The sequence below is a fragment of the Lentzea sp. genome (assembly GCF_035525475.1).
Lineage (GTDB): Bacteria > Actinomycetota > Actinomycetes > Mycobacteriales > Pseudonocardiaceae > Lentzea.
The window spans coordinates 1-56,215 of record NZ_DATLEC010000006.1 but is presented as its reverse complement, the minus strand read 5'-3'; the positions used below and the strand labels follow the sequence as shown (position 1 = coordinate 56,215).

At 70.1% G+C, this 56,215-nt stretch carries 53 protein-coding genes and 3 pseudogenes; 33 read left to right on the top strand and 23 right to left on the bottom strand.

Annotation, left to right across the window (positions count from 1 at the left end):
• The first annotated feature begins 306 nt into the window (after positions 1-306).
• The 3 genes from VM306_RS00995 to VM306_RS00985 all read left to right on the top strand — a co-directional run bounded on the left by VM306_RS00995 (position 307) and on the right by VM306_RS00985 (position 2,581).
• Positions 307-681, top strand: coding sequence for a hypothetical protein (locus VM306_RS00995; protein WP_325510270.1), 375 nt, complete (start codon positions 307-309; stop codon positions 679-681).
• Positions 682-809: 128 nt separating this feature from the next.
• On the top strand, positions 810-1,781 hold the full coding sequence (locus VM306_RS00990; RefSeq protein ID WP_325510269.1) for a YafY family protein: 972 nt from the start codon (positions 810-812) through the stop codon (positions 1,779-1,781).
• Positions 1,769-2,581 (top strand): aldo/keto reductase, encoded by an 813-nt coding sequence (locus VM306_RS00985; RefSeq protein WP_325510268.1) that lies wholly within the window; start codon positions 1,769-1,771, stop codon positions 2,579-2,581. The genes VM306_RS00990 and VM306_RS00985 overlap by 13 nt, the downstream gene beginning before the upstream one ends.
• On the opposite strand, the gene VM306_RS00980 is transcribed toward VM306_RS00985, so the two are convergent.
• The 5 genes from VM306_RS00980 to VM306_RS00960 all read right to left on the bottom strand — a co-directional run bounded on the left by VM306_RS00980 (position 2,568) and on the right by VM306_RS00960 (position 7,269).
• Positions 2,568-3,719: a glycosyltransferase gene (locus tag VM306_RS00980; RefSeq protein WP_325510267.1), complete on the bottom strand. Its 1,152-nt coding sequence runs from the start codon at positions 3,717-3,719 to the stop codon at positions 2,568-2,570. The two genes, VM306_RS00985 and VM306_RS00980, sit on opposite strands and share 14 nt — an antisense overlap.
• 148 nt (positions 3,720-3,867) lie before the next feature.
• Entirely contained in the window at positions 3,868-5,574 is a 1,707-nt protein-coding gene (locus tag VM306_RS00975; RefSeq protein ID WP_325510266.1) for a substrate-binding domain-containing protein, read from the bottom strand.
• Positions 5,575-5,638: 64 nt separating this feature from the next.
• Positions 5,639-6,454 carry a 3-methyladenine DNA glycosylase gene (locus VM306_RS00970; RefSeq protein ID WP_325510288.1) on the bottom strand — a complete coding sequence of 272 codons (816 nt, stop codon included), beginning with the start codon at positions 6,452-6,454 and terminating at the stop codon, positions 5,639-5,641.
• Between the two features lie 130 nt (positions 6,455-6,584).
• On the bottom strand, positions 6,585-6,830 hold the full coding sequence (locus VM306_RS00965; RefSeq protein ID WP_325510265.1) for a hypothetical protein: 246 nt from the start codon (positions 6,828-6,830) through the stop codon (positions 6,585-6,587).
• Positions 6,831-6,840: 10 nt separating this feature from the next.
• Positions 6,841-7,269, bottom strand: a complete 429-nt coding sequence (locus VM306_RS00960) for a helix-turn-helix domain-containing protein (protein ID WP_325510264.1) — start codon at positions 7,267-7,269, stop codon at positions 6,841-6,843.
• A 79-nt stretch (positions 7,270-7,348) separates the two neighbouring features.
• On the opposite strand from VM306_RS00960, the gene VM306_RS00955 reads away from it, so the two are divergent.
• Positions 7,349-8,005 (top strand): SDR family oxidoreductase, encoded by a 657-nt coding sequence (locus VM306_RS00955; RefSeq protein ID WP_325510263.1) that lies wholly within the window; start codon positions 7,349-7,351, stop codon positions 8,003-8,005.
• Here VM306_RS00955 and VM306_RS00950 read toward each other — a convergent pair.
• The 4 genes from VM306_RS00950 to VM306_RS00935 form a co-directional block, all read right to left on the bottom strand.
• A complete protein-coding gene (locus VM306_RS00950) occupies positions 7,991-8,518 on the bottom strand; it encodes a GNAT family N-acetyltransferase (RefSeq protein ID WP_325510262.1) in 528 nt (175 codons plus the stop codon). The two genes, VM306_RS00955 and VM306_RS00950, sit on opposite strands and share 15 nt — an antisense overlap.
• 49 nt (positions 8,519-8,567) lie before the next feature.
• Complete coding sequence (locus tag VM306_RS00945) at positions 8,568-9,593, bottom strand: hemolysin family protein (protein WP_325510261.1); 1,026 nt, start codon at positions 9,591-9,593, stop codon at positions 8,568-8,570.
• Positions 9,590-10,897: a hemolysin family protein gene (locus VM306_RS00940; RefSeq protein WP_325510260.1), complete on the bottom strand. Its 1,308-nt coding sequence runs from the start codon at positions 10,895-10,897 to the stop codon at positions 9,590-9,592. The genes VM306_RS00945 and VM306_RS00940 overlap by 4 nt, the downstream gene beginning before the upstream one ends.
• Before the next feature lie 108 nt (positions 10,898-11,005).
• Complete coding sequence (locus VM306_RS00935; protein ID WP_325510259.1) at positions 11,006-12,022, bottom strand: LacI family DNA-binding transcriptional regulator; 1,017 nt, start codon at positions 12,020-12,022, stop codon at positions 11,006-11,008.
• A 122-nt stretch (positions 12,023-12,144) separates the two neighbouring features.
• On the opposite strand from VM306_RS00935, the gene VM306_RS00930 reads away from it, so the two are divergent.
• Genes VM306_RS00930 through VM306_RS00920 form a run of 3 tightly spaced genes read left to right on the top strand, consistent with a single transcriptional unit; the run spans position 12,145 to position 15,093 of the window.
• On the top strand, positions 12,145-13,293 hold the full coding sequence (locus VM306_RS00930; protein ID WP_325510258.1) for a Gfo/Idh/MocA family oxidoreductase: 1,149 nt from the start codon (positions 12,145-12,147) through the stop codon (positions 13,291-13,293).
• Complete coding sequence (locus VM306_RS00925; protein ID WP_325510257.1) at positions 13,280-14,305, top strand: dihydrodipicolinate synthase family protein; 1,026 nt, start codon at positions 13,280-13,282, stop codon at positions 14,303-14,305. Before VM306_RS00930 ends, VM306_RS00925 begins: the two co-directional genes overlap by 14 nt.
• Positions 14,287-15,093 (top strand): sugar phosphate isomerase/epimerase family protein, encoded by an 807-nt coding sequence (locus VM306_RS00920; protein WP_325510287.1) that lies wholly within the window; start codon positions 14,287-14,289, stop codon positions 15,091-15,093. The genes VM306_RS00925 and VM306_RS00920 overlap by 19 nt, the downstream gene beginning before the upstream one ends.
• A gap of 114 nt (positions 15,094-15,207) precedes the next feature.
• Here the strand turns inward: VM306_RS00920 and VM306_RS00915 are convergent, their stop codons facing one another.
• Positions 15,208-16,242, bottom strand: a complete 1,035-nt coding sequence (locus tag VM306_RS00915; protein WP_325510256.1) for a serine hydrolase — start codon at positions 16,240-16,242, stop codon at positions 15,208-15,210.
• Here VM306_RS00915 and VM306_RS00910 point away from each other — a divergent pair.
• Complete coding sequence (locus VM306_RS00910; protein ID WP_414672305.1) at positions 16,241-16,975, top strand: SDR family oxidoreductase; 735 nt, start codon at positions 16,241-16,243, stop codon at positions 16,973-16,975. The genes VM306_RS00915 and VM306_RS00910 overlap by 2 nt on opposite strands.
• A 36-nt stretch (positions 16,976-17,011) precedes the next feature.
• Here the strand turns inward: VM306_RS00910 and VM306_RS00905 are convergent, their stop codons facing one another.
• The 3 genes from VM306_RS00905 to VM306_RS00895 are packed head-to-tail and all read right to left on the bottom strand — an operon-like array spanning position 17,012 to position 19,738.
• Positions 17,012-17,815 carry an alpha/beta fold hydrolase gene (locus VM306_RS00905; protein ID WP_325510255.1) on the bottom strand — a complete coding sequence of 268 codons (804 nt, stop codon included), beginning with the start codon at positions 17,813-17,815 and terminating at the stop codon, positions 17,012-17,014.
• Positions 17,816-17,825: 10 nt separating this feature from the next.
• Positions 17,826-18,257: a cupin domain-containing protein gene (locus VM306_RS00900; protein ID WP_325510254.1), complete on the bottom strand. Its 432-nt coding sequence runs from the start codon at positions 18,255-18,257 to the stop codon at positions 17,826-17,828.
• The gene (locus VM306_RS00895) at positions 18,254-19,738 is read right to left on the bottom strand and encodes a GGDEF domain-containing protein (RefSeq protein WP_325510253.1); all 1,485 of its coding nucleotides are present in this window, start codon (positions 19,736-19,738) and stop codon (positions 18,254-18,256) included. The genes VM306_RS00900 and VM306_RS00895 overlap by 4 nt, the downstream gene beginning before the upstream one ends.
• Positions 19,739-19,874: 136 nt before the next feature.
• Here VM306_RS00895 and ruvC point away from each other — a divergent pair, with 136 nt between their 5' ends.
• From ruvC to VM306_RS00860, 7 genes are all read left to right on the top strand, one after another.
• Positions 19,875-20,444 carry a crossover junction endodeoxyribonuclease RuvC gene (gene ruvC, locus VM306_RS00890; RefSeq protein WP_325510252.1) on the top strand — a complete coding sequence of 190 codons (570 nt, stop codon included), beginning with the start codon at positions 19,875-19,877 and terminating at the stop codon, positions 20,442-20,444.
• Between the two features lie 106 nt (positions 20,445-20,550).
• Complete coding sequence (ruvA, locus tag VM306_RS00885) at positions 20,551-21,132, top strand: Holliday junction branch migration protein RuvA (RefSeq protein ID WP_325510251.1); 582 nt, start codon at positions 20,551-20,553, stop codon at positions 21,130-21,132.
• A complete protein-coding gene (gene ruvB / locus VM306_RS00880) occupies positions 21,129-22,142 on the top strand; it encodes a Holliday junction branch migration DNA helicase RuvB (protein WP_325510250.1) in 1,014 nt (337 codons plus the stop codon). The genes ruvA and ruvB overlap by 4 nt, the downstream gene beginning before the upstream one ends.
• A 93-nt stretch (positions 22,143-22,235) precedes the next feature.
• Positions 22,236-22,577: a preprotein translocase subunit YajC gene (yajC, locus tag VM306_RS00875; protein WP_325510249.1), complete on the top strand. Its 342-nt coding sequence runs from the start codon at positions 22,236-22,238 to the stop codon at positions 22,575-22,577.
• Positions 22,578-22,706: 129 nt separating this feature from the next.
• Positions 22,707-24,512 carry a protein translocase subunit SecD gene (gene secD / locus VM306_RS00870; RefSeq protein ID WP_325510248.1) on the top strand — a complete coding sequence of 602 codons (1,806 nt, stop codon included), beginning with the start codon at positions 22,707-22,709 and terminating at the stop codon, positions 24,510-24,512.
• 1 nt (position 24,513) lies between these two features.
• Complete coding sequence (gene secF / locus VM306_RS00865) at positions 24,514-25,668, top strand: protein translocase subunit SecF (protein WP_325510247.1); 1,155 nt, start codon at positions 24,514-24,516, stop codon at positions 25,666-25,668.
• 23 nt (positions 25,669-25,691) lie between these two features.
• Positions 25,692-26,183 carry an adenine phosphoribosyltransferase gene (locus VM306_RS00860; protein WP_325510246.1) on the top strand — a complete coding sequence of 164 codons (492 nt, stop codon included), beginning with the start codon at positions 25,692-25,694 and terminating at the stop codon, positions 26,181-26,183.
• A 102-nt stretch (positions 26,184-26,285) separates the two neighbouring features.
• On the opposite strand, the gene VM306_RS00855 is transcribed toward VM306_RS00860, so the two are convergent.
• Complete coding sequence (locus tag VM306_RS00855; RefSeq protein WP_325510245.1) at positions 26,286-26,561, bottom strand: hypothetical protein; 276 nt, start codon at positions 26,559-26,561, stop codon at positions 26,286-26,288.
• A 181-nt stretch (positions 26,562-26,742) separates the two neighbouring features.
• Here VM306_RS00855 and VM306_RS00850 point away from each other — a divergent pair, with 181 nt between their 5' ends.
• The 4 genes and pseudogenes from VM306_RS00850 to VM306_RS00835 all read left to right on the top strand — a co-directional run bounded on the left by VM306_RS00850 (position 26,743) and on the right by VM306_RS00835 (position 30,704).
• On the top strand, positions 26,743-27,963 hold the full coding sequence (locus tag VM306_RS00850; RefSeq protein WP_325510244.1) for an HNH endonuclease signature motif containing protein: 1,221 nt from the start codon (positions 26,743-26,745) through the stop codon (positions 27,961-27,963).
• Positions 27,866-28,177, top strand: a pseudogene (locus VM306_RS00845) (helix-turn-helix domain-containing protein); the annotation flags it as partial. The gene VM306_RS00850 and the pseudogene VM306_RS00845, both read left to right, overlap by 98 nt.
• A gap of 11 nt (positions 28,178-28,188) precedes the next feature.
• Entirely contained in the window at positions 28,189-28,296 is a 108-nt protein-coding gene (locus VM306_RS00840) for a DUF397 domain-containing protein (RefSeq protein ID WP_325510243.1), read from the top strand.
• Between the two features lie 122 nt (positions 28,297-28,418).
• Positions 28,419-30,704: a bifunctional (p)ppGpp synthetase/guanosine-3',5'-bis(diphosphate) 3'-pyrophosphohydrolase gene (locus tag VM306_RS00835; RefSeq protein WP_325510242.1), complete on the top strand. Its 2,286-nt coding sequence runs from the start codon at positions 28,419-28,421 to the stop codon at positions 30,702-30,704.
• Positions 30,705-30,802: 98 nt separating this feature from the next.
• Here the strand turns inward: VM306_RS00835 and VM306_RS00830 are convergent, their stop codons facing one another.
• A complete protein-coding gene (locus VM306_RS00830; RefSeq protein ID WP_325510241.1) occupies positions 30,803-34,012 on the bottom strand; it encodes a glycoside hydrolase family 3 C-terminal domain-containing protein in 3,210 nt (1,069 codons plus the stop codon).
• A 178-nt stretch (positions 34,013-34,190) separates the two neighbouring features.
• Here VM306_RS00830 and VM306_RS00825 point away from each other — a divergent pair, with 178 nt between their 5' ends.
• Complete coding sequence (locus VM306_RS00825; RefSeq protein WP_325510240.1) at positions 34,191-35,468, top strand: RICIN domain-containing protein; 1,278 nt, start codon at positions 34,191-34,193, stop codon at positions 35,466-35,468.
• Positions 35,469-35,498: 30 nt separating this feature from the next.
• Positions 35,499-36,410 carry a DUF6891 domain-containing protein gene (locus VM306_RS00820; RefSeq protein ID WP_325510239.1) on the top strand — a complete coding sequence of 304 codons (912 nt, stop codon included), beginning with the start codon at positions 35,499-35,501 and terminating at the stop codon, positions 36,408-36,410.
• Positions 36,411-36,466: 56 nt separating this feature from the next.
• Here the strand turns inward: VM306_RS00820 and VM306_RS00815 are convergent, their stop codons facing one another.
• Positions 36,467-37,267, bottom strand: coding sequence for a peptidylprolyl isomerase (locus VM306_RS00815; RefSeq protein ID WP_325510238.1), 801 nt, complete (start codon positions 37,265-37,267; stop codon positions 36,467-36,469).
• Positions 37,268-37,435: 168 nt separating this feature from the next.
• On the opposite strand from VM306_RS00815, the gene VM306_RS00810 reads away from it, so the two are divergent.
• The 3 genes and pseudogenes from VM306_RS00810 to VM306_RS00800 all read left to right on the top strand — a co-directional run bounded on the left by VM306_RS00810 (position 37,436) and on the right by VM306_RS00800 (position 40,115).
• Positions 37,436-38,149 (top strand): MBL fold metallo-hydrolase, encoded by a 714-nt coding sequence (locus tag VM306_RS00810; RefSeq protein WP_325510237.1) that lies wholly within the window; start codon positions 37,436-37,438, stop codon positions 38,147-38,149.
• 5 nt (positions 38,150-38,154) lie between these two features.
• Positions 38,155-39,405 (top strand): annotated as a pseudogene (gene hisS / locus VM306_RS00805) (histidine--tRNA ligase); the annotation flags it as partial.
• A gap of 65 nt (positions 39,406-39,470) precedes the next feature.
• A complete protein-coding gene (locus tag VM306_RS00800) occupies positions 39,471-40,115 on the top strand; it encodes a hypothetical protein (RefSeq protein WP_325510236.1) in 645 nt (214 codons plus the stop codon).
• Between the two features lie 19 nt (positions 40,116-40,134).
• Here VM306_RS00800 and VM306_RS00795 read toward each other — a convergent pair whose 3' ends face one another.
• The gene (locus VM306_RS00795; RefSeq protein ID WP_325510235.1) at positions 40,135-40,971 is read right to left on the bottom strand and encodes a fused MFS/spermidine synthase; all 837 of its coding nucleotides are present in this window, start codon (positions 40,969-40,971) and stop codon (positions 40,135-40,137) included.
• Positions 40,972-41,018: 47 nt separating this feature from the next.
• On the opposite strand from VM306_RS00795, the gene VM306_RS00790 reads away from it, so the two are divergent.
• On the top strand, positions 41,019-41,372 hold the full coding sequence (locus VM306_RS00790; RefSeq protein WP_325510234.1) for a DUF1304 domain-containing protein: 354 nt from the start codon (positions 41,019-41,021) through the stop codon (positions 41,370-41,372).
• Here VM306_RS00790 and VM306_RS00785 read toward each other — a convergent pair.
• From VM306_RS00785 to pnuC, 3 genes are read right to left on the bottom strand one after another with little or no spacing between them, the layout of a single operon-like run.
• Positions 41,293-42,678 carry a YibE/F family protein gene (locus VM306_RS00785; protein WP_325510233.1) on the bottom strand — a complete coding sequence of 462 codons (1,386 nt, stop codon included), beginning with the start codon at positions 42,676-42,678 and terminating at the stop codon, positions 41,293-41,295. The two genes, VM306_RS00790 and VM306_RS00785, sit on opposite strands and share 80 nt — an antisense overlap.
• A complete protein-coding gene (locus VM306_RS00780) occupies positions 42,656-43,717 on the bottom strand; it encodes an AAA family ATPase (protein WP_325510232.1) in 1,062 nt (353 codons plus the stop codon). The genes VM306_RS00785 and VM306_RS00780 overlap by 23 nt, the downstream gene beginning before the upstream one ends.
• Entirely contained in the window at positions 43,714-44,286 is a 573-nt protein-coding gene (gene pnuC / locus VM306_RS00775) for a nicotinamide riboside transporter PnuC (protein ID WP_325510231.1), read from the bottom strand. Before pnuC ends, VM306_RS00780 begins: the two co-directional genes overlap by 4 nt.
• A gap of 45 nt (positions 44,287-44,331) precedes the next feature.
• Between pnuC and VM306_RS00770 the strand changes: the two genes are divergently transcribed.
• Positions 44,332-46,299: an intein-containing Rv2578c family radical SAM protein gene (locus tag VM306_RS00770; protein WP_325510230.1), complete on the top strand. Its 1,968-nt coding sequence runs from the start codon at positions 44,332-44,334 to the stop codon at positions 46,297-46,299.
• Here the strand turns inward: VM306_RS00770 and VM306_RS00765 are convergent.
• The 3 genes from VM306_RS00765 to VM306_RS00755 are packed head-to-tail and all read right to left on the bottom strand — an operon-like array spanning position 46,286 to position 47,922.
• Positions 46,286-46,813, bottom strand: a complete 528-nt coding sequence (locus VM306_RS00765; protein ID WP_325510229.1) for a DUF4865 family protein — start codon at positions 46,811-46,813, stop codon at positions 46,286-46,288. The genes VM306_RS00770 and VM306_RS00765 overlap by 14 nt on opposite strands.
• Before the next feature lie 13 nt (positions 46,814-46,826).
• The gene (locus VM306_RS00760; RefSeq protein ID WP_325510228.1) at positions 46,827-47,171 is read right to left on the bottom strand and encodes a nuclear transport factor 2 family protein; all 345 of its coding nucleotides are present in this window, start codon (positions 47,169-47,171) and stop codon (positions 46,827-46,829) included.
• 19 nt (positions 47,172-47,190) lie between these two features.
• A complete protein-coding gene (locus VM306_RS00755) occupies positions 47,191-47,922 on the bottom strand; it encodes a putative protein N(5)-glutamine methyltransferase (protein WP_325510227.1) in 732 nt (243 codons plus the stop codon).
• Positions 47,923-48,047: 125 nt separating this feature from the next.
• Between VM306_RS00755 and VM306_RS00750 the strand changes: the two genes are divergently transcribed.
• The 7 genes and pseudogenes from VM306_RS00750 to VM306_RS00720 all read left to right on the top strand — a co-directional run.
• Positions 48,048-48,575, top strand: a complete 528-nt coding sequence (locus VM306_RS00750; RefSeq protein WP_414672306.1) for a TetR/AcrR family transcriptional regulator — start codon at positions 48,048-48,050, stop codon at positions 48,573-48,575.
• Entirely contained in the window at positions 48,572-49,303 is a 732-nt protein-coding gene (locus VM306_RS00745; RefSeq protein ID WP_325510224.1) for a TIGR03084 family metal-binding protein, read from the top strand. The genes VM306_RS00750 and VM306_RS00745 overlap by 4 nt, the downstream gene beginning before the upstream one ends.
• Positions 49,300-50,822, top strand: a pseudogene (locus tag VM306_RS00740) (acyclic terpene utilization AtuA family protein). The gene VM306_RS00745 and the pseudogene VM306_RS00740 overlap by 4 nt, the downstream one beginning before the upstream one ends.
• Positions 50,819-51,931 (top strand): acyl-CoA dehydrogenase family protein, encoded by a 1,113-nt coding sequence (locus VM306_RS00735; protein ID WP_325510222.1) that lies wholly within the window; start codon positions 50,819-50,821, stop codon positions 51,929-51,931. The pseudogene VM306_RS00740 and the gene VM306_RS00735 overlap by 4 nt, the downstream one beginning before the upstream one ends.
• The gene (locus tag VM306_RS00730) at positions 51,931-53,481 is read left to right on the top strand and encodes an acyl-CoA carboxylase subunit beta (protein ID WP_325510220.1); all 1,551 of its coding nucleotides are present in this window, start codon (positions 51,931-51,933) and stop codon (positions 53,479-53,481) included. The genes VM306_RS00735 and VM306_RS00730 overlap by 1 nt, the downstream gene beginning before the upstream one ends.
• A 5-nt stretch (positions 53,482-53,486) precedes the next feature.
• The gene (locus tag VM306_RS00725) at positions 53,487-55,319 is read left to right on the top strand and encodes a biotin carboxylase N-terminal domain-containing protein (protein ID WP_325510218.1); all 1,833 of its coding nucleotides are present in this window, start codon (positions 53,487-53,489) and stop codon (positions 55,317-55,319) included.
• The coding region (locus tag VM306_RS00720; protein WP_325510216.1) for an acyl-CoA dehydrogenase family protein at positions 55,316-56,215 on the top strand (900 nt) is incomplete at its 3' end. The genes VM306_RS00725 and VM306_RS00720, both read left to right, overlap by 4 nt.

The following is a 56,215-nucleotide window of genomic DNA, read 5'->3' as shown; positions in this document are numbered from 1 at the left end:
TTACCGATAGGACCTGTACCAGTCTCAGAGGCAGGGCCGTCACACTGCCTGTGGTCATAACGAGGCAGGCAGTCAAGGCGATCCACCGTAGAAGATGAGACGTGGGTCACTTGATTGGAGCCTCGCGTCACGGCCGAAACATCCGGATCCTGATCTGGAGAAGCTGCTCCGCAGTCTTGAGAGACAGGGCTGGCGGGTAGCGAAGGGGAAGTACTTCAAGGCTTGGTGCGGCCCGCCTCATGAGGCTTGTTTCAAGACGGTGAAGTTGACCCCATCCAACCCCAACTACACGCGTAACCTGCGAGGATGGCTCAAGAGGTCTGGATGCTGGAAGGAGGACGCTTGATGGCGCGCTCGTACTACGTTGAGCTGACCTGCGTATCTTCGGCTGTTGCCAGCGACCTGGAGAACCACCTGGATGCCGTCATGGACGCGCTGCAGAGCGAGCCGGGCATCGAGGACGCGGACATCGGCGCCAACCTGGAGGAAGGCACGGTCCAGTTCTGCCTGCATCTTGATGCGGAGGACTCCTCTGACGCTCTGCGGAAAGCGCACGTGCGGGTTCGCTCCGCGCTGCACTCCGCCGGGGGAGCCACGCCGGGCTGGGAGCGGATGATCCAGGCGATCCAGGACGACGACGCGGCCACGACCGTGCGTCCCTCGGAGCTCGCCTCCTGCTGAAGTCATGAAGGAGCCCGGCCCGAAGGCTTGCAGGTCGACGGGCGGGGTTCCAGCGCATGCCCTGCGAGACGGCAGTGGCGATGACCATCTGGTTCTGGCGCTGCGGCAGTTCATGTCAGGCTGAGGCCATGAAGTCCAGCCGGCTCATGCAGGTGCTCCTGCTGCTCCAGTCGAGGGGCCGGATGACCGCGGACGAGCTGGCAGCGGAGCTGGAGGTCTCGCCGCGCACCATCTACCGCGACATCGACTCGCTCAGCGCCGCCGGCATCCCCGTCTACGCCGACCGCGGCCCGGCCGGCGGCTACCAGCTGGTCGACGGCTACCGCACCCGGCTGACCGGTCTCACCTCCGGCGAGGCCCAGTCGCTGTTCCTCGCCGGGCTGCCAGGACCCGCGGCCGACCTGGGGCTGAAGGAGTTCGCCGCCGCCGCCCAGCTCAAGCTCCTCGCCGCGCTGCCGACCGAGCTGCGCGACAAGGCCGAGCAGATCCGCCAGCGCTTCCACCTCGACACGCCGTCGTGGTTCCGCGGCGACGAGCCCACCGAGCACCTCGCGACGATCGCCGACGCCGTGTGGGAGCAGCGCCGGGTGCGGATGACCTACCGGCGCTGGGGCGACGACACCGTCGAGCGCGAGGTCGACCCGTACGGTCTCGTCCTCAAGGCGGGCACCTGGTACTTCGTCGGCAGCGGCCGCACCTACCGGGTGTCGCGAGTGCTGGCACTCGAAGCGATGGACGACGTGTTCGACCGGCCCGCGGACTTCGACCTCGCGCGGTACTGGGCCGAGTGGTCCGAGCAGTTCGAGGCCCGCATGTACGGCGAACGCATCACCGTCCGCATGACCCGGCAGGGCCTCGACAAGACCCAGTACCTGCTGAGCGGCCACCAGGCGCGGGTGATCCGGGAGGCAGCGCCGCAGCCGGGCGAGGAGTTCGGTTTCCCCACCGAGTCGACCCGGCACGCCGTCGCCGACCTGCTCAAGTTCGGCGCGGACGTCGAGGTGCTCGCACCTGCGGAGCTGCGCCGCGAGCTGATGGGCGTCGTCGAGGCGATGCGGGACGTCTACAACGGTGCGAAGCTACCCGCATGGTTCCGCTGATCTCGTTGAACAACGGAGTACGGATCCCCCAACTCGGCTTCGGCGTCTTCCAGGTGCCGGAGGACCAGGTGGCCGGTGCGGTCACGACCGCCATCGAAGCGGGCTACCGCAGCATCGACACGGCCGCCGCCTACCGCAACGAGTCCGGCGTCGGCGACGCGATCGCCGGCATCCCGGACCTGTTCATCACGACCAAGCTCTGGAACTCCGACCAGGGCTACGACTCGACGTTGCGCGCGTTCGACGAGAGCATGCGCCGTCTGCGCCGCGACGTGCTGGACCTCTACCTCATCCACTGGCCGACCCCCGAACGCGACCTCTACGCCGAGTCGTGGCGCGCGTTGGAACAGCTCTACGCCGACGGCCGTGTGCGCGCCATCGGCGTCTCCAACTTCCACACACCGCACCTGCAGCGCCTGTTCGACGAGTTCCCGACCACCCCGGCGGTGAACCAGATCGAGCTGCACCCGTTGCTGCAGCAGGAGGAGATGCGCAAGGTCCACGTCACCCACCGCATCGTCACCGAGGCGTGGTCGCCGCTGGCCCAGGGCGCGCTGCTGCGCAACCCCGACATCACCGGCCTCGCCGAGAAGTACGGCAAGACCCCGGCCCAGATCGTGCTGCGCTGGCACGTCCAGCTCGGCAACGTCGTGATCCCGAAGTCCGTCACGCCCTACCGGATCAAGGAGAACATCGACGTCTTCGACTTCGAGCTGGCCCAGGACGACATGACGGTCGTCAACGAGCTCGACAACGGCACCCGGACCGGCCCGGACCCCGACGAGTTCAACGCCGCCTGAGCAGCTCCTCCACCAGATCCGCCGCCCTGGCCGCGCCACCGGCCGCCGTGATCTCCCGCCCCAGCTCGCGGGCGCGGTCCCGGTGGCGCGGCTCCGAGAGCACCCGGTCCACCGCGGCCCGCAGACCCGCCGGCTTCCTCCTGACGATGCCGACGCCGGCGCGTGCGACCCGCTTCGCCACCTGCGGCTTGTCCAGCGAGCCGGGCACCACGACCAGCGGGACCCCCGCTTCGACGGCCGCCAGCACCCCTCCCCACCCGCCGTTGGTGATCATCAGGTCGGTGCGCGGCAGCAGCAGGTCGTGGGGGAGGAACTCCGCGGCGCGCACGTTGCCCGGCAACGCCCCCAGGGTGTCCACCGGTGCGCCGCCGGTCGTGCACACCACCAGCGCGTCGTGCCCGGCCAACGCCTCGATCGCGGGCTTGAGCAGGTCGTCCGCGTCCGTCTCCAGCGTCCCCTGCGTCACGTGCACGACCGTCGCGCCGTCGAGCTCCGGCCACCACTCGGGCAGCGCGGTCGCGACCGGGGCACCCGTCAGCCGCCCGACGAACCGCACCTGGTCCGGCACCCGGACGGTCTCCAGCGCGGACACCCCCTGTGCCAGCACGAGGTCCGGCGAGTAGAACGACTCCAGCGCGCTGGCCCTGGGCCCGAGCCCGACCTCGGCGCGCATGCGGTTGAACATCGGGTCGACGGCCACCACCGACACGGCACGGGCCAGCGGCCGGCTCACGACCAGCGGCGTGACCGCGACCGTCACCCACGGCACCGACCGGATCTCGGCGGCCATCGCCGCCCCGAACGCCAGGTGGTCCGTGACCACCAGGTCGAACCGGGTCTCCAGCACGTCGCGCGCCTGCGCCGCGCCCGTGCCGACGAGCACGTCCCGGACGTTCGCGAAGTTCGACCGCAGCCCCTTGCCGTCTCCCACGGAGGGGAACGCGTCGGCGAGCCGGGCGTCGTCGAAGTCCTCGGACCACGGCAGGTGCGTCGTGCCCTCGAACCGGTGGCGGTACTTGGCGCCGGTGTGGACCACGACGTCGTGACCGCGCTCGACCAGCTCGCGCGACACCGCCGCCATCGCGCCGATGTGGCCGGCGAACGGCATCGAGGCCAGCAGAACTCGCGATTCCCCCATGCCGGGCGCAACGAGCGGCAGAACCGCACGGTTCCCCCTACGGCCACGCACCACACACACGGACCCGGCCGGGTACCCCCAAAATCAATTCTAGTGAGCGGGTCCGACAGCGCTCAGACCTCAGCGCTCAGACCTCAGCGCTCAGACCTCAGGCCTTCGTCGACAGCACCTGGCCGAGCGCCGCCTCGACCCCGTCCACGTTCTCCACCACCGACACCGACCCGCCGGTGACCTGCGCGATGTCCGTCAACGCCGCGCGGTCCACCTCGCCGCCGATCGCGATGAAGCTGACCGCCAGGTCCGTCCCGTGCAGCTGCGACTTCAGCGCGGTGAGGTCGATCCCGCCGTCCGAGGTGCCGTCGGTGATCACCAGGACCCGGTTGACCCGCCCCGCCACGAACCCGTCGTGCGCCGCCTCGTAGCACGCCGCCAGCGCGCTGTAGAGCTGCGAGCCCTCGCTGGTCTTCAACCCGTCGAGGGCACGCCGCAGCGCCTCGCGCTTCTCCGTCACCGGGCCGGTGCCGACGAGCTGCTTGTAGGGCTTGGAACCGTCGAGCGAGCGGGCGAACTCCCACAGCCCGAACGAGCCCGACACCGACCTGTCGATCTGGCCGCGCAGGGCCGACTTCACCTTGTCCAGCCGGGGTTTCATCGACGTCGACACGTCCGTCAGCACCGTCACGACCTGGCCGCCGCGGTCCGCGGAGGCCCACGCCGACGAGATCTGCTGCGTGGTCGTCGCGTCGGCCGCCACGAGGTTCTCCGTGACGGGGGACCACGACACGCCCGGTGCCTGCGACGGCCGGTCCTGAGTGGACTCGACGCGCAGCCCGCCGCGCGCCAGGATCGCCTGCGACGACGGCTCGGTCATGAAGTCGCGGAACGCCTGCGCCGCACGCACTTCCGCCTCGCCGACCTCCGAACCGCCCAGCGCCACGTACGGGAAGTCCGCCACCGGAGCCGGGCCCGCGGGCAGCACGCCCACGAGCGGCTTCGACGGGGCCTCCTTGCCCGTGTTGTGCTTGAACAGGTCCACTTCGGACACCGGAGTGACGGAGAAACCCGCCGCGTTGACCGTCGCGCTGTCCCCCAGGCGCGCCAAGGCGTCGCGGGTCGTCGGCGGCACCTCCGGCGGCACCGCGGCCGCGAGCTTCGACAGCTTCGCCTTCGAGGCGTCCGAGCCGAGCGACTCCGCCGTCACCGGGCCCTTGCCGTCGGCCAGCGCCGACTGGATCGCCAGCGCGGACGCCGTGTTCGTCGCCGGGTCGGGCATCGCGACGCTGAACCGGCCCCAGTTCGTGCCGAACTCGGACCACTCCGTGACCTCGGGCATGTCGGTCCAGCGGAAGTCCTTCAGCACCGGCGCGGCGGCCTCGGGAGCCGCGAGCAGCACCGGTGACGTGCCGATGGACTTCGGCGCCGAGCTCACCAGCTTCGCGTTCAGCGCCGAGAGCCGGTTCGCCCACAGGGTCGAGTCGGGCACCCACGCGTGCGGGCGCTTGCCGAGCTTCTCCGCGTCCCACGTCGTCGTGAGGCCCTCCAGCACCGCGGACGAGTCCGCCGAGATCACCTCGATCGCGATGCAGTGGTCGTACACGACGGGCCGCGTCGCGCTGTAGGCGCGCGCGACGTCCGCGACGGCCTCCGCGATGCTCGGCGTCGCGGAGACGCGCAGCACCGAGTCGCCCTCGCTGCAGTTCTGGGCCAGGGCCTGCGAACGCTTGTCGAGCACTCCGCCGGCCCACGACAGGATCAGCCAGCCGAGGCCGATCAGCACGACCAGCACGACGATCAGCACGGGCCACTTGGCGATCCCGCGCCGCACCTTCGCCCGCAGCGCGCGGTGTCGAGACATCGATCCCTCACAACTACTCAGCGGACCCCGACGACCAGCGAATCACGCTAACAGGTGAACCTCGCTAGCGAAGTGAAGTCACACCAAGTACTGACTGGCACACGGAGACGAGCCGTTCCCTCAACGGCCGCGCCCGTTCGGCGAACGCGGCCTGCCTCCGAACGTACTCCGCGCGCCCCTCGGAAGTCTCGATCGGCACGGGTCCGTAGCCGAGTTCCACCAGGTCGTAGGGGGAAGCGCGCATGTCGAGCTCGCGCACGTCCACGGCCAGCTCGAAGCAGTCGGCCACCAGGTCCGACGGCGTCGCGGGCTCGAGCTTGTAGGCCCACTTGAACAGGTCCATGTTCGCGTGCAGGCACCCCGGCTGCTCGTTCAGCACCTGGTCGTCACGCGTCGGTCGCAGGGTGTTGCGAGGCCGCGCGGGCTGCGTGAAGAACCGGAACGCGTCGAAGTGCCCGCACTGGATCCGGCTCGACTCGACCACGGCGTCGGTCCCGTCGCTGCCCAGGCGCAACGGCCACGCGTTGTGCCGCACCTCCTCTGGCTGCTGCCGGTAGACCATCGCCCACTCGTGCAGCCCGAAGCAGCCGAGCCGCGCCGGCCTGCTCAACGTGGCCGTGAGCAGCGCCTGGACGAACTCGAGCGTCTTCTCGCGCTGCCGGACGAAGCTGCCCACGTCGAGCGCGACGCCCTCGCCGGACCGCTTGTAGTGCGGGAACTCCAGGTACTCGTCGGCGTCCTCCAGCACGACGCCCGGCCCGGGATGCCACCGTTCGAGCCGCACGGGCCGATGGCTGTAGTAGGTGAAGAGAAAGTCCATGACCGGGTGCTTCTCTTTGCGGAGCTTCCGCTCCAGATGCGGCCCGGTGAACCGGCGCATGCGCGCGACGTGCGAGTCGCGAAGTTCGTGCCATTCGGCTCGGGTCAGGACCTCCACGAGCGGTTACCGTACGCGGATGGCGGAGGGCGACTCCTCCGCGGTCAACCCGGCCGGCACGCCCGGCGCCGCGCTACAGCGGCGGCACGAGCCCGTTGAACGTCCGCGCGCCGTTGCAGTGCGGGCACTCCCGCCCGTTGTCGACGGTCCGCGGCGCCCCGCCGATGATCGCGAGCGTCGGCGCCGCGATGTAGCTGGCACCCCCGCACAGGTGGCAGACCGTGCGCGGTTCGGGCGTGACGGCGAAGAGGTCGTCGGCGTCGTCCTCGTCCTCGAACTCGTCGTCCTCGGCGAACTCGTCCTCGTCGTCCTCGCTCATGCCGCCCAACTTAGTGGGTGAGCTCTCCGGCGCGGGTCAGCGACTCGGAGGTGGCCTCCTCGCCGCACGCCGCGCACACGACGCGTGGCTCCAGCACGGCGCCGCACGAGTGTTGCCACACGAGGGGGAGGGGCCCCTCCGTCACGTAGGCGTCGCCCCACTCCTTGAGCATCAGCAACACGTTGTGCAGCGCACGGCCCGACTCCGTGAGCAGGTACTCGTGCCGTGGCGGGTGCTCGGAGTACTGGCGCTTCTCCAGCACGCCGGCGGCCACCAGCTTCTTCAGCCGCACGGTCAGCACGTCGCGGGAGGCGCCGGTGTTCGCGGCGATCTGGTCGAAGCGGGTGCTGCCGAGGAAGACCTCGCGCAGCGCCAGCAGTGACCAGCGCTCGCCCACCACCTCCAGCGCGTTCGCCATGGAGCAGCTTCGAGGGGTCATGTGACCATCGTAGCAGTCAGTTGGCAAATCCAACTCACGCGTCTACAGTGAGTTTGAGAATCCAACTCAGGAGGTAGTGATGAGCTTCAACGACGCAGTGGTGCTGGTGACCGGAGCCAACCGCGGGCTCGGCAAGGCGTTCGCCCAGGAGTTCGCGAAGCGCGGCGCGAAGGTCTACGCCGGTGCGCGGAACCCGGCGACCGTGGTGGACGAGAACGTGGTCCCGGTCCAGCTCGACGTGACCGACGCCGCCCAGGTCGAGGCGGCGGCGAAGGAGCTGGGCGACGTCACGATCGTGGTCAACAACGCCGGCGTGCTCGTCGCGGGGGAGGACGTCGACAGCATCAAGGCGGAGTTCGAGGTCAACGTCTTCGGGCTCGTCCGCACGACGGACGCGTTCGCGCCGGTCCTGAAGGCCAACGGCGGCGGCGTGGTCGTCAACGTGCTGAGCATCCTGTCCTTCATCGGCCGCCCGAACTGGCGCGGCTACGCGGCGAGCAAGGCCGCGGCGTGGTCGCTGACCAAGTCGGCCCGCGAGGCGTTGCGGGAGCAGGGGACCCACGTCGTCGCGGTGCACTCCGGCTTCATCGACACCGACATGGCGGCGGGCCAGGACGGGCCGAAGATCACCACCCAGGACCTCGTCGACCAGGTGCTGCGGGCGATCGAGAACGGCGACGACGAGGTGCTCGCCGACGAGCGCACCCGTGCGGTGAAGGCCTCACTGGCCTCGTGAGCGCGTGTCCTGGCGTCGGAGCTCCCACACGACGTCGACTCCGACGCGGTTGCCCATCGGAGGTACGCGGGACGGTGTGCGGCGGTCGACCTCGGTGAACCCGAGGCGCCGCGGCACACCGCTGCTCGCGACGTTGGCCTCGTCGTGCCAGATCTGGACCCTGTCCACCCCGTCCAGCGCGAAGGCGAGCTCGACCAGCTCCGCCGAGGCGGCGGTGGCGTGGCCGTGCCCGGTGTGGCCGGGGTGCAGCCAGTACCCGATCTCCACGACGTCGCCGGGGTCGCGGCGCATGGCCGTCACCACGCCGACGATCGCGTCGTCGACGGTGATGGCGTGGGGGAACGAGATCCCGCGCTCCCACTCCTCCGCGGCCTCGCAGAGGAACGCGGAGGCGGTCTCCAGGTCGTAGCCGTTGGCCGCCCACGGCGCCCACGGCCGCAGGTGCGGGAGCGACTCCGTGACGGCGCGGACCAGCTCCTCGGCGTCGGCCTCAGTCAGCTTCCGGAGCTTCATACTCCACTTTGTAGCGCAGGCGCGTCCGCACCGACCAGGACACGGTGGTCTAGACCCAGCGGACGTGGGTGCCGTCGCGCACGGTGCCCACGTACTCCTCCAGCAGGTCCTCCAACGCCACCACGCCCAGAACGGCGCCGTCACCGGACACCACGCGGGCGAGGTGCGACTGCGCCCGGCGCAACGCGGTCAGGGCCTCGTCCAGGTGCGCGTCCACCGGCACCTCCGGCAGCCCGCGCACCCGCGAACGCGGCACCAGCGTCGACCCGCCCTCCAGGTCCAGCACGTCCTTGACGTGCAGGTACCCGATCAGCCCCGACTCGCCCAGCACCGGGAAGCGCGAGAAGCCGGTGGTGGCGACGACGGACTCGATCTCGCCCACGGTCGGCGACGCGGACACCGTTGTCAGGCGGTCCAGCGGCACCAGGACGTCGGCCACCGTGCGCTCGGCAGAGGACAGCGTCTGCGCCAGGCGGCGGTGTTCGGAGTCCTCGAGCAGGCCCTCGGACCGCGACTGGCCGATCAGCAAAGCCAGCTCGTCCGGCGTGTAGGCCGACTCCAGCTCGTCCACCGGCTCCACGTCGAAGCGGCGCAGCACCCAGCGGCCCGCGGCGGTGAACATCGCCAGGACCGGCGCGATCATCCGCGAGAAGCCGTAGTGCACCGGGACCAGCCAGACCGCGGCCCGTTCCGGACCGGCGATGGCCAGGTTCTTCGGCACCATCTCGCCGAGGATCGTGTGCAGTGCGACAACGATGACCAACGCCACCGAGAACGCCACACCGTGCACCACGGCCAACGGCAACCCGACGGCCTTGAGGGGCCCCTCCAGCACAGAAGCCAGAGCGGGCTCGGCGATCGCACCCAGACCCAGCGAGCACAGCGTGATGCCCAGCTGGGCGCCGGCGATCAGCAGGGGCAGCTCCTGGGAGGCCTTGATGGCGGTGCGGGCACGGGAGGAGCCCTTGTCCGCCAGCGCTTCCAGGCGGTCGCGGCGCGCGGTGATCACCGCGAACTCCGCGCCGACGAAGAAGGCGTTGCCCGCCAGCAGCACCACGACGATGAGGAAGTTCACGACGACACCACCCGCAGCTCGGCCACGCGGTGGCGGTCCATCCGCATCACGGTCACCCTCCAGCCGTCGACGCGGATCTCGTCGCCGACGTCGGGAATCCGGCCCAGGCGGGAGAGCACCAGGCCGGCCAGCGTCTCGTAGTCGCCGTCGGGCATGCGGAACCCGGTGGCCTCCGCCACCTCGTCGTCGCGCAGCAGACCCGACACGAGCCAGCTGTCCTTGCCCAGCGAGCGCACCGGAGAGGCCTCACGGCGGTCGTGCTCGTCGCGCACATCGCCGACGATCTCCTCGACCACGTCCTCCAGCGTCACCATGCCCGCGGTGCCGCCGTACTCGTCCACGACCAGCGCCGTCTGCAGACCCGACGCGCGCAGGCGGTCCAGCAGAGCGTCGCCCTCCAGCGTCTCGGGAACGGAGTAGACCGGCCGCGTCAGAGCGGACAGAGGGGTCGACCCGCGCAACGTGGAGGGCACCGCGAAGGCCTGCTTCACGTGCACCATCCCGCGCACCTCGTCCAGCGAACCGTCGTGCACCGGGAACCGCGAGAAGCCCGTCTCCCGCGCCTTCAGCACCAGGTCCGCGACGGTCGCATCGGCCCGCAGGGCCTCCACGCGCACCCGCGGCGTCATCAGCTCACCGGCCGTGCGGTCGCCGAAGCGCAGCGAGCGGTCCAGCAGCACCGCGGTGCCCTGGTCCAGCGTGCCGTGCTCGGCCGACGTGCGCACCAGCGCGCCCAGCTCCTCGGGCGAGCGGGCGGACGCGAGCTCCTCGACCGGCTCGACGCCGAAGCGCCGGACCAGCCAGTTCGCCGAGTTGTTCATCGCGAGGATCAGCCACCGGAAGACCCTCGAGAACCCCGCCTGCACGCCGACGACCCCGCGCGCCGTCTCCAGCGGCTTCGCGATCGCCAGGTTCTTGGGCACCAGCTCGCCGAACACCATCGACAACGCCGTGGCGATCGCCAGCGCCAGTGCCAGCGACAACCAGTCGGCCACCGACGCGGGCACGCCCACCGCGGTCAGGCCCGGCTCGATCAGCGAGGCGATCGCGGGCTCCGCGATGTACCCGGTGATCAGCGTGGTCACCGTGATGGCGAGCTGCGCGCCGGAGAGCTGGAAGGACAACGTCCGATGGGCGCGGTCGATGGTCCGCGCCGTGGCGTCGCCCACCTCGGCGACGTGGCGCTCGACGGTGCTGCGTTCGAGTGCGGTGAGCGAGAACTCCGCCGCCACCGCGACGAAGGTGCCCGCGGTCAGCGCCACGACGGCGACCAGACCGAGCACGCTCAGAAGGATTCCGGTCACCTGAGCGCTCCAGCGCGACGAAGGACCGGGTTGGTATGCCAGCCTGGGCCAGACCCCATGGGGACGGCTCAACTCCTCAAGACTAAGTACGTGTACAGCCCGACGAGTCTAAGTGTGGGCAGTGGAGGCCCGCAGCACCACCTCACCCGCCACGCGGACGGTGCGGGCCTCGTCACCTCCGGCGTCCAGCACGAGACCTGCGGCGATCTCGCCCATCCGCTCCAGCGGCAGCCGCACGGTCGACAGCGCCGGAACCGTGTCGCGCAGCGTCGGGATGTCGTCGAACCCGGCGATCGACATGTCCTCCGGCACCCGCACGCCCCGTTCGCGCAGCGCCGCCATCGCGCCCATCGCCATCACGTCGGTCACCGCGAACACGCAGGTCACGCGCTTCTTCGACGCCAGCAGCTCCAGCGCGGCCTCGTACCCGCCGTCACGGGTGAAGGCGCCGTTGACCACCACGGGCGGCGTGATCCCGGCGTCGGCGAGCCCCGCCTTGAACCCGGCGAGCCGGTCGCGGGCCACCACGAGCTCGGAAGGCCCACCCAGCACGGCGAACTTCTTGTGGCCCAGCTCGGCGAGCGAACGGGCCAGCGCGCGCCCACCGGCGCGGTTGCCGGGCACGACCGTGTCGGTGCCGAGCTTCGCCTGCGACACGCACGCGACACGCCCGCCCTGCTCGGTGAACGCGTCGATCTCCGCCGCGAGCCTCGCCTGCGACGCACGGTCCGTGGTCCGCGAACCGGCGAGCACCACCGCACGCGCCCGATGCGCACGCAGGGTGGACAGCAGCTCGACCTCACGTTCGGGACGGCGTCCGGTCGTGCCGAGGACGACGACGAGCCCGGCCGCCTCGGCCACCCGCGTCACCCCCGCCGCGATGCACGAGAAGTACGGGTCGGTGATGTCGTGCACGACCAGTCCGACGAGCGAGCTCGAGTTGCGGGCCAGCGCCTGCGCCGAGGCGTTCGGCACGTAGCCGAGCTCCTCCGCGGTGCGCAGGACGCGGTCGCTGAGGTCCTCGCTCACCTGCCGCGTGCTGCCGTTGAGCACGCGGGAGGCGGTCGCCAGCGACACACCCGCCTGCTTCGCCACCTCGGCGAGCGTCACCTGTCGGGCGGACACGACCACCTCCGTCAACGTGCATGTGAGCGCTGAGACTAGCTCGGGAGGAGGTTGACGGCCGTCAAGCACCGCGGTTAGCGTGGCGGGAAAGCGCTTTCCAGCGCCGTTGCCAGGGAGGTGTGATGGCAGTTCGGACCATCGGAGTGGCGGTCAACGGCGTCACCGGGCGGATGGGGTACCGCCAGCACCTGGTCCGGTCCCTGCTGCCGTTGCGCGACGAGGGCGTGCGGTTGCGGGACGGGACCGTGCTGAAGGTGGAGCCGGTCCTCGTGGGCCGCAACGCCGACAAGCTCAAGGAGATCGCCGAACGCCACGACCTCGCCCGCTGGACCACGGACCTCGACAGCGCCCTCGCGGACCCGTCGGTGGAGATCTACTTCGACTCGCAGGTCACGTCGAAGCACGTCGAGTCGATCACCAGGGCCATCGAGGCCGGCAAGCACGTCTACACCGAGAAGCCGGTCTCGGAGACGGTCGAGGAGGCGCTCGGGCTCGCGCGGCTGGCCGACGAGAAGGGCGTCAAGCACGGGGTCGTGGCCGACAAGCTGTACCTGCCGGGCATCCGCAAGCTCAAGCGGCTCGTCGACGGCGGCTTCTTCGGCCGGATCCTCAGCGTGCGCGGCGAGTTCGGCTACTGGGTCTTCGAGGGCGACTGGCAGGCCGCGCAGCGCCCGAGCTGGAACTACCGGGCCGAGGACGGCGGCGGCATCGTCTCGGACATGTTCTGCCACTGGAGCTACCTGCTCCACGACCTCTTCGGCCGCGTCGAGGCGGTCACGGCCAAGGCCGTCACGCACGTCCCGACGCGCTGGGACGAGCAGGGCGACGCCTACACCGCCACCGCGGACGACGCCGCGTACGGGATCTTCGAGATCGAGAACGGCGTCATCGCGCAGATCAACTCGTCCTGGTGCGTGCGCGTGCGCCGCGACGAGCTGGTGGAGTTCCAAGTGGACGGCACCGAGGGCAGCGCGGTCGCCGGGCTGCGCGAGTGCTTCGTGCAACCTCGTGCCGTCACGCCGAAACCGGTCTGGAACCCGGACCTCCCGGTCACGCACCCGTTCCGCGACCAGTGGCAGCAGGTTCCGGACAACGAGGACTTCGACAACGGCTTCAAGGTGCAGTGGACGGAGTTCCTGCGGCACGTCGCCGACGGTGCGCCGTTCCCGCACGACTTCCTCGCCGGGGCAAGGGGAGTGGCACTGGCGGCGGCCGGTCTGCGGTCCTCTTCGGAAGGACGCCGAGTGGAGATCGCCGATGTCCGGCGGTGAACGCATCGTGTTCGCCGCGGCACACGTCGTGGCGAAGGACGAGCGCACGGTGGACTGGGACGCGACTCTCGCGTTCCGCCACCACCTGTGGTCGCACGGCCTGGGCGTCGCGGAGGCGATGGACACCGCCCAGCGCGGCATGGGCCTCGACTGGCCGACCGCCGCCGAGCTGATCCGCCGCAGCGCCGCGGAGAAGGCCGGCCGGATCTGCGCGGGCGTCGCGACCGACCACCTGACCGGCGAGCCGGACCTCGACGAGGTGCTGGAGGCCTACCTGGAACAGCTCGACGTCGTCCAGGAGGCGGGCGCCCAGCCCGTGCTGATGTGCTCGCGCCGGCTCGCCGCCGCCGCTCGCGGGCCCGAGGACTACGAGAAGATCTACGGCACCCTGCTCGACCACGTCAGCGAGCCGGTCGTCCTGCACTGGCTCGGCACCGCGTTCGACCCGGCGCTCGAGGGCTACTGGGGTGCGGCCGACGTCCCGCGCGCCACGCGCAACTTCCTCGAGATCATCCGGTCACGACCGGACAAAGTGGACGGCGTGAAGGTCTCGCTGCTCGACGCCGACCACGAGATCGGCCTGCGCCGCGCGTTGCCGGACGGCGTCCGCTGCTACACCGGCGACGACTTCCACTACCCGGACCTCATCGCGGGCGACGAGCACGGTCACAGCCACGCGTTGCTCGGCATCTTCGACCCGATCGCGCCCGTGGCGGCCAAGGCCCTCGCGAAGCTCGCCGAGGGCGACACGGCGGAGTTCCACCGCATCATGGCGCCGACGGTTCCGTTGTCACGCCACCTGTTCAGCGCACCGACCTACTACTACAAGACCGGTGTGGTGTTCCTGGCGTTCCTGGCCGGGCACCAGGAACGGTTCGTGCTGCTCGGCGGCCTGGAATCCGCGCGCGGCGTCGAGCACCTGGCCGAGGCGAAGCGGCTCGCCGGGATCGCCGGCGTCGTCGACCCGGAGTTCGCGGAACGGCGGTGGCAGCAGTGGCTCGCCTCTCGCTGAACCAGGCCACGGTCAAACGCGCCACCGTCACCGAGGCCGTCGAGGGGTGCGTCCGGCACGGCATCGAGTCGATCGGGCTGTGGCGCGAACCGGTGGCCGACCACGGCCTGGACCGCACCGCCAAGCTCGTCGCGGACGCCGGGCTGCGCGTGTCCTCGTTGTGCCGCGGGGGGTTCCTGACCGCGGTCGACAACCGCGCCGCGCTGGACGACAACCGGCGCGCCATCGACGAAGCCGCCGCGTTGCGCACCGACGTGCTGGTCATGGTCGTCGGGGGAGTGGCGGGCGACAAAGATCTCGCCGGCGCGCGTCAGCGCGTCGCGGACGCCATCGCGGAGCTGTCGGGGTACGCGGCGGAGGCGGGCGTGACCCTGGCGCTGGAACCGATGCACCCGGTGTTCTGCGCCGATCGCGGTGTGCTGTCGACGTTGTCGCAGGCGCTCGACATCGCGGAACGGCACCCGTCGGTCGGCGTCGTCGTCGACGCGGTGCACGTCTGGTGGGATCCGGACCTCGACGCGCAGATCGTGCGCGCGGGGCCGTGCATCGCGTCGTACCAGGTGTGCGACTGGCTCACGCCGGTGCCGGCGGATGTGTTGCTGGGACGCGGTTATCCGGGTGACGGCGACATCGACCTCGACCGCCTGACCAGGCAGGTCGCCGCGACCGGGTACGCGGGGGACGTCGAGGTCGAGATCTTCAACGCCGGCATCTGGGCGGCGGACTTCGACGAGGTGATCGCGGAGGTGGCACGCAGGTTCCACGACGTCGTGGAACCGGCGCTGTGACCACTGCACGGGGAAGCCGGTCGTCGACGGCGGCGACGACCGACCCCGGCGTGGTGCCTGTATAGCCGAAAACCAGTGCCGGATGGCCCGGAATTCAGAGAAATCTCAGGAAAGTCAGCCGCCGTTGAAGAACCGGTAGACCTTCGCGCGGTGCCTCGGCTTCGTGGTCGTGATCTTGATGACCGCGTCGAACATGGACCGTCCGAGCTCCGCGCGGGCCGCGACGGCCGGGTGCGTGGTGCTGAAGTCCTGGTCGTTCACGGCCTTGTCGCCGGAGAAGGTGCCGGAGGCGAACATCGAGTAGATCAGGATCGCGCGGTCGTCCTCGCTGAACATGATCCCGGCCTCGTTGCGGCCGTCCTCGAACCAGCCGGCCTTCGTCGCCACGCGCAGGCGCTCGTTCGTCGTGAGGTTCAGCCGCACGCCGTCGGTGAAGCTCGCGGTGGCGCGCAGGATGTTCAGCAGGTAGGCGGTGGAGGCCGCCGACAGCAGCTGGCCGTCGACCAGCTTCTGCAGCAACGTGTGGGTCTCGCGCGCCGTGGTGGTGCCGAGGAAGAACCGGTTGGGGTTCGCGACCGGCACGACCTGGGTGTGCACGAAGCCCTTGGAGCGCAGGATCTCGTTGAGCTCCAGCGCCGGCACGACCAGGCCGCACAGGCGGACCGCGGTGTTGTCGGAGACCGTCAGCAGGTTCGCCAGCGCGTGGCCGACGGTGACCTCGCTGGGGTACGCGCCGTCGAGCGCGAAGATCCCGTCGGTGTCCTGGATGACGATCGCGGACGACACCGTGACCGTCTGGTCGAGCTTGACCAGCCCGCGGTCCACCTTGTCCAGCACGGCGACCGCGACGGCGATCTTGTTCACGCTGTAGGCCTCGACGACCTCGTCCGCGTCCTCGTCGACGGCCGCCTTCGTCGTCCCGTCGAGGTCCGCGACCGTGATCAGCGACGACCAGGTGCCCCGCGCCTTGCGGACCTGCCGCTTGTAGATCTGGGCCACGCGCTTGCGCGACCGGTCGGCCGTCGTCGGGAAGCGTTCGATCTCGATCTCCGCTTCTTCCTGGGCTTGTGCTGCACCGTGGGAGCCGAGCACGGCCGTCGCGGCGGCGACGGTCCCCAGCCCGAACACGGACCTGCGGTTCACATTCATGCGCGGTATCCAAACAGGCGGCACTGACGTTTCCCTGACTAGGGTCCGGATCATGGAAAACGTCTTCGTGGTGACCGGAGCCTCCCGCGGGATCGGGGCGGCGACCGCCTCCCTGGCTGCTCAGGCGGGGTATCGCGTGGTCAGGGCATCGCGCTCGGCCGAAGAATCCGTCGGGGATCGCGGATGGGACGCGAAATGCGACGTGTCCTCATGGGATTCCGTGCAGGACCTCATGGCGCGGGTGGAATCGCGTTGGGGACGAATCGATGTCGTCCTCGCCAACGCGGGCGTTTCGGTGGACACGTCGTTCGTGTCTTCGGCGGGTGCGGACCCGTCCGAGTGGACCAGCATGGTCGTCACCAACGTGTGCGGCCCGGCGTTCACCGCCCGCGCCGCGATGCCCGCCCTGCTGCGCTCCGGCGGCCACCTGGTGCTGACCGGCTCGGCCGCGGGCCGCGGTGTCCGGCCGGGCAACCTGTACTCGGCGACCAAGTGGGCGATCACCGGCCTGGCGCAGGCGATCCGCGCCGAGGCCGTCGGCACCGGCGTGCGGGTCACGGTCGTCCAACCAGGACTCGTGGACACCGACGCGATCCCGGCGTCCCGGGCGAACGAGCCGAAGCTGGAGCCGGAGGACGTGGGCAGGGCTGTGCTCTACGCGGTGTCGCAGCCGTCCACAGTGGACGTGAACGAGATCCTGATCAGGCCGACCGGCCAGGCCGCCCACCGCTAGGCCCTCGTCCGCGATAGTCGCGGCCGGGGGCCCGGCTCACCCCTCGCGGAGGAACTCCACCAGCAGCCGGTTGACCTCGTCCGGCCGCTCCAGGTAGCCGATGTGCCCGCACCCGGCGATCTCGGCGTAGCGGGCGCCGGGGATCGCGTCCGCCACCTCGCGCGCCAGGCGGGGCGGCAGGACGAGGTCGTCGGCGAACCCGATCACCAACGACCGCGCGGTGATCGCCCGGTACGCCTCCAGCCGGGGTGCGAAGTCGCTCAGCGCGAGCTGCGCCCGGTCGCCCGCGGTGAGCGAGGAGCCGGCGAACTCGTAGAGCTGCAGCCAGTCCTGGGCAGAGGCCGGGTCGGCCAGCGTCGCCTGCGAGACGTTGCGGATCACCGACGCCGCCGCGTAGAACGCGGGCGGCACCTCGGCGCCCTTGTCGTAGAGGTCGCACAACGCGCGGGACCACGCCTGCTGCACCGGCTCGGGACGTCCGGAGGTGGCCATCAGCACCGCGGACCGCACGAGCGACGGGTGGGCCAGCGACAGCTCCTGGGTGATGCGGGCGCCCAGCGACGTGCCGACCACGTGAGCCGGGCCGCCGAGGTGGGAGATCACCGCGGCGGTGTCGGCCACCATGTCGTCGATTCCGAAGCCTCCACCGCACTCGGAGGACGGCTTGATGCCGCGGTTGTCGAAGTACGCGACCCGGTAACCGGCCCTGACCAGCGCGGGCACCTGGTAGGAGCGCCAGACGCGGCCGGGGCTGCCGGTGCCCATCACGAGCACGACGAGGTCGCCGGAGCCCTCGGTCTGGACGTTCAGCTCGATGCCGTTCAACGGGACGAGGGCCATGAGACCAATCCTAGAAGCGGCACAGGGGCTTGATCGCCGCGGCGTGAGAGGGATAACGGGCACACAGGTCGTCCGCGTGGCCGAACGACACGATGTCGTCGGTGTACGGCGGCACCACGACCGTGCCGACCAGCGACCAGTCGCCGGCCGGTGTGCTGCCCTGCCACACGCCCGCCGGCACGACGACCTGCGGATTCGACGCGCTCAGCACCGGCTCGGTCACCGAGCCGTCCGGGTGCAGCAGCAGCATCCGCAGCGGCGAGCCCGCGTGGAAGTGGTAGATCTCCAGGTGCTCCAGCACGTGCATGCCGGAGAAGTCCGGGCGGCGCAACAGGTAGGCGATCGCGGACACCTCGTCGGACCGGTGCGTCTGCGCGAAGTGGCCGCCCTCGACGGGGAGCTCGCGCATGCCGAGGTCGCTGATCAACTGCTCAGGGGTCACGTCATCTCCGGGAGCGGGGCACCGTGCACGACGACCATGCCCTTGCCGAGCCGCTTCGCCGTGTACATCGCGGCGTCCGCGGCACCGAGCACGTCGTCGGCGGTAACCGTGGGGTCGTGCGAAAACCGTTGCGCCACACCGATGCTGGCATGCACGCGGTGGACACGGCCGAGGACCTCGTGCGGGTGCTTCAACGTGGCCAGCAGCCTGGCCCCGATCTCGTCCGCGTCGCCGCCGTCCACCAGCACGCCGAACTCGTCGCCGCCGAGCCGCGCCACGGTGTCCTCCGGCCGGACGCTGTTCTTCAGCCGTGCGGCGACGTTGCGCAGCACGATGTCCCCCTCGGCGTGGCCGTTGTTGTCGTTGACGGCCTTGAACCCGTCCACGTCGATGAACAGCAGGATCAACGGCCGTGAGCGATCAGGAACCGCCAGCGCGCGCTCCAGCTGTTCGCGGAACAGCGAGCGGTTCGCGACGCCCGTCAACGGGTCGTGCGTCGCCTCGTGCTGGAGTCGTTCGCGAGAGACGCGCAGCTGGTCAACCAGGCGGACGTTGTCCATCAGCGTCAGCAGCTGACGCACGATCACGAGACACACGACCACGAGTCCGACGTAGATCTCCACCGGGTTGAGACGTCCGCCGGTGGCCGTGTTCCAGATGACGAACAGACCCGTGATCGCGAGAGGTAGGTACGGCACGAGCAGGTGCAGGAGGTCGGCCGTGCGCATGCGTCCGGACGTGGGTTCGAGATTGCGCACCGGCGCCAGCGCGCTGAGGAAGAAGAACGCGGGGCACAGCATGAAGCCGATGTCCGCACTCGCCGGGATCGCCGTGATGCCCTTGGAGATGTAGAAAGCGAACACCCAGCCCGACGACGACTGCGCGATACCGGCCAGTGCGATGAAAAGCATCGGCCACTGACGCACGGGCTGATGCGTCCACGACATCACCACGATCGTCACGAGCAGCACGAGGTACGCGGCGGGATGCGCGATGACGGTCGCGAAACCGGCCCCTTCGGTGGCCCACGCACGGGTGAGCGACTCGAGCGCCGACACCCACGTCAGCACGAACAGCGACCCGATCACGATCAACCCGTCCAGCACGACCACGGTGCGGCTGCGGTAGTTCGGCAGCAGGTCGTCGCCACGGCGTTTCTGCGCCTTCACGACCACCGCGGCCAGGCACAGGAACGGCACGAGCGTGAACCCGATCGGCGCGATCGTCGACGACGGCAGTTGCACGCCCAGGATCTGCTGACCCCAGATCCACGCGGACAGCCCGATCGTCAGGCTCGTCATCGCCGCCGTCATCCAGCCGTCGCGGTGGCGCGCGTAGGCCAGGAGCGCGGTCACGGCGAACACGAGCTGCACGACCTTGTCGATCGCGACACCGATCTCGCGGGGAACGGCGAGAGCGATGAGGATCATGACGGCCATGAAGGTGCCGACGCACCCCGCAACCACCCAGAACCTCTTCACCGCGACTCCTGTGATCGAAACCCGACCACCGTAGTAACGCCGGAGCGGACTTGTCGAACCGTGTCGGTGCCCGTGGCCTATAGGTGCACCGGATATGGTTCGAACTGTTGTTCGTTCGGCGATCCGGGGAGCTGTTGTGCGGGTGTTCGGGGTCGACCCCGGTCTGACCAGGTGCGGCTTCGGCGTTGTCGACGGCGGCCCAGGCCGCGTCGTGCGCGCCGTGGCGGTCGACGTCCTGCGCACGCCCGTCGACGCTCCCCTGTCCGTGCGTCTGCACGTGTTGTACATCGGTGTCTGCGAGTGGCTGGACCGTTACGAACCTCAGGTCGTCGCGATCGAACGCGTCTTCGCCCAGCACAACGTCCGCACCGCGATGGGGGTCGCACAGGCGTCGGGCGTGGTGGCCCTGGCCGCCGCGCAACGGAACCTGCCGGTCGAGTTCCACACGCCGTCCGAGGTGAAGGCCGCCGTCACGGGCTCTGGCCGCGCCGACAAGGCGCAGGTGACCGCGATGGTGACGAAGCTGCTCGGCCTCAAGGTGGCGCCGAAGCCCGCCGACGCGGCGGACGCGCTGGCGCTCGCGATCTGCCACCACTGGCGCGCGCCGATGAAGTCGCGGCTGGAGGAGGCCCAGGCACGCGCGGCGGAGCTGGCGCGGGTGCACAAGGCCAAGCTCGCCGAGGCGGCGCGCAGGAGCGGGGCATGACGGCTTCAGCGCGCACCGAAACTGTCGGTGCCGGCTGGAAGAATGAAATCAAGGGGTCCCCTTCGCGAGGGGACGCCTGCGCGAGCGTGAAGTCCGGAGGAACCAGGTGATCTCGTCACTGCGCGGCCAGGTGCAGCACGTCGGCCTCGACCACGCCGTGGTCGAGGTGGGAGGTGTCGGGTTCGCCGTCCAGGCCACCCCCACCACCCTCGCGAGCCTGCGCCGCGGCGAGGAGGCGCACCTCGCCACCGCCCTGGTCGTCCGCGAGGACAGCCTCACCCTCTTCGGGTTCGCCGACGCCGAGGCCCGCGAGCTGTTCGGCCTGCTGCAGACCGTCAGCGGCATCGGCCCGCGCATCGCACTGGCCACCCTCGCCGTGCTCGAACCGGACAAGCTGCGGCACGCCCTCGCCGAGGGCAACATCACCGTGCTCACCCAGGTCCCCGGCATCGGCAAGAAGGGCGCGGAACGGCTCGTCATCGAGCTCCGCGACAAGGTCGGCCAGCTCCCGACGCCGACCATGCCCGCGCACAGCCGGACGCGCGACCACGTCGTCGAGGCGCTCCTGGGGCTCGGCTTCCCGGCGAAGGCCGCGGAGACCACGGTCGACGGCGTGCTGGCGGACAACCCCGACCAGTCCACCTCCGCCGTCCTGCGCCGTGCCCTCGCGACCCTGGGGCGCAAGTGAGCGACGACGAGCTCAGCCCGTACGTCGCGCCGGCCGAACGCGACATCGAGACGAGCCTCCGGCCGTCCGACCTGCACGAGTTCGTCGGCCAGCAGCGGGTCCGCGAGCAGCTCGAACTGGTGCTGCACGGCGCCATGCGCCGGGGGACGGCCCCGGACCACGTGCTGCTGAGCGGGCCGCCCGGCCTCGGCAAGACGTCCCTCGCCATGATCATCGCGAAGGAGCTGGGCAGCGCCATCCGCATCACCAGCGGCCCGGCGCTGGAACGCGCGGGCGACCTCGCGGCCATGCTGTCCAACCTGGTCGAGGGCGACGTCCTGTTCATCGACGAGATCCACCGGATGGCCCGGCCCGCCGAGGAGATGCTCTACCTCGCGATGGAGGACTTCCGGGTCGACGTCGTGGTCGGCAAGGGGCCGGGGGCCACCAGCATCCCGCTCGACATCGCGCCGTTCACGCTGGTGGGAGCCACGACCAGGTCCGGCGCGCTCACCGGGCCGCTGCGCGACCGGTTCGGCTTCACCGGCCACATGGAGTTCTACAGCGCCGATGAGCTCGACCTGATCGTGAAGCGCAGCGCCAAGATCCTCGGTGTCGACGTCGCCGAGGACGCGGCCATCGAGATCGCGGGCCGCAGCAGGGGCACACCCCGGATCGCGAACCGCCTGCTCCGGCGGGTGCGCGACTTCGCGGAGGTCAGGGCCGACGGCCGGGTCACGGAGGACATCGCGAAACAGGCCCTCCAGGTCTACGACGTCGACGAGCTCGGCCTCGACCGGCTCGACCGGGCGGTGCTGTCGGCCCTGGTCAAGAGCTTCAACGGGGGACCGGTCGGCGTGTCCACGCTCGCGGTCGCGGTGGGGGAGGAACCGACCACCGTGGAAGAGGTGTGCGAACCGTACCTGGTGCGTGCTGGCATGCTGGCCCGGACACCGCGCGGTCGAGTGGCGACGCCCGCCGCGTGGCACCACCTGGGTCTGGAACCGCCCGCCGGTGATCAACTGTGGTGACCTGGCACAATCGGCGAAAGCACCTGGACATATCGGACGTGCGTCGAGGCATGTCCACTTGATCGGAGAATGATGGGCAACCTTTCGTCTTTGATGTTCCCGTTGCTCCTGGTTTTGCTGGCCGTGCCGCTGTTCCTCAGCGCGCGCAAGCAGAAGCGGGCGATGGCGGAGCAGCAGAAGCTGCAGAACGATCTCGCCCCCGGTGACAAGGTCATGACGACTTCGGGGCTCTACGGCACCGTCGCCGACGCGAGCCACGACACCACCATCGACATCGAGATCTCCGAGGGTGTCGTCACGCGGTGGCTGCGTGCCGCCATCAGGGAGAAGGTCGTCGACACGGAGGAGACCGTCGTCGAGGAGAAGGTGGACGAAGAGGACGAGGTGGCCACCGCACAGGTCGCCGAGCCCCTCGACCACAACGCCAAGAAGTAACCGACAGCGTCGTGACACCTGGAGTTGGCAACTGTGAACACCGCCAACTCCAGGTAGTGACGCGCAGCTCACGCGGCGCGCGTTACGCTGCGCGCTCGGAAACCATCGCTACTAGGAGACGGACGGATCGTGGCACCTCCGGCCGGGCAAATTCGCCCTGCGAAGTATCTGGCGAGTTTTGTCCTCATCGTGGTCGCGCTTTACGCCCTGGTCTTTTTGACCGGGAACGGTTCGGCCAAACCCAAGCTCGGTATCGACCTCCAGGGCGGCACGCTCGTCACCCTGACCGCGCGTCAGGAAGACGGCGCACAGCCGAGCGAGGAAGCGCTGAACCGAGCACGTGACCTCATCGAGGTGCGCGTCAACGGTCTCGGTGTCTCCGGTGCCGAGGTCGTGCGCGACGGCAACAACCTGGTGATCACCGTCCCCGGTGCGGACAGCGAGGGCGCGAAGGGCCTCGGCCAGACCGCCCGGCTCGCGTTCCGCAAGGTCATCGGCCAGCCGGTCCCGGCGGGCATGCCGACCGCTCCGGAGCCGTCGTCGAGCACCGCCCCGTCGAGCGGCGCCAGCACCCCGCCGTCCGCGCCGCCGAGCCAGAGCGCCGGCACCCCTTCGTCGAGCAACGCTCCGCAGGGCCGCCCCGCTCCGAACCTCGCCGCGCAGCCGTCCAGCACGCCGCCGTCCAGCACCCCGCCGTCGAGCAGCGCCGCCCCGTCGTCCAGCGCTCCCGCGTCCACGCCGCCCGCCGCCTCCAACATCGACCCGAAGGTCGCGAAGGAGATCCAGGAGGCCAAGGCCACGCGCCAGAGCACGGACCCGCAGGTCCTGCAGCAGGCCGCGCTCCTGCTCGACTGCACCAAGGCCGACCCGTTGCGCGGCAACGACGACCTCGACAAGCCGCTCGTCACCTGTGACGAGAAGGGCGAGTTCAAGTACACGCTGGCTCCGGTCAACCCTCCCAAGGAGGACACCGAGACCAAGCCGGACGACTACACGAACTACTCCCGCCTCACCGGTGAGGACATCAACAACGCCGCGGCCAACAACAACCCGAACGGCACCGGCTACGTCGTCAACCTCGACTTCAAGTCCGAGGGCGGCTCGAAGTGGGCCAAGTTCACCTCGGCCAACGTCCAGCAGTCCGTCGCGGTCGTGCTCGACGGCGAGGTCATGTCGGCCCCGACCATCCAGTCGGCCATCGAGGGCGGCTCGACCGAGATCAGCGGCAAGTTCTCGCTGAAGGAAGCCCAGAACCTCGCGAACACGCTGAAGTACGGCGCGCTGCCGCTGTCCTTCGACGCCTCCGAGGCGCAGACGGTCTCCCCGACGCTCGGCCTGCAGTCGCTCAAGGCGGGTCTGATCGCCGGCGGCATCGGTCTGGCGCTGGTCTTCGTCTACTGCATGTTCTACTACCGCCTGCTCGGCATCCTGACGATCCTGTCGCTGGCCCTGTCCGGCGTCATCATCTACGCCGTGCTGGTGCTGCTGGGCCGCCTGATCGGCTTCACGCTCGACCTCGCCGGCATCGCCGGTTTCATCGTCGCCATCGGTATCACCGCGGACTCGTTCATCGTCTTCTTCGAACGACTGAAGGACGAAGTGCGTGAGGGCCGCACGTTCCGTTCGGCCGTGCCTCGCGCATGGGTCCGTTCGCGGCGCACGATCCTCTCCGCCGACGCGGTCAGCTTCATCGCCGCCGCCGTGCTCTACATCATCGCGGTCGGCCAGGTGAAGGGCTTCGCGTTCACCCTGGGCATGTCGACGGTCCTCGACCTCGTGGTCGTGTTCCTCGTGACGCACCCGCTGGTCGCGCTGGCGTCGAAGTCCAAGTTCCTGTCCAACCCGAAACTGTCCGGACTGGGCGGCGCCCTCCGCGAAGGTGCCGCCCACCGCGCCACCTCGAGCGGCAAGACCACCGCCGTGAAGGAGGCCTGACATGGGCAACGTGTTCTCGCGCCTCTACGTGGGCAACGGCGCCTTCGACATCGTCGGCAAGCGCACCCGCTGGTACATCGTCTCCGGCATCATCCTGCTGGTCTGCATCGGCTCGATGGTGTTCAAGGGCTTCAACCTCGGCATCGACTTCGAGGGCGGCACCAAGATCTCGATGCCGTCGGTCTCGGCCAGTGGCCAGCCCATCTCGACGAACGCCGTCGAGGACGCGTACTCGAAGGCGCTGCCCGGCAAGAAGCCGAACGCCGTGCAGGCCGTCGGCTCCGGCGCCAGCGCGTCGATCCAGCTCAAGTCGCCGGCGCTGAACGTCCAGGAGGTCGCGACCCTCAAGGCGGCGCTCGCGCAGGACACCCAGCCGCAGGGCGGCCAGACGGCGATCTCCGACAGCGCCGTCTCCGCGTCCTGGGGCGGTGAGATCAGCGGCAAGGCCCTGTGGGCCCTGTTCTGGTTCTTCATCGCGGTGACGATCTTCCTGGTGTTCTACTTCGAGTGGCAGATGGCCGTCGGCGCGCTCGTCGCCGTCTTCCACGACGTCATCATCACCGCGGGCGTGTACTCGCTCATCGGCTTCGAGGTGACGCCGGCGACGGTGATCGGTCTGCTCACGATCCTCGGCTTCTCCCTGTACGACACGGTCGTCGTGTTCGACAAGGTCAAGGAGAACACCCGCGGCCTGCTGGGCCTGACCCGCCGCACCTACGCGGAGGCGTCGAACCTGGCGCTGAACCAGACCCTGATGCGCTCGATCAACACCTCGCTGATCGCGCTGCTGCCGGTCATCGGCCTGCTGGTCGTCGGCGTCGGCATCCTCGGCGTCGGCACGCTGCAGGACCTGGCGCTCGTCCAGCTCGTCGGCATGTTCGTCGGCGCGCTGTCGTCGATCTTCATCGCCACCCCGGTGCTGGTCGACCTGAAGATGCGCGACCCGAAGTACATCACGCAGGCCAAGCGCGTGGCCGCCCGCCGCGCCAAGTCCTCCGGCCCGCAGGTCGCCGAGGGCATCGAGTCGGTCGACGACGCCGCGCTCGCCTCCGACCTGCGCAAGGAAGAGGCGTACGCCGCCGCCGCGTCGGTGCCCCACCGCACCGCCAAGGCCGGTGACGCGCGCCGCCGCCCGACCGGAAAGCGCCAGCGTTGAAATTGGATCGTGCTCTGGGACTGATGCGTGAGGTCCCCGACTTCCCCCAGCCGGGGGTCGTCTTCCGGGACCTCACGCCCGTCCTCGCCGACCCGGACGCCCTGCGCGCCGTGGTCGACGCCCTGCAGGACAAGATCGACGACAGCACCCAGGTGATCGCCGCCATCGAGTCGCGCGGCTTCCTCCTGGGCGCCGCTCTCGGCTACGGCTGGCGCTACGGCGTCGTGCCGCTGCGCAAGCCGGGCAAGCTGCCGGTGGTGGCCGACTCCCAGTCGTACGACCTGGAGTACGGCACCGCGTCGCTGGAACTGCCCGCGGAGGCCATCCAGCCCGGCCAGCGCGTGGTCGTGGTCGACGACGTGCTCGCCACCGGCGGCACGGCCGAGGCCGCGTGCGCGCTCGTCGAGCGCGCGGGCGGCGTGGTGACCGGGGTGTCCGTGGTGCTGGAGATCGCCGCCCTGGGCGGACGGTCGCGGCTCGCGGGCCGGGAGGTCAGCGCACTGCTGGCGGTCTGAGCTTCTCGTTCGAAGGGACCGGCGACGTTCGTCGCCGGTCCCTTCCGCATGTCAGCCCGTGACCGGCACGACGAACCGGTGGGAGCGCATGGCCGGAGCCCCTCAGGCGCCGGGAGGCGGGGCGACGAAGGCCGCGCCGACGCTGACGAACACCAGCGTCACAAGGGACGCCGGGGCCGTGACGACCGCGATCTCCCACAGCTTCGGGGCCTTCGCGCGCCGCAGCACCAGCCAGCTCAGCGTCGTCGCGACCACCCAGCCGACGGACGAGCCGACGACCGACCTGGGATCGATGTAGCCGGGATCGTCGAGGGCGAGGTACGCCATCGTGCCGAGCCACACGAACGTCATCGCGGCACACCAGAACATCGTTCTCACGGCTCGTGAGTCTGTCAGTTGTCCGCGGTTCGCGATTCCACGGTCCCTATTTCTCGGGTGGATGCGCCGCCTATAGAGAGATGTGCACTAACGGAGCCTATGGGATCTGGCCACCCCATTCACCCGAAGGTGTGGTCTCTGACGTGCTTTTATGTCGTGATCTTGCGGTAGCGTCGAACGCGTGATCGAACAGGACTTCCGACTTCTCGCCACCGACGAACTGCTCAACGCGGTCGTCGAAGACGTGGTGGGAATTCGCGTTCTGGAAAACGCGATGATGCAGAAAATCGCGGAACTGGAACAGCGTGGCGCCGCGTCGGAGCTGGGCTACAGGAATGTGGCGCAGGTGCTGCGCCACGCCGTGCGGTGGGACCTGAAGACCGCGCGGCAGTGGGTCGCGCGTGCCGAGGTGCTGGCCCGCGGGGTCACGCCGACCGGCGCGGTGCTGGAGCCCGCGCTCCCGGCCACGGCCGCCGCGGTGGCGGCGGGGCTGCTGTCGGGCGAGCACGTCTCGGCGGTCGCCGAGGTGATGAAGGAGCTGCCGCCCGAGGCGGAGCAGCCCGTCGTCGAGTTCGCGCGGGACAACGAGCCGAGCGCGGTCCGCTCCTTCGGCAAGGAGCTCGCGTACCGGCTCCACCAGCACGACCCGGAGCCGCGCGAGACCGAGGAGCACCAGCCCGTCAACCGCCTGCGCCTGGCGTGGAAGGGCGACCAGCTCGAAATCTGGGCGAAGCTTGACAAGGTCAGCGGCGCCAAGTTCGAGGCGCTGATCGACCCGCTGGCCAAGCCCCGCCCGGCCACCCCGGAGGAGGGGCCTGACCCGCGCACCCGCGCCGAGCGCGAGGGCGACGCCTTCGCCGACCTCGTCGACCTGGTGCTGCGCGCCGACCGGCTGCCCGACCACGGCGGCGAACCGGTCACCCTGACCCTGACGATGAGCTACCGCGACCTGGCGGAGCAGACCGGCTTCGCCACGCTCGACAACCGCGAGCGCGTCCCCGCCACCCTGGTGCGCCGCCTCGCCTGCAACGCGGGAGTCGTCCCCGTGGTGCTGGGCAGCCGCTCCGAGTCGATGGACATCGGCCGCAAGACCCGCACCTTCCCCGCCGCGATCCGCCGCCTGCTGGTGGCCCGCGACCAGGGCTGCAGCTTCCCCGGCTGCGACCGGCCGCCGAAGCACTGCGACGCCCACCACATCAGGTTCTGGTCCCAGGGCGGCGAGACCTCCGTGCACAACGCGGCCCTGCTCTGCCGCCACCACCACACGTTGATCCACCGAAGCGAATGGGAGGTGAAGCTCCGCGATGGCACCCCGGCGTTCATCCCGCCGACCTGGCTGGACCCCACCCGCACCCCGAGAACCAACACCACGCACCAGGACCGCTACCGGCTCGCCGCTTAGCTCCCGTTGTCACGCCGTCGACCTGGTTCGTGGAGGAGGGCCAATGCCTACGGTCGGACGAATGACTGCGATCACCTCCACCGCCTACAGCCGGGACCTGGGCGACGAACTGCGGCGCCTGCGCGAGAAGCACAGCAGGCTGACCGGCGCCGCCTTCGCCGAACAGCTCGGCTGGGACCCGAGCAAGGTCTCCGACATCGAGAAGGGCAAGGCGCGTGCGTCGAGGTGTCGCTCGCTCAGGACGCCCTCGTGCGTGACTCGAAGGCGACTCGCGGTGACGTTCTCGTGTTCTCGGTGCACGCCTGGCGGGCGTTCGTGGTGAGCGTCGCCTGATCGGCACAGCGGAAGTTCAGCCGGCGTTCACCGTGTGAGCTGTGCCGCTCAGCGCGCTACCGGAAGTTTCCTCGCCGTGAACGCGTTATCCTCGGTACTCGCGAGACCCGAGGAGCGTGGGGTTGAGTCAAGACACCGAACCCGCTGCGACGGCTGTTCAACCGTCGGCTACCCGGCGTGTGCGCGCCCGCCTCGCGCGGCGCATCACCGCCCAACGTGCGGCCCCGGTGAAGCAGGTCCTCGAACCTCTCGCCGCCGTGCACCGTGACCTCCATCCCAAGGCCGATCTGGCGCTTCTGCAGCACGCGTACGACGTTGCCGAGGAGAAGCACCGCCCGCAGCGCCGCAAGTCCGGCGACCCGTACATCACCCACCCGCTCGCCGTGGCGACGATCCTCGCCGAGCTGGGCATGGACACCACGACGCTGGTGGCCGCGCTGCTGCACGACACCGTGGAAGACACGGACTACTCGCTTCCCCAGCTCAAAGAGGACTTCGGTGAGGAAGTCGCCCGGCTGGTGGACGGCGTCACGAAGCTCGACAAGGTCAAGCTGGGGGCGGCGGCCGAGGCCGAGACCATCCGCAAGATGGTGATCGCGATGGCGAAGGACCCCCGCGTCCTCGTCATCAAGCTGGCCGACCGGCTGCACAACATGCGCACCATGCGGTTCCTGCCGCCCGAGAAGCAGGCCCGCAAGGCCCGCGAGACGCTCGAGGTGCTGGCGCCGCTGGCCCACCGGCTGGGCATGGCGACCGTCAAGTGGGAGCTCGAGGACCTCGCGTTCGCGATCCTGCAGCCCAAGAAGTACGACGAGATCGTCCGCCTGGTCGCGAAGCGCGCGCCGAGCCGCGACACGTACCTGAGGACCGTCGTCCAGGAGCTGACCGCCCAGCTGGAGGGCGCGCGGATCGTCGCGAAGGTCGAGGGGCGGCCGAAGCACTACTACTCGATCAACCAGAAGATGATCGTCCGCGGCCGGGACTTCGACGACATCCACGACCTCGTGGGTGTGCGGATCCTGGTCGACGAGGTGCGCGACTGCTACGCCGCGATGGGTGTCGTCCACGCCGCGTGGCAGCCGATGCCCGGACGGTTCAAGGACTACATCGCGCAGCCCCGGTTCGGCGTGTACCAGTCGCTGCACACGACCGTCATCGGTCCCGACGGCAAGCCCCTCGAGGTGCAGATCCGCACCTCCGAGATGCACCAGCGGGCCGAGTACGGCATCGCGGCGCACTGGCGCTACAAGGAGACCAAGGGCACGCACAACGGCAAGTCCGTCGAGATCGACGAGATGGCGTGGATGCGCCAGCTCCTCGACTGGCAGCGGGAAGCCGCGGACCCCGGTGAGTTCCTCGAGGGGCTGCGCTGGGACCTCGCCGCGCGCGAGATCTTCGTGTTCACGCCCAAGGGCGACGTGGAGACGTTGCCTACGGGCTCCACGCCGGTCGACTTCGCCTACTCCGTGCACACCGAGGTGGGTCACCGCTGCATCGGCGCCCGTGTGAACGGGCGTCTCGTCGCTCTGGAGCGCAAGCTCGAGAACGGTGAGGTCGTCGAGATCTTCACCTCCAAGGCGGAGGGTGCGGGTCCGTCGCGCGACTGGCTCAGCTTCGTCGCTTCCCCGCGCGCCAAGGCGAAGATCAAGCAGTGGTTCGCCAAGGAGCGCAAGGAAGAGGCGATCGAGCACGGCAAGGACTCGATCACCAAGGAGGTCCGGCGCGTCGGGCTGCCGATCCAGCGCCTGGTCAGCGTCGACTCGATGCAGGCCCTGGCGAAGGAACTGCACTACCCGGACATGAGCGCGCTGTACGCGGCGGTCGGCGAGGGGCACACCTCGGCCCGCCACGTCGTGCAACGGCTCGTCGCGCAGCTCGGCGGTGTCGACCACGCCGAGGAGGAGCTGGCCGACCGCGCCACCCCGTCCACGGTCACCCGGCGACGCCCCACCGGCGACGCGGGCGTGATCGTCAAGGACGCGGGCGACGTGTGGGTCAAGCTCGCCCGCTGCTGCACCCCGGTGCCGGGCGACGACATCCTGGGCTTCGTGACGCGCGGCGGCGGTGTGTCCGTGCACCGCACCGACTGCACGAACGCGGACGAGCTGCTGAAGTCGCCGGAACGCCTCCTCGACGTCGAGTGGGCGCCGTCGGCCTCCAGCGTCTTCCTGGTCGCGATCCAGGTGGAGGCGCTCGATCGGCACCGGTTGCTGTCGGACGTCACGAAGGTGCTGGCCGACGAGCGCGTGAACATCCTGTCGGCGTCGGTGACGACGTCGCGGGACCGCGTGGCCGTCAGCCGGTTCTCGTTCGAGATGGGCGACCCGAAGCACCTGGGTCACGTCCTCAAGGCAGTGCGGAGCGTGGAGGGCGTCTACGACGTCTACCGCGTGACGTCGGCCTCGTGACGTCTGCCTCGTGACTGGGCGCCGCTAGAAGCTTCACGGGGAAGGCACAGGAGCCTCCTACCGGAATCCGGTAGGAGGCTCCTGTGTGTGCGAGGGCGCTAGCGACGCGGGATGCGCCAGTTCTGCGCCGCGGAGCCGTTGCACCACCAGATCTGCAGCGGCGTGAGGTTGTCCGACCAGCCGTTGCGCACGTCCAGGCACTGCCCGGACTTCACGTTGACCAGCGAGCCGTTCTGCACCCGCCACTGCTGGGCCGGCGTGCCGTTGCAGTCCCACAGCTGCACCGCCGTGCCGGGGTCGGTCCAGCCGTTCTTCACGTCCATGCACCGGCCGAGCGCGCGCAACGACCCGTCCGCGTCGAGCTTCCAGTCCTGCGCGCCGGTGCCGTTGCAGTCGTAGATCCAGATCGCCGTGCCCGGCCACGTGTGCCCGCCGTCGACGTCGACGCACCGCCCGGCGATGCCCTGGAGCCGGTCAGCCGGGCGGGGCAACACCCACGCCTGGCCGGCGCTGCCGTTGCACGGGGACAGGAACAGCTGCCCGCCCGCCGTCAGGCAGCGATCGCCCGCCACCAGCGCGCCGTTGGGCTCCGCGGTCCAGCGCTGGCCGGAGCAGTCCGCCAGCACGGCCTGGTCGCCCTGCACGGCGAGGCACTTGCCCAGCGCGCGGATGGTCCCGTCCGGGGCCGCCGTCCAGCGCTGGGCGCCGGTGCCGTTGCAGCTCCACAGCCCGATCGGGGTGCCGTTGGCGGAGTTCGCGCTGGCCACGTCCATGCAGGCGCCGTAGTTGCTGGTCAGCTGGCCGGTGGCGCCGTTCGGGATCCGGAACGCCTGCTGCGCGGCGGTGCCGCTCAGCCGCATGTCCCGGGACGACGCGCCGACGGAGACCGTGAAGGTGCCGTTGGGAACGCGGAACGTGCGTTCGCCGGTGTCCCAGAGCGCGAACGCCCGCCGGTCGAGCGTCATCGCCACGCGGGTCGTGGCGCCGGGGTCCAGCGTCACCTTCGCGAAGTCGCGCAGCTGCCGCGGCGGCTCACCCGCCCCGCCCGGATACCCGACGTAGACCTGCGGGACGGCCGAGCCCCGCCGGGAGCCGGTGTTGCGCACCGTGAACGACACCGTCACCGCCCCGTCGGCCTGCGTGAGGCTCAGGCCGCTGTAGGTGAACGTCGTGTAGCCGAGGCCGTGCCCGAACGGGAACATCGGCGCCACGCCCGACGCGTCGTACCAGCGGTAGCCGACGAACAGCCCCTCCGAGTACTCGTAGCTGCCCGCCGCGCCGGGGTACTGCTCCGGCGACTGCATCGGGTCGGAGTCGAGGTTCACCGGGAACGTCATCGGCAGCCGCCCGGCCGGCTCCTCCGCACCCCACAGGAGGTCGACCAGGGCGTTGCCGTTCTGCTCGCCGGGGTACCAGGCCTCCATCAGCGTCGACACCGACGACAGCCACGGCATGGTCACCGGACCGCCCGTCTCGAGCACCACGACCGTGCGCGGGTTCGCCGCGGCGATGGCCTTGACCAGCTCGTTCTGGTTGCCGGGCAGGTCGATGTCGGTGCGGTCCGCGCCCTCGGTCGTGCGGTCGCCGACGATGACCACGGCGACCTCCGCCGCCCGCGCCGCCTCGGCCGCCGCCGCGATCTCGGGGTCGGCCGCGCCGGGCGCGTACCAGTCGAGCGAGAGGTTCGCGAAGCCCGCCGCCTCGCTGTAGTCGACCACGACCTGGTGCGGCACCCCCGCCTGCAGGTCCACGGACCCCCAGCGGGTCTCGGTGCCGTGGTCGCCCCAGTTGTCCACGACCTGGCGGCCGTCGATGTAGAGGCTGCTGCCGTCGTCGCTGGTCAGCGCGAACCGGTAGGTCCCGGTCACCGGCGCGGTCAGCGTGCCGACCCAGCGTGCCGACCAGTTGTCCGCGTTCACGCCCGGCGCGGGTGACCCGGTCAGCCAGTTGAAGTCGATCACGCTGTCCGACCTCGACACCGCCGGGGTGCCGGAGAGACCCCGGTTGTTGTAGAAGTCCGCCCGCAGGCCCGTCAGCACCCCGGCGGGCACGGGGAACGGTTCGATCCGCGCGCCCACGTGGTAGGTCAGGCCGTTGCCGAGCTTGGCGCGCAGGGCGTCCACCGGTTTCACGGTGTGCTCGGGATACGGCGTCACGCGGGAGCTCCCGTCGCCGCCGGTGTGCGCCACGTCGCCGTAGATGCCGGAGAGCGCGACCTTCGTGGTGGAACCGGGCAGCGGGAGGACACCGTTGTCGTTCTTCAGCAGCACGGTGCCCGCGGAGGCCTGCTTGCGGGCCGCCGCGGCGTGCTCGGCCGGGCTGAACGACGGCGCCGGCGACGAGTCGAGCGCGCCCGTGCGCAACAGCATCCGTAACACGCGCCGGGTGCGTTCGTCGAGCACGGACTTGGTGAGCTCACCCGACCCCACGGCACCGGGCAGCCCCGCGTAGAACGTGGAGCCGCCGAACTCCTGGTCGAGCCCCGCGAGCGCCGACTTCACGCCGGAGTGGGTGGCCGGGTAGTCCGAGCCGACCACGCCCGAGAAACCCCACTGGTCGTTGAGGATGTCGTTGAGCAGAGGGAAGTTCTCGCACGCGTACGAGCGGTTGACCAGGTTGTAGGCGCACATCGCCGACCACGAGCCGCCCTGCTTCACGGCCATCTCGAACGCGGGCAGGTAGATCTCGCGCAGCGTCCGGTCGTCCACGTTGGAGCTCGCCCAGGTGCGGGCGTTCTCCTGGTTGTTGACGGCGTAGTGCTTCACCTGCGCCGCCACGCCCTGGCCCTGCAGGCCCGCGACGAAGCTCGTGCTGAGCTGACCCGCCAGGTACGGGTCCTCGCCGTAGGTCTCGAAGTTGCGGCCCGCCTGGGGCACCCGCACGATGTTGACCATCGGCGCGTACAGCACGTGGTACCCGCGCGCCTTGGTCTCCTTGCCCATGAGCTCGCCCGCCTGGTGCGCGAGGTCGCGGTCGAACGACGCCGCCACCGCCACGGGGGCGGGGAAGGCGGTCGCGGGCTGCTGGTCCCGCACCCCGGCGGGACCGTCGGTGAGGCGCAGCGGGGGGATGCCGAGACGGGGCACGCCCGCCACGTACCCGACCTCGTGGTGACCGAGTGGGGCCGAGATGCCGCGCAGCAGGGTGACCTGCTCGTCGACGGTCATCTGCTGCAGCAGGCCGTTCACGCGTTGTTCCAGAGACGTCTGCGGCTGAGCCGCCGCGGTCGCCGTTGTCGTGGTCGCGGTTGCGGCGGACACCGCACCGGACAGCAGAACGGCGATGGCGGCGATCCTGAAAGAGCGCACGCTTCGCCTGAAGTAGACGGTCATCGTCCCGACTCCCCTCACGATCGGGGGAGAGTTGCGCGCGCTACTCGCCTATGTTGATCTCTGATGAATGTAATTGGCCGAATCGCGTAATGCCAGCACCCGTACGACTGACTTCTAGGGAGAAGGAGCGCTGGCCGAGACGGGGGATACGTCCATGGCACGAGTTTTGAACGTCGTCGCACACCACGACGACGACCTGCTGTTCCTCAGCCCGGACCTCATAAAGGACCTGCGCGACGGCAACACCGTCCGCACGGTGTTCCTCGTGGCGTCCGACTACCACACGTACCCGGCCTACATGCAGGCCCGGGAGCTGGGAGTGAGAGAGGCCTACGCCTCCGCGGCCGGCCTGACAGCTCTGACGTGGCGGTCCTTCGCGTACTCGGCGGGCACCCTGCCGGCGACGCTCTGGACGCTCGGCAGCCGCGTCTCGATCCTGGAGAACCGGCTGCCGGACACGTCCACGTCGCCGGAGAACCGCCTGTGGAACCTCTACGCGCGCAACGCGTCGCTCACCGGCCGGCCGCTCGACTTCGCCGCCGCGACGACGGCCGACCGCGGCACCATGGTCGCGTTCCTGCGCGCGGCGATCGCGGACTTCCAGCCGGACGTCATCAGGACCACCGACCCGACCGCCGATCTGCAACTGCAGAACACGCCCTCGCAGGGGCTCGAGATGCTCTACTTCCACCGCGACCACGTCGCCGCCGCGCGGCTGGTGCAGACCGCGATGCTGAACGTGTTCCCGGTCCCGCAGGTCGTCTACTACCGCGACTACACGATCCGGGACGAGGCAGGGAACCAGACCGCTGCGGACACGACGTTCAAGCGGGACACGTTCCGCACCTACGCGGTCCACGACGTCGACATCTGCCCGAACGGCGGGGTGAACTGCCCTCCGTCGGGAGGGTTCTACGACGGGCTGATGAACAAGCAGTACCTCGCGGACGCGACGTGGATGGGAGACCGCGCCATCCCGCTGTCCGAGGACGACCCCACCAAACCGTGGCCCGTGATCGGTCAGCACTTCAACGTCCGCAACCGCGGCACGAACCTCGAGCTGGCCGTGAACAACGCCTCGACCGCCGACCTGGAGCCCATCATCGGCTGGCCGCACAGCGGCAGCGCGAACCAGCGGTGGCGCTTCGAGGCCAACCCGCAGGGCTGGGAGCTCGTCGCGAGCCACTCCGGCAAGGCGTTCGACGTGCCGGACTCGAGCCAGAACGGCGGGGTGCAGCTGATCCAGTTCAGCCGCACCGGTGCGATCAACCAGACGGTGCGGCTGCGCGGAAGCACGGCGTCGGGCTGGCGGTTGCTGTTCGCCCACTCAGGACTCGCGGTCGCGGTGCAGGGCAGCGGGAACGGGGCTCCGATCGTGCAGCAGGCGTTCACCGGTGCGGCGAACCAGCTCTGGGATCTCGTTCCGGCCTAGCCCAGTGCGTTGGTGTGTCAGAGTTTGCGCGTGCTCGAGATCGTGGTGAAGACGGAGAACGGGGAACGGCACGTCCGCGTGTCGGCTGAGGAGCTCGACGGGCTGGTCCGGCGGATCGGTGGGGAGGGTGACCGGTTCCTGGTGCTGCAACGGGTCCCGGACCTGCCCGACGTCTTCGTCCAGACCTGGCACGAGGACGGTGGCGACTACGCGGTGGAGCACCGCGACGCCGGCGGGTACTTCGAGGCGGCGGCCGACGAGCCCGGGACCGTGGTCTCGGCGCTCGTCGGCTGGGCTCGTCAGGAGTCCGGGTGGGACAGTCGGCTGACCTGGTCGCCGCTGGACGCCGGTCCTCCGCGTGAGGTGCCGCCGCTCGACCTCGGCGACCACGAGGTCGAAGTGCTGGAGGACCGCGTCCGCGAGGTGCTGGCCGGGGGCTACGCGTCCCGTGCCCAGCTGGCCGAGGTCGCCGAGGAGCACCTGGTGACCGGGGACCGGCGGCCGGTGTCGCGCAAGCAGGCGCGGGCGCTGGCCGACCGGTTGTGGCTGGAGCGGGTCGCGGAGCAGGCGTCGTGGCAGGGCGAGACCGATCCCGAGCGCCTCACCCGCGCGTTCGCGGCGCTGGACGCCGCCGGGATCATCGCCCGCGAGAACTTCACCTGCTGCCGCACCTGCGGTCACGCCGAGATCGGCGACGAGGCCGGGCCCGGCACCCGCGGGTTCGTCTACTTCCACAGCCAGTGCACGGAGGCCGCCGTGGCCGGGCGCGGGCTGACGCTGCTCTACGGCGGCTTCGACGACTCGGAAGAGACGACCGCGGCCGTCGGCGCGGAGGTCGTGGCGGCTCTCGAAGCGGCAGGGCTGTCCGTGGTGTGGAACGGCGATCCCGGCCGGGCCATCACCGTGACGCCGCTGGACTGGCGCCGCCGCCTGATCGGCTAGGAACGCGGAAAGGGCCCCTGGGATCGCTCCCAAGGGCCCTTTCACACTGTGAAGAGTTAGTTCGCGACCAACGCCGACTTGATGTCGACCGGGGTCTTCGGCTTGCCGTCGCCCTGGCCGGGGGACTGCGAGATCGTGCCGGTCTTCGCGACCTCGTCGATCTTCTTCAGCGAGTCCTGGTCGATCGTGCCGAAGATCGTGTACTTCGCCTGCAGGTTCGAGCCGTCGCCGTAGACGACGAAGAACTGCGAGCCGTTGGTGTCGGGGCCCGAGTTCGCCATGGCGAGCACGCCGCGGCCGTAGGTGAGCTCCGGGTAGACCTCGTCCTTGAACGAGTAGCCGGGGCCGCCCATGCCGTTGCCGCCGGGGTCGCCGCACTGCAGGACCTGGATGCCCGTGACCACGAGGCGGTGGCACGTCGTGTTGTCGAAGTACTTCTGCTTCGCCAGGCTCACGAAGTTGTTCACGGTGCACGGCGCGAGCGAGCGGTCCAGGTTGAGCTTCAGGTCGCCGATCGAGGTGCCGAGCGTGACGCCGACGGTGCCGGTGGCGGGCTGCTCGCCGTTCGCGGGCGGCGTGTTCTCCTTCGCCGCCGGCTCCTGGCCCTTCGTGTACTCGCAGTTCACCTTCTCCGGCAACGCCTGCGGGCGCTTCGGGATCTGGTGCATCTCGCTGGGGATGTTCTCCGCCTTGTCGACCGCCTCCTGCTGAGGGGTCTCCGACGCGGCGGCGTCACCGTTGCCGAAGTCGTGAGTCGCGAGGAACCACACGCCACCTCCGACGAGGGCGACAACGACGACCGTCGAGACGACGGCGAGGATACGACGCTTCTTGGCCCGCTCATGGCGGTACACCATTTGACGCTCAAGCTTGCGCTTGGCTGCCGCGCGTCGCTGCTCGTTGGTCGGCACGTGCTCCCTCCCCAGGGACTCATGCGAATAGGGCGGTCGGCTCGGGAGTCTAGGGCCTGGGCATATGAGCTTTGTGTGGTGGCTAGGCTGTGGTTGAACAGGGAGGTCATTTTCGTGCTCGTGATCGGGTTCCCGACTGGCGCCCTCCAGGCGAACTGCTTCGTCCTGGCGGCCGGTGCCGGCGAGCCCTGCGTGATCGTCGACCCCGGTCAGGACGCGGTCGAGCCGATCGAGCAGGCGCTGCGCGAGCACCGCCTCGCGCCGGTCGCCGTGCTGCTCACCCACGGGCACTTCGACCACACGTTCTCCGTCACCCCCGTCTGCGACGGCAACGACGTCCCCGCGTACATCCACCCGGACGACGTGGAGATGCTGTCCGACCCGTTGAAGGGCATCAGCGCCGAGTCCGCCGCGTTCTTCGGGGGCAACCTGGAGATGCGGGAGCCGTCCGAGGTCCGGTCGCTGACCGACGGCCTCGAGCTGGACCTCGCCGGGCTGCGGATCACCGTCGACCACACGCCGGGCCATACCGGCGGGTCGGTGATGTTCCGCTCCGGCACGCAGGAAGGCGGTCGCCTGGTGATCTCGGGTGACACGCTCTTCGCCGGTTCCATCGGACGCACCGACCTGCCGGGCGGTGACCACCCGAGCATGCTGTCGTCCCTGCAGAACAAGGTCATGACCTTGCCCGACGACACGGTGGTGCTGCCTGGCCACGGCCCGACGACGACCATTGGCCGCGAGCGTGCGACGAACCCCTACCTGCTCCAGCTGCGGGACGCGGTTCAGCCGGACGACGCGCAGGCCGCCCCGCACCGAGGACTTTGAGAGACGTGTTTTCCGCACCCAAAGGCGTTCCCGACTACATCCCGCCGACGTCCGCCGCTTTCACGCACGTCCGGTCGACGCTGACCCGTGCCGCCGAGCTCGCGGGCTACGGCTACGTCGAGCTGCCGGTCTTCGAGGACACGGCGCTCTTCTCGCGCGGCGTCGGCGAGTCGACCGACGTCGTGACGAAGGAGATGTACACCTTCCTCGACCGCGGCGACCGCTCCATCACGCTGCGCCCCGAGGGCACCGCGGGCGTGATGCGGGCCGTGATCGAGCACAGCCTCGACCGCGGCTCGTTGCCGGTGAAGCTCTACTACGCGGGCCAGTTCTTCCGCGCGGAGGCGCCGCAGGCCGGCCGGTACCGCCAGTTCCACCAGGTGGGCATCGAGGCGATCGGCGTCGACGACCCGGCACTGGACGCCGAGGTGATCGCCGTCGGCGACGCGGGGTTCCGCGCGCTGGGGCTCACCGGGTACCGGCTGGAGCTGACGTCCCTGGGCGACGCGAACTGCCGCCCGGCGTACCGGTCGCTGCTGCAGGCGTTCCTCGCGGAGCTGCCGCTCGACGAGCCGACCCGGCAGCGCGCCGAGCTGAACCCGTTGCGCGTGCTCGACGACAAGCGCCCCGAGGTGCGCGCGCTCGTCGCCGAGGCGCCGCTGATGGTGGACCACCTGTGCGACGCGTGCCGTGAGCACTACGAGCTCGTCAAGGGGTACCTGACCGAGCTGGGCGTGAAGTTCGTCGAGAACCCGCGCATGGTCCGCGGCCTCGACTACTACACGAAGACGACGTTCGAGTTCGTGCACGACGGTCTCGGCGCGCAGTCGGGCATCGGCGGCGGCGGTCGCTACGACGGCCTGATGGAGCAGCTCGGCGGCCAGTCGCTGTCCGGCGTGGGCTTCGGTCTCGGCGTCGACCGGGCGCTGCTCGCGGCGCAGGCCGAGGGCGTGCTGCCGGAGTTCTCGCGCGTCGACGTGATCGGCGTGCCGCTGGGCGAGGCCGCGCGTGCCCGGATGGTCGCCGTGGCCGGCGCGTTGCGCGCGGCCGGTGTCCGCACGGACCTGGTGTACGGCGGGCGGTCGATGAAGGCGGGCTTCAAGGCCGCCGACAAGTCCGGCGCGAAGCTGGCCCTGGTGCTCGGCGAGCGCGACCTGGAAGCCGGCACCGTGGGGATGAAGACCCTCGCGACCGGCGAGCAGGTCACCGTTCCGCTGGCCGACGTGGTCTCGTCCGTGCGGAACGCGCTGACGCCTCCGGACATCGCGGACGTGGTGCCGGGCGGCGTCGAGGCGCTGGCGTCGGACGTGACGGAGACAAGGTGAGCGACGACGAGTCCGCAGGCGGCGACAAGCTCGTCCTCGACCTGCTGGACAAGGCGACGGTCCGCAAGCGTGCGCGCATGGTGGCGATCGGCGGCATCATGGTCGCCCTCGCCTTCGGCGCGATCGTGGGCCTGATCGGCGGCCGCTGGCCCGGCGTCATCGCCGGGGCGATCGTGGCGGTGCCGGTGATCCTGCTGGCGCTGTCCGAGGCCCGCCGCACGGTGTGGCTGGAGGGCACGACCGTCCACGTCCGCGCGTTCGGCACCCGCACGGTGGACCTCGCCGTCGCCGACGACCTCGACCTGCTGGTCACCGACCTGCGCGGGGCCAGGACCGTCGGCCTGCTCGTGCGCGGCGGCAAGAAGGCGATCAACATCGCGCTGTCGATGTACGCGGGCACCGGCGGCCGCGAGCTGGGCATCTACCAGCTCCGCCGGCTCGCCGACGCCCTCGCGGCGCGCGGCGACACACCAGGCCTGGTGTTCTCGGAGCTGCTCGTGGCCCAGCTGAGGGCCGAGGCCCGCGGGCTGGCGGCGGCGGAACGGCCGCTGTACCGGCTGGGGTCGCTGGCGCCCGCGGGACGGATGGCGCAGAAGCTCCACCCGGACGCGGTGTCGAAGTTCGTGACGTCGCTGGACTGAGCTCAGGTTTCCCCGGAACTCAGGTCCCCCAGAGGCCGGACGGCGGCGCGGGGGACAGGGTGGCGGTCGCGTCGGTGGTCACCGGCGCGCCGCCGATGAACTTCGTCAGCCCCGTGCCGTGTTCGAGGCGGCCGGGGAACGGGTCGCCGGCCGTGGCGCGGGTCAGCTGCTGCAGCGGTAAACCGTTGTGCGAGGCCATGATCACGAAGTTGCCGAAGCGGCGGCCGCGGAACACGCCCGGCTCGGCCAGCACGCAGACGTGCTCGAACACCGCGCGCACGGTCGCGCATTGGGACCGTGCGAACTGCAGGCCGTTGCCGTCGCCGATGTTCGCCGCGTAGATGCCGTCGCCGGCCAGTGCGGCCGATGCCTGGCGCACGTACTCCACCGACGTCAGGTGCGCGGGGGTGCGGGCGCCGGCGAAGCAGTCCGAGACGATCAGGTCGAACGAGCCGGGACGCATCCGCGCCAGCACCGCGCGGGCGTCGCCTGTGGTGATCTTCACTCGCGGGGGCGGCGGGAGCTCGCGGCGCAGGAAGGAGATCAGGCCCGCGTCGATCTCCGCCACCTGTTGAGACGCACGAGGCAACAGGTTCGCCACGTAGCGAGCTAGCGTGAGGGCGCCACCGCCCAGGTGGAGAACACGCGAAGGCGCGGTGAGATCGACGAGGTGGCCCAGGCGCCGGACGTACTCGAACTCCAGGTAGGACGGGTCGTCCAGGTCCACATGCGACTGCGGGGTCCCGTTGACCCGCAACGTCCACGAGTCGCGACCACCGAGGTCGGGAACCAGTTCGGCGACACCGGAGTCGATCGACTCGGTGATCGCCTCTGTGCCGGGCCGCTGTCTTCCCACTGCTCTATTGTCTCACCGCGTGTGTCAGCTTTGAGGAGGAACCCGAGTTGCAGGTCATCGCAGGCGTTCTGCTCGCCCTGGTGGCGTTGATCCACATCTACATCGTCGTGCTCGAGATGTTCCTGTGGACCACGCCGCGCTCGCAGAAGGCGTTCGGCATCACGGCCGAGTTCGCGCAGGAGTCCAAGGCGCTCGCCGCGAACCAGGGCCTCTACAACGGCTTCCTCGCCGCCGGCCTGATCTACGCGTTGGTCCGCCAGGACTTCGGCGCCTCCGTGCTCTTCACGGTGTTCGTGATCGTCGCCGGCGTCTACGGCACGTTCACGGCGAGCCGGAAGATCTTCTTCGTGCAGGTGGTGCCGGGCGTGCTGGCGCTGCTCTTCGTGCTCTTGGCTCGCTAGGGCGTTCCCACGGCCCCTTGTCGGGGTCGTAGCCGGTGAAGAGGTCGCCCTCGAAGCGCGTGGGCCGGGGCTTGGCGGGCCTCGCGCGCTTCACGGTCTTCGGCTCGGGTGTCGAAGGTTCGGGTTCCGAGGGCTGGGGAGAGGCGGGGGCGACCTCCTGGCGCACGGCGACGAGCGCGGCCAGCGCCGTCGTCACCGGGATCGCCGCCACCAGGCCGATGCTGCCGACCAGCGTCCGCACGATCTCCTGCGCGATCTGCTGCGCTGTCAGGATCTCGCCCATCGACCGCCCGGCCAGCGAGATCGCCAGCAGCAACGGCAGCGCGGCGCCCGCGTAGGCCATCACGAGCGTGTTCACCACGGACGACATGTGGTCGCGGCCGATGCGCGACCCGGCCGCGAACAGCTCGCGCCACGTCAGCTCGTCGTTGGCCCGCCGCAGCTCCCAGACGGCGCTGGTCTGCGTCACCGTCACGTCGTCGAGCACGCCCAGCGCGCCGATCAGGGTGCCCGCGAGCAGCAGCCCGCGCGTGTCGATGCCGGTGCCGAGCACGGTGACGAGGTTGATCGTGTCCTCGTCGAGGCCGGTCAGCCTCGACAGCGCCGAGAACAGCGCGCCCAGCACGCCGATCAGCGCGAGGCTGACCAACGTTCCCAGCACGGCGGTGGACGTGCGCGCGGAGATCCCGTGCGTCAGGTAGAGCACCACGAACATGATCAGGCCGGCGCCGGCCACCGCGACCATCAGCGGGTTCTGGCCCGCGAGGATCGACGGCATGATGAACAGCACCAGCACCACGAAGCTCAGCAGCAACGCGCCCAGCGCCGCGAGGCCCTGCCACCGCCCGAGCAGCAGCACGGCGGCCGCGAAGAGCAGCGCGAGCACGACGAGCGACCAGCCGCGCTGGAAGTCGACGATCTGGTACGACTCGGCGGCCTGCGGCTGGCTGCCCGAGTAGGACAGCACGACCTCGTCGCCGACCTGGAACCGCGGCGCGCCGGGACCGTCGACGCTCGGGATCGTGACGCTCTGCCCGCTCGCGTCGCCGTCGGTCATCTTCACGGTCACCGCGACGCACTTCTCGCCGCAGTTGGCCTGCACACCGGTGACGACGGCCTCGACCGGTTTCTGGTGCAGCCCGATGTCCGCCCCGGTCTTCTGCTCGTGCCCGAACGGGTAGAGCAGCGCCGCGCCCACGATCGTGGCCAGCGCCAACGGCACCAGCAGCCACATCAGCAACGTGCGAACGCGCTCCGACGCAGGCTCGTCGTTCAGCGCGTGGCTATGCCCGTGACCGTGACCCACGCGCGACATCCTGCCGCATGAGGTGTTCGACCGCCGTGATGGCCGTCGTGACCCGGTCCTCCGTGACTTTGAGCCACGGCACACCGCGCTGGGTGAGCTCGCGTTCGAACAGCCCGGTCATCCACTCGCGCAGGTGTTCGCCGTCCCGCCAGCCGTCCTGTTCGAACGGGACGCCGACGTGGTCGGTCAGCAGGTAGAGGTCCGGTTCGGTGCCCTGGAAGACCTCCGGGCGGAAGCCGAGGTAGCGCTCTCCCCAGACCGTCGCGGCGAACGCGTCGTTGTCGGCGATCGTCAGCGGTGCCGTCGAGTCCCGGATGCGGCGTTCCTGTTCGCGGGCCACGTCCTCGAAGTCGCCGAGCGTCCACACCAGACCGTCCACCGTGGCGTCCGGGTCGAACGCCCGTGCGGCGGCGAGCTTGTGCTCGGTGTGCTCACGGCCGTACTCGGCTATCCAGGGCGCCCCGAAGTGCGAGGCGAGCTGTGTGGACAGTGTCGTCGTACCCGTGCTCTCGGCGCCGACGACCACCACCTTCCAGCCGAGCCCGCGCTGGGTCGCGGGCGCCAGGTGGTGCCAGTTCGCGACGGGATCGGTCCGCACCGCCGTGCCGGAGACCGGGTGCGTGAAGCGGTCGAGGTCGACGAGCACGTGCTGCGCGCCGAGCCGCCGGGCCAGTTCGTCGCCGTACTTCTCGCTGGAGAACACGACGTCGACCGGGGCCTGCGACGGGTCGCCGTCCGCGATGGCGCGACGGGCGAGGACGGCGCGGGTCAGTGCGACGTGCAGGTCCCAGATCTCGTCGGAGTCGAAGTCCATCGGGTGGTCGTCGAGGTCGCCGACGATCCGCACGCCGGGTGCCGCCGCGTGCGTCTCGGTCAGCCAGCGCACGCGGTGGTCGAGCGGGAGGGTCTCGGAGGACGCCGCGAGCACGGTGACGGTGGTGCGTTCGCTCCGGGAGGCCGCCGTCTCGATGAGGTGGTGGTGCCCGTTGTGCGGCGGGTAGAACTTGCCGAGCACGAGAGCGTGGCCGAACTCCTTCACGCCGGCACCTCGTCGTTCTTCACGTCCTTCGTCCAACTGCGCAACCCGATCACGCACAGCACCATGAACCCCACGTACAACACTGCTGTCAAATAGAGCTCCTTGTACGCGTACAGCGGCACGTAGATGACGTCCGCCGCGATCCACAGCCACCAGCACTCGACCTTCTTGCGCGCCTGCCCCCAGGTCGCGAGCAGCGACAGCACCGTCGTGACGGCGTCCCAGAAGGGCACTGTGGACTCGGTGAACGACACGAGAACCCAGTGCAGCACACCGGTTCCGAGCACGCCCGCGACCGCGAGCCAGCGCCACTGCGGGGTCGTGGTGCGGCTGACGTGCAGCGTCGTGCGCCGTTCGCCGCCGCGGACCCACGCCCACCAGCCGTAGACCGCGAGCACCACGTACACGACCTGCAGCCCGGAGTCCGCGTACAGCCCGCTGGTCCAGAACAGCACGAGGAACGCGATGTTGTTGGCGATGCCGATGGGCCAGTTCCAGGGGTTTTGCCTGGCGACCAGCCATACGCACAGTGCTCCGGTGATGAAGCCTGCAACCTCAACGGGTGACACGGACGCTCCTTGACCACTCTTCGAACATGTGTTCGAATCGATGTCGTGCGATGGGACGGGCAAAAACTCGAGGCAGAGCCGCAGCAGGCGCTACCAGGACTGGTGCGCAGCGTACGAACTCCTGAGTTCGCGGACGTGGTGTTCCACGAGGTCCGCGCCAAATCCGTGCTCAACGGGGTGCCGGGGTCGTCGCTGCCCTTTTCGTGGACCGTGAACCCGTATCGGGGGTGCTCGCACGCCTGCACCTACTGTCTGGCCGGTGACACGCCGGTCCTCATGGGCAACGGTCGCACGAAACCGTTGTCCGAGCTGAGGGAGGGCGATGAGATCTACGGCACCGAGCTCGTCGGCAACTACCGGCGCTACAAGCTCACGACCGTTGTCGCGCACTGGGAGACGCGCAAGGACGCCTACCGGCTGACGCTGGAGGACGGCACGTCGGTGGTCGCGTCCGGTGACCACCGCTTCCTGACCGACCGCGGCTGGAAGCACGTGACGGGCGAGACCGCGGGAACGGGCCGGCGTCCACATCTGACGACCGGCAACAAGCTGATGGGCACGGGGGCTTTCGTCGAGCAGCCCGCCGTGACCGACGACTACCGCCGCGGGTACCTGCGCGGCATGGTCGACGACGAGAACGAGTTCCGGATCCCGTTGGCCGACATAGAGGCCATGGACCGCACACAGGAGTACCTCGACTACTTCGGTGTGCGAGAAGGGAGGGGATTTCTGCACCAGGTGCGCGAGCTCGCGCACTGGCAGATAGCCCCGAACCCCGACTGGCTCAAGGGATTCCTGGCCGGCGCGTTCGACTACCTCGGGACCTGCTCGCGCAGCATCCTCCGGTTGTCGTCGCGCAACGCCACCGTCATCGAGGCGATCGTGCTGGCGCTCAAGCACTTCCACTTCGACTTCGCGATCGAGGAGCTGCGCCGCCGTCGTGGAGTGCGGGTCGTGCGCCTGCGTGGCGGGCTGCGGGAGAACCTCCGCTTCTTCCACACCGTCGACCCGGCGATCACCCGCAAGCGCGACATCGACGGCGTGGCGATCAAGTCGCAGCAGCCGCTCGGCGTCGTGTCCGTCGAACCGCTGGGGGAGATGACGCTCTACGACATCTCGACCGGCACCGGGGACTTCATCGCGAACGGCGTGGTGTCGCACAACTGCTTCGCCCGCAAGACGCACTCGTACCTGGACCTCGACACCGGCGAGGACTTCGACACCCAGCTGATCGTCAAGGTCAACGCCGGGGAGGTGCTGTCGCGCCAGCTGCGGTCCTCGAAGTGGAAGCAGGAACACGTCGCGCTGGGCACCAACACCGATCCCTACCAGCGGGCGGAGGGGCGGTACGCCTTGATGCCGGGGATCATCGAGGCCCTCACCGCCTCCCGCACGCCCTTCTCGATCCTGACGAAGGGAACGCTGCTGGCGCGTGACCTGCCGTTGCTGTCGGCCGCGGCGGAGGTCGTGCCGGTCGGGATCGCCGTGTCGCTGGCGTTGATGGACCGGGACCTGCACAAGTCGCTGGAGCCCGGGACGCCGACGCCCGCCGCCCGGCTGGAGCTGGTGCGGAAGGTGCGGGACGCCGGGTTGCCGTGCGGGGTCTTCGTGGCCCCCGTGCTGCCCGAGCTGACGGATTCCGCCGAGCAGCTGGACTTCCTGCTGGAGCAGATCGCGGCCGCCGGTGCCACGGGCGTGACGGTGCTGCCGTTGCACCTGCGTCCGGGAGCGAAGGAGTGGTTCGCCGCGTGGTTGCGGCGGGAGCACCCCGACCTCGTGGAGACCTACCGGTACCTCTACGGCCGGGGGGCCTACGTGGACAGGCGGTACCGCGCGCGGCTGGCGGCGCGGGTCCTCCCGCTGATCGAGAAGCACGGCCTGGCACCGCGGGGGCGTCCGGCCGGCGCCGTCACCGGTGTGCCCGGTGACGACGACGGCGTGTGGCCCGACGGCAGCCTGCCGGTGGGTGTGCCGGCACCGCGGGTGGACCAGGAACAGCTCACCCTGCTGTGATCTCTCCGAGCTCCGGCTCGGAGAAGTGGAGGACCTCGTAGACACCCTCTTCCCCGGGGTGTTCCTCCCACAGTGCGAAGCGCACGACTTCCCACGTGCGCGGATCGACGCCGACGGCCGCCGAGTGCAGGCCGGGCGCCTTCTCCAGCTCGATCTTCCCCACGACGTCGATCGGGTTCGCCTCGGGTGCGAGCCTGGTGATCGTCCGTGTCGCGTACTTCGCCGTGGCCGCGTCGCCCCGCAGGAACGCCACCCCCGGCCAGTGCTGGACCACCGGCCGGCCGAAGTCGGCCAGGATGGCCTGGAAACCCCCGCCGCGGTACAGGAAGTTCGCCATCCCCGCCGACGTGTTCCACACGTAGAACGGCGCGTACTGCGTGCCGCGGACCAGGAACGCCTTGAACCCCAGGCCTTCGAAGGCATCCATCGCGTGACCGCGGGTGCGGACCCGGTCACGGATGATCTCCATGTCGTAGTTCGACGGCAGGGTGATCTCGTACTGCATTGCGATCATGCTTCAGTTGTACCTAAGCCCAGCCGCCCTGGGCCATCGTCTGGAACTTCCACTCGCCGCCGACCCTGGTGAGCAGGTCGCCGTAGCGGACCGTGATCCCGTTGATCGTGCCGTCGGTGATCACGAAGACCAGGTTGTCGTTGAGGAAGTGCGGTGTCCTGGTGGACTCCATCCGCACGTCGCCGCCGAGCTGCGCTCCCATCTCCCGCAGGAACGTCTCGCGGTCCCACGACGTCGCCGAGCCGTCGGTGACCGTGTTGACCGGGAACAGCGCCATGTCGGCCATCGCCTCGACGTCGCCCCGAACCGCGAGCGCGTCCCACTTCTCGAACCACTGCATGATCTCGTCGTACGCCATACCGTACATTGTACGGAAGTCAGGCGCCGCCGACCACCGCCGTGGTGTCGTCGCTGGTCACGAGCTTGGCGTCGAGTCCTGCGGCGGTGAAGGCGGCGAGTGCGGCGGGCGCCTGGCGTTCGCTGGTCTCGCTCATCAGGTGCCCGCCGGGGCGCAGCCAGGTCTTCGCCTGGGCCGCCACGCGCCGCATGACCTCCAGGCCGTCCGCGCCGCCGTCGAGGGCCACCCGTGCCTCGTGGTCGCGGGCTTCGGTGGGCATGAACCGGATGTCGTCGGTCGGCACGTACGGCACGTTGGCGACCACGACGTCGATGTGTCCCTTGAGGTGTGAGGGGAGCGCGTCGAACAGATCGCCCTCGAACACGTCGGTCAGATTCTTGCGGGCGCACTCGACGGCCGCCGGGTCGATGTCGGCCGCGTAGATCGCGGCGTCCGGCAACCTGTGCCGCAAAACCGCGCCCACCGCGCCGGAGCCGCAGCACATGTCGACGACGACGCCGGGCTTCAGTTCGGTCGCCAGGTCGACCAGCAGTTCGGTGCGGTGGCGCGGCACGAAGACGCCCCTGGTGACCACGATCCGCTGCCCGCAGAACATCGCCCAGCCCACGACGTGTTCCAGCGGCAGGCCGTCGACCCGTTGCCCGACCATCTCTTCGAGGTGCCGGTCGTCGGTGGCTGCTTCGTGCAGCAGTGCGGCCTCTTCCTCGGCGAACACGCAGCCGGCGGCCCTCAGTCTCTCCACTGTGCTCATCGGGGCGGACGGTACTCGCGACATTTACAAGCAGGCTTGACTGTTTGTTTGTGTGGCGGAACACTCGGGGTGTGGAGACGAGGCAGCGCCAGGCCGACCGCACCCGCGAGACCAAGCGGAAGCTCATGGAGGCGACGGTCGAGTGCCTGGTGGAACGCGGCTGGTCGGGCACCACGACGACCGAGGTGGCCGAACGGGCCGGGGTGTCGCGGGGTGCGCAGCTGCACCACTTCAGGACGCGCGGCGAGCTCGTCGCGGCCGCCGTGGAGCACGTGGGCGCGGAGAGCATCGAGGCGCTCAAGCGGCGCGCGGAGACCGCAGGGAAGAGCACGCAGGCCGTGGTCGAGCTGATTGCGGACTTCCACGCCAGCGACCTGTTCACCGCGGCGCTGGAGCTGTGGGTGGCCGCGCGGACGGACCCCGAGCTGCGCGAGCAGGTCGTGGAACTGCAGGCGCGCCTCGGCCGTGAGGTGTACGGCCTGGCCCTGGAGCTGCTCGACGTCGACGACACCAGGCCGGGTGTGAAGGACGCGGTGCAGGCAACCCTTGATCTCGTGCGCGGGCTGGCGCTCGCCAACCAGCTCGCCGATGACGCCAAGCGCCGGGCGCACGTCGTGCGCTACTGGGCGCGGATGCTGGAGGAACAGCTGTGATCACGGAACTGCTGGCCGACCTGGACGCCGAGTCGCGCGAGCTCGACGAGCTGGTGGCCGGCGCCGACTGGACGCTGCCCACGCCCGCGCGGGGCTGGACGATCGCGCACCAGATCGGTCATCTCATGTGGACGGACAAGGCGGCGGTCCTCGCGATCACCGACCCCGAGGCGTTCCAGGCCCAGCCGCTCGCGGGCGACATCGTGGACCGGACGGCGGCCGAGGCGGCGGCGATGCCGGACCTGCTGGAGATGTGGCGCGACAGCCGTGCGGCGCTTCAGGAGCACCTCGCCGCGGCGTCCGGGAAGATCCTGTGGTTCGGGCCGCCGATGAGCCCGGCGTCGATGGCGACCGCGCGGATCATGGAGACCTGGGCGCACGGGCAGGACGTCGCGGACGCCCTCGGCGTGGTGCGGGAGCCGACCGCGCGCCTGAAGCACGTCTGCCACCTCGGTGTGCGGACGATCGGGTTCGCCTTCCTGCTCAACGGCAAGGCGGTGCCGGACGTCCCCGTGCGGGTCGAGCTGACCGCGCCGGGCGGCGAGCTGTGGACGTGGGGGCCGCAGGACGCGGAGAACCGGATCTCCGGGCCCGCGCTGGACTTCGCGTGGCTCGTGACGCAGCGGCGCAACCGCGACGAGCTGGCGATCGAGGCCGGCGGGCCGGTGGCCCGGGAGTGGGTGCCGATCGCACAGGCCTTCGCCGGGCCTCCCGGCGGTGGCCGGTGATCCGGATCGGCAACGCCTCCGGGTTCTACGGCGACCGGTTGTCCGCGGTGCGCGAGCAGCTGGAAGGCGGTGATCTCGACGTCCTGACCGGTGACTACCTCGCCGAGCTGACCATGCTGATCCTCGGCCGCGACCGGATGAAGGACGCGTCGCTGGGCTACGCCAAGACGTTCCTGCGGCAGATGGAGGACTGCCTGGCGCTGGCGCTCGACAAGGGCGTCAGGATCGTCACCAACGCCGGCGGGCTGAACCCCGAGGGACTCGCGCGCAAGCTCGGGGCCAAGGTCGGGTACGTCACGGGCGACGACCTCAAGGCGCGGTTCCCGGAAGCGTTGACCGCCAACGCCTATCTCGGCGCGTGGGAGATCGCGGAGTGCCTGGGCCAGGGCGCCCAGGTCGTCGTCACCGGGCGGGTCACCGACGCGAGCCTCGTCGTGGGGCCGGCGGCGGCGCACTTCGGGTGGGCGCGCGACGACTGGGACCGGCTGGCCGGCGCCACGGTCGCGGGCCACGTGCTGGAGTGCGGGACGCAGGCCACGGGCGGGAACTACTCGTTCTTCACCGAGATCGACGCGACCAGGCCGGGGTTCCCGATCGCGGAGATCGACGAGGACGGGTCCTGCCTGGTCACCAAGCACGACGGGACGGGCGGCGCGGTCACCGTCGACACCGTCACGGCACAGCTGCTGTACGAGATCGGCGCGCCGGAGTACCTCGGGCCGGACGTCACGACGCACTTCGACACGATCCGGCTGGACGAGGACCCGAGGGGTGTGCGGATCAGCGGCACCAGGGGGAGCCCGCCGCCGGACACGCTCAAGGTGTGCCTGAACACGCTGGGCGGCTTCCGGAACTCCACGACGTTCGTCCTCACAGGACTCGACGTGGAGCAGAAGGCCGCGCTGGTGAAGCGGCAGCTGCACGACGCCATCGGTGACGAGGGTCTGACGTGGACGCTGGCGCGCACCGACCAGCCGGACGCGGCGACCGAGGAGCAGGCCAGCGCGTTGCTGCACGTGACGATCAAGACGGCGGACCCCCAGCGCGCCAAGGGGTTCAGCAGGGCCGCGATCGAGCTGGCGCTGGCGAGCTATCCCGGGTTCCACGTCACGGCGCCGCCGGGCGACGGGACGCCGTTCGGCGTGTACAGGGCGGCGTACGTGCACCGCGACGAGGTCAGTGCCGAGGCGGTGGTGCTGTGAAGCGGCCATTGGGGACGATCGCCGGTGCGCGCAGCGGCGACAAGGGCGGGGACGCGAACCTCGGCGTGTGGGTGCGCGGCGACGAGGCCTACGAGTGGCTCCACGGCTTTCTGACGGCCGACAGGCTCAAGGAGCTGCTGCCGGAGGCCGGCGAGGTCAGCCGGTACGAGCTGCCGAACCTCAGGGCGCTCAACTTCGTCCTGCACGGACTGCTGGGCGACGGGGTGGCGAGCAGCACGCGGTTCGACCCGCAGGCGAAGGCGCTCGGCGAGTGGGTGCGCGCCAGGGAAGTCGAGATCCCGGAGGAGCTCCTGTGATCACGAGGGATCTGTACGAGCGCAAGGAGCTGCGGGAGCTCGTCCGCGACTTCACCCTCAGGGAGGTCGTGCCGCACCTCGACCGGTGGGAACGCGACGGTGAGGTGCCGCGGGAGCTGCACCGCAAGGCGGCGGAGCTCGACCTGCTGGGCATCGGCTTCGAGCACGGCGACCTGCTCGACACGGTCGTGCTGACCGAGGAGGTCATCCAGAACGGTGGCTCGTCCGGGCTGATGGCGGCGTTGTTCACGCTCGGCATCGCCGTCCCGCACATCTGGCAGAGCGGCGACGAGGACCTGAAGGACCGGTTCGCGAGGCCCGCCATCCGCGGCGAGAAGATCGGCAGCCTGGCCGTCACCGAGCCCGGCGCCGGGTCGGACGTCGCGGCGATCAGGACCACCGCGGTCAGGGACGGCGACCACTACGTCGTCAACGGCACGAAGACGTTCATCACCTCCGGCTGCCGGGCCGACTTCGTCACGACGGCGGTCAGGACGGGGGAGCAGGGCTACCAGGGCATCTCGCTGCTCGTGGTCGAGGACGGGTTCACCCGCCGCAGGCTCGACAAGATGGGCTGGCACTGCAGCGACACCGCCGAGCTGCACTTCGACGACGTGCGGGTGCCCACGGAGAACCTGGTGGGCGAGGAGAACCAGGGCTTCGTGCAGATCATGCGGCAGTTCCAGGTCGAGCGGGTCACCATGGCCGTTCAGGCCTACGCGACGGCGCAACGGGCGCTGGACCTCACCGTCGAGTGGGTCCGCAACCGCGAGACGTTCGGCAAGCCCCTGGTCAAACGCCAGGTGGTGAGCCACCGGCTCGCCGGGATGGCGCAGCGGATCGACCTGGCGCGGACCTACACGCGGGAGGTCGCCGCACGGGTCGACCGCGGCGAGGACTGCGTCACCGAGGTCTGCTTCGCGAAGAACGCCGCCGTCGAGGCCTGTTCCGAGGTCGTCGACGCGGCGGTGCAGCTGCACGGCGGCATGGGCTACATGCGGGAGTCCGAAGTGGAGCGTCACTACCGGGACGCCCGCATCCTCGGCATCGGGGGCGGGGCGAGTGAAGTGATGACCGAGCTCGCGGCACGACGATTGGGGTTCGCCTGATGGGCAACAGGGAGGCGCTGCTCGCGAAGATCGCGCAGCTGGACGCCGAGCACGCCAAGGCTCTCGCGGGAGGCGGGCCGAAGTACGTCGAGCGGCACCACAGGCGCGGCAAGCTGCTGGCCCGCGAACGGGTCGAGCTGCTGGTCGACGAGGACAGCCCGTTCCTGGAGCTGTCGCCGCTGGCCGCGTGGGGCACGGACTTCCCGGTCGGCGCGTCCGTCGTCACGGGCATCGGGCGCGTCGAAGGCGTCGAGTGCGTGATCGTCGCGAACGACCCGACCGTGCGCGGTGGCTCGTCGAACCCGTACACGCTCCGCAAGTCCCTGCGCGCCAACGACATCGCGCTGCAGAACCGGCTGCCGCTGGTCAGCCTGGTCGAGTCCGGCGGAGCGGACCTGCCCACGCAGAGCGAGATCTTCATCCCCGGCGGCCGGGCGTTCCGCGATCTGACGCGACTCAGCGCAGCGGGCATCCCGACGGTCACGGCGGTGTTCGGCAACGCGACGGCCGGCGGTGCGTACGTGCCGGGCATGTCCGACTACGTGATCATGGTCAAGGACCGGTCGAAGGTGTTCCTCGGCGGTCCGCCGCTGGTCAAGATGGCGACCGGCGAGGAAGCGGACGACGAGTCGCTGGGCGGCGCGATGATGCACGGCGCCACGTCCGGGCTCGCGGACTTCGTGGCGGAGGACGAGACCGACGCGATCCGGCTGGCGCGCAGGGTCGTCGCGCGGCTGAACTGGCGCAAGCTCGGGCCCGATCCGACGCCGGTGGAGGAGCCGCTGTTCGACGCCGAGAGCATCCTGGACATCGTCTCCGAGGACCAGCGGGTGCCGTTCGACCCGCGTGACGTGATAGCGCGGCTCGTCGACGGTTCCGAGTTCGACGAGTTCAAACCGTTGTACGGCACCAGCCTCGTCACGGGGTGGGCGCGGATCCACGGCTATCCGGTCGGCATCCTCGCCAACGCGCGCGGCGTGCTGTTCAGCGAGGAGTCGCAGAAGGCCACGCAGTTCATCCAGCTGGCCAACCAGAGCGACACCCCGCTGGTCTTCCTGCAGAACACCACGGGGTACATGGTCGGCGCGCAGTACGAGCAGGGCGGCATCGTCAAGCACGGCTCGATGATGATCAACGCCGTGTCGAACAGCCGCGTGCCGCACCTGACGATCACGATGGGCGCGTCGTACGGCGCCGGCAACTACGGCATGTGCGGCAGGGCGTACGACCCGCGGTTCCTCTTCACCTGGCCCAACGCCAAGTCGGCCGTCATGGGACCCGCGCAGCTCGCCGGTGTGCTCTCGATCGTCGGACGACAGGCCGCGGCGGCGAAGGGGCAGGATTACAACGAGGAGCACGACGCTGCCATGCGCACGATGGTGGAGGCGCAGATCGAGGAGCAGTCGCTGGCGCCGTTCCTGTCGGGGAAGCTCTACGACGACGGCGTGATCGACCCGCGCGACACCAGGACCGTGCTCGCCCTCTGCCTCTCCGCTGTCCACAGCGGACCGATCAAGGGCGCCGACGGCTTCGGCGTCTTCCGGATGTGAGCGTCATGATCAAGACACTCCTGATCGCCAACCGCGGCGAGATCGCCCGCCGGATCATCCGCACCTGCCAGGACGACGGCATCCGCACGGTGGCCGTGTTCTCCGACCCCGACGCGGACTCGCCGCACGTCCGGGAGGCCGACTTCGCTGTCCGGCTGCCCGGTGCGTCGCCCGCCGAGACCTACCTGCGCGCCGACCTGCTCGTCGAGGCGGCGGTCAGGGCCGGTGCGGACGCCGTGCACCCCGGCTACGGCTTCCTGAGCGAGAACGCGGGCTTCGCCCGTGCCGTGGGCGCGGCGGGCCTCACGTGGGTCGGTCCCGCGCCGGAGGCGATCGAGGCGATGGGCTCGAAGGTCGCCGCGAAGAAGCGCATGGCGGCCGCGGGCGTGCCCACGCTGCCCGAGCTGGACCCGGAGACCGTCACCGAGTTCCCGGTGATGGTCAAGGCGTCGGCCGGCGGTGGCGGGCGCGGCATGCGGATCGTGCGGGAGAAGGGCGAGTTCGAACGGGAACTGGCCAGTGCGCGGCGCGAGGCCGAGTCGGCGTTCGGTGACCCGACGGTGTTCTGCGAGCCGTTGCTGGAGCAGGCGCGGCACGTCGAGGTGCAGATCCTCGCCGACGCGCACGGCACGGTCTGGGCGCTCGGCGAACGCGAGTGCTCGATCCAGCGCAGGCACCAGAAGATCGTCGAGGAGTCGCCGAGCCCGGCGGTCGACGACGAGGTCCGCGAGCGCCTGTTCGCCGCCGCCGTCGCCGCGGCCGAGTCGATCGGCTACGTCGGCGCCGGCACCGTCGAGTTCATGCTGAAGGGAGCGGACTTCCACTTCCTGGAGGTCAACACGCGCCTGCAGGTCGAGCACCCGGTCACCGAACTGGTGCACGGCGTGGACCTGGTCGAGTGGCAGCTGCGGATCGCCGAGGGCGCAAGGCTTCCGCGCGAGGTGCCGCAACCGCGGGGCCACGCGATCGAGGTCCGGCTCTACGCCGAGGACCCCGCGAACGACTGGCGGCCGGCGAGCGGCACGCTGCACCGGTTCCACGTGCCCGGTGACGTCCGGCTGGACAGCGGTGTCGAGGACGGGTCTGTCGTCTCGGTGCACTACGACCCCATGCTGGCCAAGGTGATCGCGTACGCGCCGACTCGCCGTGCCGCCGCGCGCAAGCTCGCGACGGCGCTGGAGAGTGCTCAGATCCACGGCCTGGTCACGAACCGCCGGTTGCTCGTGGGCGTCCTGCGCAACGACGCTTTCCTCGACGGCGACACGCACACCGGGTTCCTCGCCGAGCACGACCTCACCCGGACGATCGACCCGCACCCGTTCGCGCTCGCCGCGGCACTCGCCTCCGCCGCCACCCGCAAGGCCGGGAACCTGCCGCTGGGGTGGCGCAACGTGCGGTCGCAGCAGCCGAAGGCGAGGTTCCTGTTCGGCGAGGAGCCGATCGAGGTCGAGTACGACCCCGCGCAGGCCACTCCCGGCGTGGTCGTCCTGGACCTCGACGGGGTGCGCGTTCCGTTCCACGTCTCCCGGTACGGCGATCTGGTCGAGGTCGACTCGCCGCGCGGGTCCGTGTCGTTGAAGGTCGTGCCGCGGTTCCCCGAACCGGAGACCGGGCTCGCGCCGGGCGCGACCGTCGCCCCGATGCCCGGAACCGTGGTCAGGGTGGCGGTGCGGCAGGGCGATGTGGTCGAGGCCGGTGCCGAGTTGCTGGTGCTGGAAGCCATGAAGATGGAACACCGCGTGCTCGCGACCAGCGCGGGCACCGTCACCGAGCTCCTCGTCGAACGGGCGCAGCAGGTCGACGCCGGCGACGTGCTGGCCGTAGTGGAGGAATCGTGAGCTTCGTCGAGTCCGAAGAGCGGATCGCGCTGCGCAGGGCCGTCTCCGAGTTCGGCGCGAAGTACGGCACCGGGTACTTCACCGCCAAGGCCCGGTCGGGGGAGAAGACCACCGAGCTGTGGGAGGAAGCGGGCAAGCTCGGCTACCTCGGCGTGGCCGTGCCCGAGGAGTACGGCGGCGGTGGTGGTGGCATCGGCGATCTCGCGGCGGTGTGCGAGGAGCTGGCGGCGGCGGGATGCCCGTTGCTGCTCATGGTGGTCTCGCCGGCGATCTGCGCGACGGTGATCGCGCGGTTCGGCACGGACGAGCAGAAGTCGAAGTGGCTGCCCGGTTTCGCGGACGGCACGCTGAAGATGGCGTTCGCGATCACCGAGCCGGACGCGGGGTCCAACGCGCACAAGCTGAAGACGAGCGTCCGCCGCGACGGCGACGACTGGGTCCTCGAGGGCACCAAGACCTACATCTCCGGCGTCGACGAGGCCAGCCACGTGCTCGTGGTGGCCCGCACCGAGGACGCGAAGACCGGCAATCTCAAGCCGGCATTGTTCCTGGTGCCGACCGACGCGGAGGGCTTCACGTACAGCGAGATCGACATGGGGCTCCGGTCGCCGGAGAAGCAGTTCACGCTGTTCTTCGACGACGTGCGACTGCCGGCCGAGACGCTGATCGGCAGCGAGGACGCCGGGATCGACCAGCTCTTCGCCGGGCTCAACCCCGAGCGCATCATGGGCGCCGCGTTCGCGACCGGCACGGCCCGGCTGGCGCTGGCCAAGGCCACCGAGTACGCCAAGGAGCGTCAGGTCTGGAAGGCGCCCATCGGTTCGCACCAAGCCATTGCCCACCCACTGGCGCAGACCTACATCGAGATCGAGATGGCGCGGCTCATGACGCAGAAG

What these genes read in the sequence shown, in the direction of transcription:
- VM306_RS00815 (WP_325510238.1), bottom strand. Translation starts at nt 37,267, where the DNA reads ATGGTGTACCGCCATGAGCGGGCCAAGAAGCGTCGTATCCTCGCCGTC.
- VM306_RS00860 (WP_325510246.1), top strand. Translation starts at nt 25,692, where the DNA reads ATGCGTGAGGTCCCCGACTTCCCCCAGCCGGGGGTCGTCTTCCGGGAC.
- VM306_RS00925 (WP_325510257.1), top strand. Translation starts at nt 13,280, where the DNA reads ATGTCCGGCGGTGAACGCATCGTGTTCGCCGCGGCACACGTCGTGGCG.
- secF (WP_325510247.1), top strand. Translation starts at nt 24,514, where the DNA reads ATGGGCAACGTGTTCTCGCGCCTCTACGTGGGCAACGGCGCCTTCGAC.
- VM306_RS00980 (WP_325510267.1), bottom strand. Translation starts at nt 3,719, where the DNA reads ATGGGGGAATCGCGAGTTCTGCTGGCCTCGATGCCGTTCGCCGGCCAC.
- VM306_RS00975 (WP_325510266.1), bottom strand. Translation starts at nt 5,574, where the DNA reads ATGTCTCGACACCGCGCGCTGCGGGCGAAGGTGCGGCGCGGGATCGCC.
- VM306_RS00960 (WP_325510264.1), bottom strand. Translation starts at nt 7,269, where the DNA reads ATGACCCCTCGAAGCTGCTCCATGGCGAACGCGCTGGAGGTGGTGGGC.
- VM306_RS00725 (WP_325510218.1), top strand. Translation starts at nt 53,487, where the DNA reads ATGATCAAGACACTCCTGATCGCCAACCGCGGCGAGATCGCCCGCCGG.
- VM306_RS00825 (WP_325510240.1), top strand. Translation starts at nt 34,191, where the DNA reads ATGGCACGAGTTTTGAACGTCGTCGCACACCACGACGACGACCTGCTG.
- VM306_RS00955 (WP_325510263.1), top strand. Translation starts at nt 7,349, where the DNA reads ATGAGCTTCAACGACGCAGTGGTGCTGGTGACCGGAGCCAACCGCGGG.
- VM306_RS00755 (WP_325510227.1), bottom strand. Translation starts at nt 47,922, where the DNA reads ATGAGCACAGTGGAGAGACTGAGGGCCGCCGGCTGCGTGTTCGCCGAG.
- VM306_RS00765 (WP_325510229.1), bottom strand. Translation starts at nt 46,813, where the DNA reads ATGATCGCAATGCAGTACGAGATCACCCTGCCGTCGAACTACGACATG.
- VM306_RS00730 (WP_325510220.1), top strand. Translation starts at nt 51,931, where the DNA reads ATGGGCAACAGGGAGGCGCTGCTCGCGAAGATCGCGCAGCTGGACGCC.
- VM306_RS00950 (WP_325510262.1), bottom strand. Translation starts at nt 8,518, where the DNA reads ATGAAGCTCCGGAAGCTGACTGAGGCCGACGCCGAGGAGCTGGTCCGC.
- VM306_RS00905 (WP_325510255.1), bottom strand. Translation starts at nt 17,815, where the DNA reads ATGGCCCTCGTCCCGTTGAACGGCATCGAGCTGAACGTCCAGACCGAG.
- VM306_RS00750 (WP_414672306.1), top strand. Translation starts at nt 48,048, where the DNA reads ATGGAGGCGACGGTCGAGTGCCTGGTGGAACGCGGCTGGTCGGGCACC.
- VM306_RS00985 (WP_325510268.1), top strand. Translation starts at nt 1,769, where the DNA reads ATGGTTCCGCTGATCTCGTTGAACAACGGAGTACGGATCCCCCAACTC.
- yajC (WP_325510249.1), top strand. Translation starts at nt 22,236, where the DNA reads ATGTTCCCGTTGCTCCTGGTTTTGCTGGCCGTGCCGCTGTTCCTCAGC.
- VM306_RS00760 (WP_325510228.1), bottom strand. Translation starts at nt 47,171, where the DNA reads ATGGCGTACGACGAGATCATGCAGTGGTTCGAGAAGTGGGACGCGCTC.
- VM306_RS00970 (WP_325510288.1), bottom strand. Translation starts at nt 6,454, where the DNA reads ATGCGCCGGTTCACCGGGCCGCATCTGGAGCGGAAGCTCCGCAAAGAG.
- VM306_RS00910 (WP_414672305.1), top strand. Translation starts at nt 16,241, where the DNA reads ATGCGCGGTATCCAAACAGGCGGCACTGACGTTTCCCTGACTAGGGTC.
- VM306_RS00930 (WP_325510258.1), top strand. Translation starts at nt 12,145, where the DNA reads ATGGCAGTTCGGACCATCGGAGTGGCGGTCAACGGCGTCACCGGGCGG.
- VM306_RS00965 (WP_325510265.1), bottom strand. Translation starts at nt 6,830, where the DNA reads ATGAGCGAGGACGACGAGGACGAGTTCGCCGAGGACGACGAGTTCGAG.
- VM306_RS00990 (WP_325510269.1), top strand. Translation starts at nt 810, where the DNA reads ATGAAGTCCAGCCGGCTCATGCAGGTGCTCCTGCTGCTCCAGTCGAGG.
- VM306_RS00915 (WP_325510256.1), bottom strand. Translation starts at nt 16,242, where the DNA reads ATGAATGTGAACCGCAGGTCCGTGTTCGGGCTGGGGACCGTCGCCGCC.
- VM306_RS00995 (WP_325510270.1), top strand. Translation starts at nt 307, where the DNA reads ATGGCTCAAGAGGTCTGGATGCTGGAAGGAGGACGCTTGATGGCGCGC.